The 57,671-nt window shown below is 46.9% G+C and carries 50 protein-coding genes, 2 tRNA genes and 2 other annotated features (2 of these 54 cut by a window edge); of the genes, 4 read left to right on the top strand and 48 right to left on the bottom strand.

Annotated elements, in window-relative coordinates:
* The 36 genes from thrB to AAHF22_RS13635 form a co-directional block, all read right to left on the bottom strand.
* Positions 1-211, bottom strand: partial view of a homoserine kinase gene (thrB, locus tag AAHF22_RS13810; RefSeq protein WP_347325598.1) — the start only. 788 nt of this gene lie to the left of the window's left edge; the window shows 211 of its 999 coding nt (coding positions 1-211); it begins with the start codon at positions 209-211; its stop codon lies beyond the left edge, outside the window.
* Positions 212-226: 15 nt separating this feature from the next.
* Entirely contained in the window at positions 227-1,516 is a 1,290-nt protein-coding gene (locus AAHF22_RS13805) for a homoserine dehydrogenase (RefSeq protein ID WP_347325597.1), read from the bottom strand.
* A gap of 107 nt (positions 1,517-1,623) precedes the next feature.
* Entirely contained in the window at positions 1,624-2,061 is a 438-nt protein-coding gene (locus tag AAHF22_RS13800; RefSeq protein WP_347325596.1) for an ACT domain-containing protein, read from the bottom strand.
* A 331-nt stretch (positions 2,062-2,392) separates the two neighbouring features.
* The gene (gene obgE, locus AAHF22_RS13795; RefSeq protein ID WP_347325595.1) at positions 2,393-3,703 is read right to left on the bottom strand and encodes a GTPase ObgE; all 1,311 of its coding nucleotides are present in this window, start codon (positions 3,701-3,703) and stop codon (positions 2,393-2,395) included.
* 51 nt (positions 3,704-3,754) lie between these two features.
* Positions 3,755-4,567: a Spo0B domain-containing protein gene (locus AAHF22_RS13790; protein WP_347325594.1), complete on the bottom strand. Its 813-nt coding sequence runs from the start codon at positions 4,565-4,567 to the stop codon at positions 3,755-3,757.
* A 201-nt stretch (positions 4,568-4,768) separates the two neighbouring features.
* Entirely contained in the window at positions 4,769-5,080 is a 312-nt protein-coding gene (gene rpmA / locus AAHF22_RS13785; RefSeq protein ID WP_188777152.1) for a 50S ribosomal protein L27, read from the bottom strand.
* Between the two features lie 5 nt (positions 5,081-5,085).
* Positions 5,086-5,433, bottom strand: a complete 348-nt coding sequence (locus AAHF22_RS13780; RefSeq protein ID WP_347325593.1) for a ribosomal-processing cysteine protease Prp — start codon at positions 5,431-5,433, stop codon at positions 5,086-5,088.
* 13 nt (positions 5,434-5,446) lie between these two features.
* Positions 5,447-5,758 (bottom strand): 50S ribosomal protein L21, encoded by a 312-nt coding sequence (gene rplU / locus AAHF22_RS13775; RefSeq protein ID WP_347325592.1) that lies wholly within the window; start codon positions 5,756-5,758, stop codon positions 5,447-5,449.
* A 13-nt stretch (positions 5,759-5,771) separates the two neighbouring features.
* Positions 5,772-5,856, bottom strand: a sequence feature (ribosomal protein L21 leader region).
* Positions 5,857-5,910: 54 nt separating this feature from the next.
* Positions 5,911-7,158, bottom strand: a complete 1,248-nt coding sequence (locus tag AAHF22_RS13770) for an Rne/Rng family ribonuclease (protein WP_347325591.1) — start codon at positions 7,156-7,158, stop codon at positions 5,911-5,913.
* A 458-nt stretch (positions 7,159-7,616) separates the two neighbouring features.
* Positions 7,617-8,759, bottom strand: a complete 1,143-nt coding sequence (locus tag AAHF22_RS13765; protein WP_347325590.1) for an FtsW/RodA/SpoVE family cell cycle protein — start codon at positions 8,757-8,759, stop codon at positions 7,617-7,619.
* A 6-nt stretch (positions 8,760-8,765) separates the two neighbouring features.
* The gene (gene minD / locus AAHF22_RS13760; protein WP_347325589.1) at positions 8,766-9,560 is read right to left on the bottom strand and encodes a septum site-determining protein MinD; all 795 of its coding nucleotides are present in this window, start codon (positions 9,558-9,560) and stop codon (positions 8,766-8,768) included.
* 3 nt (positions 9,561-9,563) lie between these two features.
* Entirely contained in the window at positions 9,564-10,238 is a 675-nt protein-coding gene (locus AAHF22_RS13755) for a septum site-determining protein MinC (RefSeq protein ID WP_347325588.1), read from the bottom strand.
* A gap of 107 nt (positions 10,239-10,345) precedes the next feature.
* On the bottom strand, positions 10,346-10,876 hold the full coding sequence (gene mreD, locus AAHF22_RS13750) for a rod shape-determining protein MreD (protein WP_347325587.1): 531 nt from the start codon (positions 10,874-10,876) through the stop codon (positions 10,346-10,348).
* Positions 10,876-11,748, bottom strand: a complete 873-nt coding sequence (gene mreC, locus AAHF22_RS13745; RefSeq protein ID WP_347325586.1) for a rod shape-determining protein MreC — start codon at positions 11,746-11,748, stop codon at positions 10,876-10,878. The genes mreD and mreC overlap by 1 nt, the downstream gene beginning before the upstream one ends.
* A 58-nt stretch (positions 11,749-11,806) precedes the next feature.
* Positions 11,807-12,841 carry a rod shape-determining protein gene (locus tag AAHF22_RS13740; RefSeq protein WP_347325585.1) on the bottom strand — a complete coding sequence of 345 codons (1,035 nt, stop codon included), beginning with the start codon at positions 12,839-12,841 and terminating at the stop codon, positions 11,807-11,809.
* Positions 12,842-12,880: 39 nt separating this feature from the next.
* A complete protein-coding gene (gene radC / locus AAHF22_RS13735) occupies positions 12,881-13,570 on the bottom strand; it encodes a RadC family protein (protein ID WP_347325584.1) in 690 nt (229 codons plus the stop codon).
* A 25-nt stretch (positions 13,571-13,595) separates the two neighbouring features.
* A complete protein-coding gene (locus AAHF22_RS13730) occupies positions 13,596-14,207 on the bottom strand; it encodes a Maf family protein (protein WP_347325583.1) in 612 nt (203 codons plus the stop codon).
* Between the two features lie 63 nt (positions 14,208-14,270).
* A complete protein-coding gene (locus tag AAHF22_RS13725) occupies positions 14,271-14,513 on the bottom strand; it encodes a DUF4321 domain-containing protein (protein ID WP_347325582.1) in 243 nt (80 codons plus the stop codon).
* Positions 14,514-14,696: 183 nt separating this feature from the next.
* Positions 14,697-16,082: a UDP-N-acetylmuramate--L-alanine ligase gene (gene murC, locus AAHF22_RS13720; RefSeq protein ID WP_347325581.1), complete on the bottom strand. Its 1,386-nt coding sequence runs from the start codon at positions 16,080-16,082 to the stop codon at positions 14,697-14,699.
* Positions 16,083-16,088: 6 nt separating this feature from the next.
* A complete protein-coding gene (locus AAHF22_RS13715) occupies positions 16,089-17,465 on the bottom strand; it encodes a bifunctional folylpolyglutamate synthase/dihydrofolate synthase (protein ID WP_347325580.1) in 1,377 nt (458 codons plus the stop codon).
* A gap of 11 nt (positions 17,466-17,476) precedes the next feature.
* On the bottom strand, positions 17,477-20,143 hold the full coding sequence (locus tag AAHF22_RS13710; protein WP_347325579.1) for a valine--tRNA ligase: 2,667 nt from the start codon (positions 20,141-20,143) through the stop codon (positions 17,477-17,479).
* Positions 20,144-20,234: 91 nt separating this feature from the next.
* Positions 20,235-20,547: a binding site (T-box leader), on the bottom strand.
* Positions 20,548-20,734: 187 nt separating this feature from the next.
* Entirely contained in the window at positions 20,735-21,787 is a 1,053-nt protein-coding gene (locus AAHF22_RS13705) for an RluA family pseudouridine synthase (protein WP_347325578.1), read from the bottom strand.
* A 15-nt stretch (positions 21,788-21,802) separates the two neighbouring features.
* Positions 21,803-23,104, bottom strand: a complete 1,302-nt coding sequence (gene hemL, locus AAHF22_RS13700) for a glutamate-1-semialdehyde 2,1-aminomutase (RefSeq protein ID WP_347325577.1) — start codon at positions 23,102-23,104, stop codon at positions 21,803-21,805.
* Between the two features lie 111 nt (positions 23,105-23,215).
* Positions 23,216-24,229: a porphobilinogen synthase gene (hemB, locus tag AAHF22_RS13695; RefSeq protein WP_347325576.1), complete on the bottom strand. Its 1,014-nt coding sequence runs from the start codon at positions 24,227-24,229 to the stop codon at positions 23,216-23,218.
* Between the two features lie 185 nt (positions 24,230-24,414).
* A complete protein-coding gene (gene cobA, locus AAHF22_RS13690; RefSeq protein ID WP_347325575.1) occupies positions 24,415-25,965 on the bottom strand; it encodes a uroporphyrinogen-III C-methyltransferase in 1,551 nt (516 codons plus the stop codon).
* Positions 25,966-25,969: 4 nt separating this feature from the next.
* Positions 25,970-26,920 carry a hydroxymethylbilane synthase gene (gene hemC, locus AAHF22_RS13685; protein ID WP_347325574.1) on the bottom strand — a complete coding sequence of 317 codons (951 nt, stop codon included), beginning with the start codon at positions 26,918-26,920 and terminating at the stop codon, positions 25,970-25,972.
* Between the two features lie 4 nt (positions 26,921-26,924).
* A complete protein-coding gene (locus AAHF22_RS13680) occupies positions 26,925-27,713 on the bottom strand; it encodes a precorrin-2 dehydrogenase/sirohydrochlorin ferrochelatase family protein (protein ID WP_347325573.1) in 789 nt (262 codons plus the stop codon).
* Positions 27,710-28,537, bottom strand: a complete 828-nt coding sequence (ccsA, locus tag AAHF22_RS13675) for a cytochrome c biogenesis protein CcsA (protein WP_347325572.1) — start codon at positions 28,535-28,537, stop codon at positions 27,710-27,712. Before ccsA ends, AAHF22_RS13680 begins: the two co-directional genes overlap by 4 nt.
* A 14-nt stretch (positions 28,538-28,551) precedes the next feature.
* Complete coding sequence (hemA, locus tag AAHF22_RS13670) at positions 28,552-29,937, bottom strand: glutamyl-tRNA reductase (protein ID WP_347325571.1); 1,386 nt, start codon at positions 29,935-29,937, stop codon at positions 28,552-28,554.
* Positions 29,938-30,899: 962 nt separating this feature from the next.
* Positions 30,900-31,616, bottom strand: coding sequence for a ribosome biogenesis GTP-binding protein YihA/YsxC (yihA, locus tag AAHF22_RS13665; RefSeq protein WP_347325570.1), 717 nt, complete (start codon positions 31,614-31,616; stop codon positions 30,900-30,902).
* Between the two features lie 58 nt (positions 31,617-31,674).
* On the bottom strand, positions 31,675-34,011 hold the full coding sequence (lon, locus tag AAHF22_RS13660) for an endopeptidase La (RefSeq protein ID WP_347325569.1): 2,337 nt from the start codon (positions 34,009-34,011) through the stop codon (positions 31,675-31,677).
* A 534-nt stretch (positions 34,012-34,545) separates the two neighbouring features.
* Positions 34,546-35,667, bottom strand: coding sequence for a flavodoxin-dependent (E)-4-hydroxy-3-methylbut-2-enyl-diphosphate synthase (gene ispG, locus AAHF22_RS13655; RefSeq protein ID WP_347325568.1), 1,122 nt, complete (start codon positions 35,665-35,667; stop codon positions 34,546-34,548).
* A gap of 175 nt (positions 35,668-35,842) precedes the next feature.
* Positions 35,843-37,099 (bottom strand): ATP-dependent protease ATP-binding subunit ClpX, encoded by a 1,257-nt coding sequence (gene clpX, locus AAHF22_RS13650; RefSeq protein WP_347325567.1) that lies wholly within the window; start codon positions 37,097-37,099, stop codon positions 35,843-35,845.
* 14 nt (positions 37,100-37,113) lie between these two features.
* Complete coding sequence (gene clpP / locus AAHF22_RS13645) at positions 37,114-37,704, bottom strand: ATP-dependent Clp endopeptidase proteolytic subunit ClpP (RefSeq protein ID WP_017814094.1); 591 nt, start codon at positions 37,702-37,704, stop codon at positions 37,114-37,116.
* 271 nt (positions 37,705-37,975) lie between these two features.
* A complete protein-coding gene (gene tig / locus AAHF22_RS13640) occupies positions 37,976-39,289 on the bottom strand; it encodes a trigger factor (RefSeq protein WP_347325566.1) in 1,314 nt (437 codons plus the stop codon).
* A gap of 235 nt (positions 39,290-39,524) precedes the next feature.
* Complete coding sequence (locus AAHF22_RS13635) at positions 39,525-40,496, bottom strand: hypothetical protein (protein ID WP_347325565.1); 972 nt, start codon at positions 40,494-40,496, stop codon at positions 39,525-39,527.
* Positions 40,497-40,744: 248 nt separating this feature from the next.
* Here AAHF22_RS13635 and AAHF22_RS13630 point away from each other — a divergent pair.
* Positions 40,745-40,818: transfer RNA gene (locus AAHF22_RS13630), tRNA-Arg, on the top strand.
* A gap of 320 nt (positions 40,819-41,138) precedes the next feature.
* On the opposite strand, the gene AAHF22_RS13625 is transcribed toward AAHF22_RS13630, so the two are convergent.
* A complete protein-coding gene (locus AAHF22_RS13625) occupies positions 41,139-42,389 on the bottom strand; it encodes a DNA-3-methyladenine glycosylase family protein (protein ID WP_347325564.1) in 1,251 nt (416 codons plus the stop codon).
* 265 nt (positions 42,390-42,654) lie between these two features.
* On the bottom strand, positions 42,655-43,956 hold the full coding sequence (locus AAHF22_RS13620; RefSeq protein WP_347325563.1) for a Gfo/Idh/MocA family oxidoreductase: 1,302 nt from the start codon (positions 43,954-43,956) through the stop codon (positions 42,655-42,657).
* A gap of 151 nt (positions 43,957-44,107) precedes the next feature.
* Between AAHF22_RS13620 and AAHF22_RS13615 the strand changes: the two genes are divergently transcribed.
* Positions 44,108-45,034, top strand: a complete 927-nt coding sequence (locus AAHF22_RS13615; protein ID WP_347325562.1) for an AraC family transcriptional regulator — start codon at positions 44,108-44,110, stop codon at positions 45,032-45,034.
* A gap of 595 nt (positions 45,035-45,629) precedes the next feature.
* Here the strand turns inward: AAHF22_RS13615 and AAHF22_RS13610 are convergent.
* Both AAHF22_RS13610 and psiE read right to left on the bottom strand, forming a co-directional pair.
* Positions 45,630-46,073 carry a hypothetical protein gene (locus tag AAHF22_RS13610; protein ID WP_347325561.1) on the bottom strand — a complete coding sequence of 148 codons (444 nt, stop codon included), beginning with the start codon at positions 46,071-46,073 and terminating at the stop codon, positions 45,630-45,632.
* A 96-nt stretch (positions 46,074-46,169) separates the two neighbouring features.
* Complete coding sequence (gene psiE / locus AAHF22_RS13605) at positions 46,170-46,583, bottom strand: phosphate-starvation-inducible protein PsiE (RefSeq protein WP_347325560.1); 414 nt, start codon at positions 46,581-46,583, stop codon at positions 46,170-46,172.
* A gap of 366 nt (positions 46,584-46,949) precedes the next feature.
* On the opposite strand from psiE, the gene AAHF22_RS13600 reads away from it, so the two are divergent.
* The gene (locus AAHF22_RS13600; protein ID WP_347325559.1) at positions 46,950-47,297 is read left to right on the top strand and encodes an aegerolysin family protein; all 348 of its coding nucleotides are present in this window, start codon (positions 46,950-46,952) and stop codon (positions 47,295-47,297) included.
* Positions 47,298-47,399: 102 nt separating this feature from the next.
* Here AAHF22_RS13600 and AAHF22_RS13595 read toward each other — a convergent pair.
* Positions 47,400-47,473: transfer RNA gene (locus tag AAHF22_RS13595), tRNA-Arg, on the bottom strand.
* Positions 47,474-47,942: 469 nt separating this feature from the next.
* Here AAHF22_RS13595 and AAHF22_RS13590 point away from each other — a divergent pair.
* The gene (locus tag AAHF22_RS13590) at positions 47,943-49,820 is read left to right on the top strand and encodes a flagellar assembly protein A (protein ID WP_347325558.1); all 1,878 of its coding nucleotides are present in this window, start codon (positions 47,943-47,945) and stop codon (positions 49,818-49,820) included.
* Positions 49,821-50,309: 489 nt separating this feature from the next.
* On the opposite strand, the gene AAHF22_RS13585 is transcribed toward AAHF22_RS13590, so the two are convergent.
* From AAHF22_RS13585 to rph, 7 genes are all read right to left on the bottom strand, one after another.
* Positions 50,310-51,200, bottom strand: coding sequence for an STM4011 family radical SAM protein (locus AAHF22_RS13585; protein ID WP_347325613.1), 891 nt, complete (start codon positions 51,198-51,200; stop codon positions 50,310-50,312).
* Positions 51,201-51,385: 185 nt separating this feature from the next.
* A complete protein-coding gene (locus tag AAHF22_RS13580; RefSeq protein ID WP_347325557.1) occupies positions 51,386-52,846 on the bottom strand; it encodes an STM4012 family radical SAM protein in 1,461 nt (486 codons plus the stop codon).
* Positions 52,847-52,963: 117 nt separating this feature from the next.
* Entirely contained in the window at positions 52,964-53,752 is a 789-nt protein-coding gene (locus AAHF22_RS13575; protein ID WP_347325556.1) for an STM4013/SEN3800 family hydrolase, read from the bottom strand.
* The gene (locus AAHF22_RS13570) at positions 53,742-55,229 is read right to left on the bottom strand and encodes an STM4014 family protein (RefSeq protein ID WP_347325555.1); all 1,488 of its coding nucleotides are present in this window, start codon (positions 55,227-55,229) and stop codon (positions 53,742-53,744) included. Before AAHF22_RS13570 ends, AAHF22_RS13575 begins: the two co-directional genes overlap by 11 nt.
* Positions 55,229-56,086, bottom strand: a complete 858-nt coding sequence (locus AAHF22_RS13565) for an STM4015 family protein (RefSeq protein WP_347325554.1) — start codon at positions 56,084-56,086, stop codon at positions 55,229-55,231. The genes AAHF22_RS13570 and AAHF22_RS13565 overlap by 1 nt, the downstream gene beginning before the upstream one ends.
* 425 nt (positions 56,087-56,511) lie before the next feature.
* Positions 56,512-57,141 carry an XTP/dITP diphosphatase gene (locus tag AAHF22_RS13560; protein ID WP_347325553.1) on the bottom strand — a complete coding sequence of 210 codons (630 nt, stop codon included), beginning with the start codon at positions 57,139-57,141 and terminating at the stop codon, positions 56,512-56,514.
* Positions 57,138-57,671, bottom strand: partial view of a ribonuclease PH gene (gene rph / locus AAHF22_RS13555; RefSeq protein WP_347325552.1) — the 3' portion only. Its footprint extends 225 nt past the window's final position; only the last 534 of its 759 coding nucleotides appear in the window; its start codon lies off the right edge, out of view; its stop codon occupies positions 57,138-57,140. The genes AAHF22_RS13560 and rph overlap by 4 nt, the downstream gene beginning before the upstream one ends.

Below are 57,671 nucleotides of genomic sequence, written 5' to 3'. Positions count from 1 at the left end.
TCGTTTTATCTGTAGGGATGCCGTATAGCTGATCACCCAGCAGCGTAATTGACGTCTGCGCGGCTTCTTTCATTTCAATCCAGGAGTATAATCCGAGCGCCATGCCAAGCGTATCAAAGCCTGGTCCCAGATTGGCCGTACTTGCCGGGATTGCCACACGAACTGCTTTGCGCGGCGTATCTATTTTTTCAAAACCTTTATTCGTTATCATCACTACATGGCTCCTTTAAATATCTTCAACCCGATATACGCTCTTGATGCGCTGAATCACATCGAGATTTTCAAAATACTGTAATACTCGGTCAAAGCTCGCCTTGCTGGCACGGTGAGTAATGATCACAATCTCCGCATCTGGATTGGTCGCATTAGGCTGCTGTACAACCGAGGCCAAGCTAACATTATATTCGGCAAATACCTGGGTAATCTGAGCAAGCACCCCTGCTTTATCATCCACATGCAGCAAAATAAAGTTTTTGTACATCACCTGATCATCCGATTGTAGCTTTTTCTGCTTGTACGGTACGATCGCTTTCAGTCCGTTCACGCCGAGCTTGAGATTTTTAATGATCGCAATTAGATCGGCAACGACTGAAGTGGCTGTTGGCAATTCACCGGCACCTGCGCCATAAAACATCGTTTCGCCTACCGATTCACCATGCACATACACGGCATTGAATACACCGTTGACCGAAGCAAGCGGATGATTTTTCCGAATCATCGTCGGCTGTACGCTAATTGTAATATGATCATTCTGGCTTGTCGCAATACCGAGCAGCTTCATTTCATAGCCCAAATTTTTGGCGTAATTAATATCTTCTTTCGTAACGGAAGAGATGCCTTGTACGGTCACATCGGATAGTTCCACATTCGTGCGGAAACCGAGCGTACCGAGAATGGCCATTTTGCGTGCTGCATCCAATCCTTCTACATCACTGGTCGGATCAGATTCCGCATAACCAAGCTCTTGCGCTTCTTTTAGCACATCCTCGTAGGATGCACCTTCCTGACTCATTTTGCTTAAAATATAGTTAGTCGTTCCGTTGACAATTCCCATAATTTTTACAATTCGATCGGACGAGAAACCTTCGATCAATGTACGGATAATCGGAATCCCACCAGCGACACTTGCTTCATAAAAGACATCGCACTGCTTCTCCTGCGCTTTGGCCAAAATCGCACTGCCATGTAGCGCCATCAGATCCTTATTCGCGGTTACGACATGTTTACCACGTTCCAGTGCTTCCAAAATGTACTCACGTGTTAAATCGATACCGCCCATCACTTCAACGATCACATCAATATCCGGATCGCGAATTACTTCCCACGGATCGGTCGTCAGACGAGCCGGATCGATATCGATATTGCGTACCTTGTCCACGCTTCGGACAGCTACCTTCTCAATCGTGATCGGTGAACCGACCTGACTGCTCAGGTCTTCCTGGTTACCCTGTACGATACGAACGACACCGGTTCCGACTGTACCTAATCCTAATAAGCCTACTTTTACTGGTTTCATCTTGTCTTTCCCCTCCTAAGACGATTTCTGCTCATTTGTTGTCTAGTCTGTTATATACGGGAATAGTATACTTTCATCCATTGTATATGAGTCTGTGACAGTCTGCATTAGCCCTGACCGATAATATGAATATGCCGTACACCCGCTACATTTTGCATCGCTTCTACCATCGTATCCAGATCTTCGGTTAAACGGGTCGTTTCTACAGACAGCACCACATTCGCTCTCCCCTGTAACGGGATACTCTGATGAATCGTGAGCACATTCCCTCCATATTCAGCCATCAAGCCCAGCACATGAGACAGAATGCCAGAACGGTGATCCAGATCAAAGGAGATGGTAATAATCCGATCTTTTTCCAAACGATTAAGCGGATGAATGCCATCCTTGTATTTGTAAAATGCACTACGGCTAAGTCCAACCTTTTCTACCGCTTCATTAATTGTGCGCGTATGGCCGGAAGCCAGCAGTTCTTTTACCCGCATCGTTTTGAGCACAGCTTCAGGTAAAATATCTTCACGTACTAGATAATATTTTTCTTTCACAACGTCCTCTCCTCAAAGACTCATGTTTTCATATAGTGGACATTATAATGTAACTGTCCATGTCAGGCAACCACTTTTTCCATGATCAGGCTTACATTTAAGGAAGGATAGGGATGAAAACGGTAGCATTGAACATAAAATAAAAAGCACGATCTCTGCACCACAGTGTGAAGAACGTTCCTTCTTCAACCTGTTATTGCAAAATATCGTGCTTTGTAATGATGCCGTTTCAGCTTAGCAATCGGCTCTATTTGTAATCTATATTGTCATGCTCATCATGGATCGTTAACACAACGGATCCCAGCAAGTCCGCCCCATCATGCTGATCGGCTTAGAAATAACTGCTTCCTTCAACAAATTCAAACTCCAGCTCGCCGATCCGAACGACCGTACCGTCTTTGGCACCGCGTTTACGCAACTCGCTGTCCACGCCCATATGACGCAGCGTACGACCCAGCTTCATAATCGCATCTTCGGAATTCAATTGCATCCGTTTCATGATGTTTTCGATTTTTTTGCTCTCGACCACAAAAATTTCGTTCTCGCGATAAATTTTGAAGCCATCGTCTTCTTGTTTTTCCAGACGATACACTTTACGTTCGGCAACCTCTTGAACTTCTTCTACGGCAACGACATCAGGCATTTGATCCAGTTGATCTGCTGCTTTGTACAACAGTTCCTGAATACCCTGACGTGTCAGCGAAGAAATCGGAATGATCTGGATATCCGGTCTCACTTCAAGTACCTGACGCGTGAACTCCTCCAGGTTTTGTTGTGCTTCTTCCATATCCATCTTATTCGCTGCAACAATTTGCGGACGCTTTTCCAGCTCTGCACTGTACAGCTTCAATTCTTCATTAATCTTCATCCAATCTTCGAATGGATCGCGTCCTTCGGAGCCGGATACATCAACGACGTGAATAATAACACGCGTACGTTCAACGTGACGCAAAAATTCATGACCCAAACCAATACCTTCATGAGCACCTTCAATCAGACCTGGCAAATCTGCCATGACGAAGCTGCGATCATCACCGACAGCGACCACACCCAGATTAGGCGTAATCGTTGTAAAATGGTAGGCACCGATTTTCGGTTCAGCTGCGGATACAACCGATAGCAGCGTTGATTTGCCGACACTTGGGAAACCAACCAGACCGACATCCGCCATCACTTTCAGCTCCAGCACGATATTACGCTCTTCGCCTTCTTCGCCATTTTCCGCAAGATACGGTGCAGGGTTTGCCGGTGTAGAGAAGCGAGTATTCCCACGTCCTCCGCGTCCGCCTTTTGCAACGACAATCTCTTGATTGTGGCGCGTCAGGTCAGCTAGCACTTCGCCGCTCGTTTCATCAATAATGACAGTACCTGGTGGGATACGAACGATCATATCGTCTGCACCTGCACCATGCTGGTTTTTCGTCCGGCCTTTTTCGCCGCGTTGTCCTTTAAAGTGGCGCTGATAACGGAAATCCATCAGTGTACGCAAACCTTCATCTACACGGAAAATCACATCGCCGCCGCGACCACCGTCACCGCCAGCAGGTCCACCGTTTGGCACGTATTTCTCACGACGAAACGAGATTGCACCGTTACCGCCGTCTCCACCTTTTACATAAATCTTCGCTTTATCTACAAACATAATTGCACCTCTATTTTCAAAATACTTTCCCTATTCAATCAGGGAACCTTACTATCCGATATGCAGTGTGATCGATGCCGGGTCTTCATCCAATCGCGATACCCGAATATTCGTCTGCTGCACATAACGAGTGACTTCAAGCCAGAATGTGTCCGCATCTGGATAATCACCTTCCGGCTCAAAAATCACTTCCATGCCGTCATCGCTACTACGAATCATAATAAACAGTGTGGGGCATTCACCCCAGGACGATCCTCCATATTGTTCATACGCGGAGATCGTCTGCTGCATCACTCGGGTCAACGCCTCACTCTGTTCCGGCGTAAGCCGTGCGGCAAGCGTCATTCCATCTTCGATCTCCAATTCCAGCTTCATATTACGATTAATGGCTGTGAATGTTTGCAAATAAAAGACAAGCTTCGGAATCCCTAATCGGGAAACACGGCTATCTGCATTCATTTGCTCCTTAATACGTTCGATATTTTCAACGAGTCGCTCACGGTTTCCTAGCTGAACATAGCCATACAACAATTGTAAATCATTCATCCAATCATGACGATGATGGCTAAATGCTTCAATTGCTGTCTCATATAGCTGCTCCTGGTCTGTAAATGAATTCGATGGGGCAACCGCAGCAGAATTAGTGTTCTTCGCTTCTTCCTCTTTAATGCGAGCTGCCAATCGTTCTAACCGATGTTGCTCCGCCAGTTCGCCATGTACCATTTTCAAACCAAGCCAGTAAACGAAGGCAATCCATACTCCCAGTAAAATAAAAGCAGGGAGCGTATTCCAGCGATAAGTTACTGCCAATGGTAAAATAATCGTTCCGGCAAGCACAGCCGGACGCCAGCCAAAATGCTTCATCGTTTCGCTCCCATCGTTAAGTGTTTATTCTCAACACTAAGTATAACATAACCACGATTTGTCAAACGAGGAAAACGAAGGGGATTATTGCACATGTGCTGTAGCGAGAATAGCTTATTCCTATATAGAGCTTCTATAAATACAGCAAGCCTCCGGCACTGACACGTACCGGAGGCTTGCTCATCCTATCCGAAGAAAGGATTATTGTTCGATTGCTGCTGCTACTGGAGCAACGTCAACCGGGTAGACGCTCACTTTTTTGCGGTCACGGCCCCAACGTTCGAATTTCACGACGCCGTCAACTTTTGCAAACAATGTGTCGTCTTTGCCGATGCCCACGTTTGTTCCTGGGTGGATTTTAGTACCGCGTTGACGATACAAAATGTTGCCACCAAGTACGAATTGGCCATCTGCACGTTTTGCTCCTAGACGTTTGGAGTGGGAATCACGACCGTTCTTTGTGGAACCTACACCTTTCTTCGAAGCGAACAATTGCAAATTAAGCTTCAACATGTTGTCTACCTCCTTTTTTCCGTTATAGTAACTTGCTTTATTTGTATATACTCACCGTAAGACTCTTCGATCGTTACAAGCATAACTTGCATGGATTCAAGCAACAATTGAACGTTATCATGCGGTGCATCATCTGGAAGATTCCGCAAACGCGCACTCAAAAATCCGTCTTTCATCTTAGACTTCATCACTATACCGGTCAAAGTTTCAATCGAGTTCACCGCTCCAACCGTAATGGCTGAAACCGCTGCACATACAATGTCTTCTCCAGGATCAGCATAGCCTGCATGTCCACGTGATGAAAAACCTTGAATTGTTCCATCCTCAAGCCGTTCGATACGCACGATAATCAATTACCGCACCTTCTTATGCCTGGATTTTCTCGATAGTCACTTTAGTATAAGGTTGACGATGACCTTGTTTTTTGTGGTAGTTTTTCTTAGGCTTGTATTTGTAAACTACAATTTTGTGCCCTTTACCGTGTTTTTCAACTTTCGCTGTTACGGTTGCGTTTTCTACCAGTGGCAGACCTGTTACCAGACCGTCCTCTTTGGATACCGCCAGAACGCGGTCAAACGTTACGCTTTCGCCATCAGCAGCTTCCAGTTTCTCGATGAACAATACGTCGCCTTCTTGCACTTTGTATTGTTTACCACCTGTTTCGATAATTGCGTACATTCTCTTGCACCTCCTCATGTCTCAGACTCGCCTAATGCAGGTGTCCGCTATGTAACATAACAGAACTTATAACCCGATCGGAGCGGTTACAGCATGTGAGGGAGTTATATCCGACACATACCAAATGATTGTAGCACAGCCACCTCAATAAATCAATCCCTAATCCATGATGCAATTTTACCTGTACCATGACAGACCGAACACGTCTGATACGCAAAGCTAGCGGTCTCTTCCCTGGCCTTTTTACGAGTCATTTCAAGCAAGCCGAGCCTTGTCCAGCCTACGATATGTGCTTTGGTGCGATCCTGTACCAATACTCTTTCTAAAGCTTCAACGACAAGGCGACGATTGGAGTCCTGATCCATATCGATAAAATCGATAATAATAATCCCACCCGTATCACGTAAGCGCAGTAAACGAGCAATCTTTTCGGCAGCTGCTATATTCGTCTGTGTGACGGTCTCTTCTAACGTAGCACCACCGGTAAACTTGCCTGTGTTCACATCAACTACCGTTAATGCTTCGGTCTGATCCCAAACGATATAGCTGCCACCTTCCAGCCATACGCGGCGCTGAAAATCATGATATAACTTTTCCTGTACACCAAACCGCTGTAAGATCGGTTCAGCATCGCGATAAAGTTCGACATGTGCAGATTCATCGGAAGCGGTGATGCCCTGTAAAAACAGCTGCACTTGCTCCATACAGGCTGCATCATCGGTAATAAAATGATCCTCCTGTGGGTGAAACACATCACGCAGCATTCGTTCGACCAGGCCAAGATCACGATGTAGTTCTGCTGGTGGACGTCGTCGATCTGCTCTCTTTATAATTTGCTTCCATAGGCTTCGCAACATTAACAGGTCACTGGCAATCGCCTCATCATGTTCACCTTCAGCAACGGTACGCAAAATGAGTCCTTCTTCATCCTGACGGAGATCTTCACCCAGCTGTCGAAGCCGTGTTCGCTCCTGCTCGGTACTCACCTTTTTGGATACAGCAATATAATCAGCATACGGCATATAGACGAGCCAGCGACCTGGCAACGAATAATGCGTTGTTAGCTTGGCTCCTTTGCTGCCTGACGGTTCCTTCGTCACCTGCACAATCAATTCCTGACCGGGTTGAATCAGCTCTGCAATATTAGGCTTCACGCTCGGTTGCTTATCCATATGAGGATGCAGTACATCATCAATGTACAAAAACCCGTTTTTCTTTTGACCAATATCTACAAATGCAGCCTGAATACCAGGCAACACATTCATCACTTTGCCTTTATAAAAATTACCGGCAATCCCTTTACCGGAGGAGCGTTCGGAAGCAAATTCTACCAGTTCACCTTTATCCAGTAATGCCATTCGTGTTTCGGCTCGATCACAGCTCACGATCATTTGCTTCATCAGGATATTTCACCTCTATCTCTTCAGGCTGTGTTCATATGTCAGGCTAGCTAATCAGAAGCAAAATGACAAAGATATATAACACAAAAGATATATAACATATAGGTAAAGCAATACGTTTTCTGTCCCTTACGTAACGAAAGGCAGTTATCCTCTTCTATAGTAGACGGGCGGCTTCCCTAAAAAGTTTCAATGAAGCGAGCTTAACTGCAACTATGACCGCATTATGATTCACGATTTTAATGAACGTTTTACAAGGGGTATGCAAACTATTTTTGCTGGGATAGACATTACTTAGCGAAAGAAGAAGAGGGCAGACTTCGATCTAATATGAAAAAACAGCCGACTCTACAAGTCGACTGTTTTACACTACTCCAAAATCTCAAACTGGATTCGTATCGCTACAACTATCGTTTGACGCCATGAAAATCATATCGCCTGATCGTAAAAGCGCTGCGTTACTCTACTTCATATTTTTCCTGATAAATTTTAATGCTGAGTACAAGCCCGATACTGAACATATTTAGTAATAGCGACGTACCCCCATAACTAATAAATGGCAGTGTGATCCCTGTAATCGGCATCAAACCGATCATCATGCCGACATTCTCAAAAATCTGGAATACGAACATGCTGACAATCCCTACGATAATGTACGATCCGCGTCGATCATAACATTGTAGTGCGATGAGAATCATACGGTAAATGAGCAGGAAATACATAAGCAACAATATCGATGCACCGATAAACCCAAACTCTTCCCCGATTACAACGAAGATCGAATCGGAATACGGATAAGGTACGAATTTGTTATTTTTCAGCTGTCCCTGCATATAACCGTCACCGAACAAGCCACCTGAACCTACAGCGATCTTCGCATAGCTGGACTGATGCTTCGCGTCATCCGACGCCTGGCTCGGATCAACAAACGTATTAATCCGCTCATACCAGTGGAACTTATTATGCGAATACAGATAATCATGAATTTGCTGGTTAAAGCTCGTAAACAGCACCATGATAAGCACTAACGCACCAATAACGACGCCGAGTCCGATAATGACATGCGTATACTTCGTATTGCCGATCCATAACATACCGACCAGAATGATCAGATAGATGATCGCATTCCCGAGGTCAGGCTGAATGAGTACGAGGAAAAACGGTACAAAGACGACAAGCCCGGTTGGCAGCAAATCTGAACGAAACCGAAGCGGATCACCATCACGTTTACCAAGCAGATACGCTGTCGATAAAATAACGACAATTTTAACCATTTCGGCAGGCTGAAATTGAAAGCCCGGAAAATTGTACCACGACTTCGCTCCGTTAATCTCGGCTCCGAGTGGATACAGGAGTAGCAGGGATAACAGACCGATTCCATACCAGTACCAGTGCTTGCGAAGCAAAAGGCGATAATCAAAAATGCTCGTTGCAAACAATACGATAAACCCAACCACATAAAAAATTAATGTCCGTCCATCATAACCTGCAAACTTGGGATCGGGTGCAATCGCACTGCGCACGAGCAATGTGCTGAATACCATAAACACACCGAGCAGGGAAATAATTCCCCAATCCAGCTTTTTAAACTTGTTAAGCAAAATCCATCAACCCATTCCAAAAAACTTCTTAAAGCGAGAAAAGGTACTATCCTTCTGATCCAGGGGCATGAGTGGAACCGTATCGCCCAAAATACGACGTGCGATATTGCGATACGCAATAGCTGCTTTGGAGTCAGGGTTCATTACGGTCGGCTCGCCTGAATTGGAAGCCTTAATGACCAGTTCATCGTCAGGTACGACACCGAGCAGATCAATATTCAGCACTTGCAGCACTTCATCAATATCCAGCATATCGCCCGACTTGACCATGTTATGACGAATCCGATTCACCACCAGTTTGGGTGAACGAATATGGGAATTTTCCAGCAAACCAATCACGCGGTCAGCATCACGCACCGAAGCATTTTCCGGTGTCGTCATGACGATCGCCTGATCGGCTCCAGCAATTGCATTTTTGAAGCCCTGCTCGATCCCAGCAGGACAATCAATTAAAACATAATCAAAATCTTTCTTTAATTCTAAAACAATTTCTTTCACCTGCTCTGGTGAAACCGCATTTTTATCTTTGGTCTGTGCAGCAGGCAGCATGTACAGCTCATCAAAACGTTTATCTTTCACAAGCGCTTGATTCAGCCGACAACGGCCATCGGCAACGTCACACAGATCATAGATGATCCGGTTCTCCAGACCCATCACGACATCGAGATTACGCAGGCCGATATCGGTATCAACCAGACAAACCTTTTTGCCGAGCAGCGCGAGCGCGGTACCTATATTTGCGGAAGTGGTTGTCTTTCCGACTCCGCCTTTGCCTGAAGTGATGACAATAGCCTCTCCCATGTACTACACCCCTTTAAACACATTAAAATCCCGACCTAGCCGAGCGATATTGGCTATTTTATCAATCTTCATCACACCGTCTTGCAAATACGCAAATTCCATATGCGATTCGCGGCTTTCGCCCTCATCGGGCGGACGGCTGATCAGATCGGCAATACGTAGCTGGGTCGGTGAAAAGAATGAAGCTGCGATGACTACATCCTTATTGCCATTAATACCGGCATGCGCCATTCCGCGCAAAGATCCGAGGATATAAATATCGTCTGTACTCGTAATTGTACCGCCTGCATTCACATCGCCGAGAAACAATATCGGTCCTTCATACTGTAACACCTGACCTGACCGTACCATACCTGTAACAATCCGAACACGATTGCGATCATATACCTCAGGCTCTGGCTCAGCTGGTACAAACTCCTCAAAGGAGCGAACTAGCAAATTGCCCTTCTGACTCAAAATATCGAGCAGTGTATCCTTCTGTTCTTCGGTCAATTGTCGCTTGCCCGTACGGATATCTACATGCACAAGCGGTCCGGTCAAAATACTCTGGTGCGTATGCTCCAGCTTAAACCGTAGCTCGGTGACCAGGTCTTCGAAGTCACATGTATCATTAAATTGGAATGTTAATCCATCTTTTATCCCTTTAATCGTTACAAAGCGTGAAGCTTTTACAGCCATTCATCGCTCACCCCCACCTACTATCAGTTCGTGCTGACGGCGGGAAATCCTGCCTGAACTAATAATTAAGACCGCGACCTATTAGGTCACGGCCGCTACGCGCGCGCCTATTCCTCTTCGGCAGCGCGTCTGCGCAGCTTTGCAACCTCTTCGAGCTGACGGCGTACAGGCACACAAATAATGAGCGCAAATACAAAATGCAGCAACAAATTCGGAAACATATAGTGTCCAAGTGCCCACGCATAAGGCTCACGCGTCAATCCGAATACGAGATAAATACCGTACAGCAAATGATCTAGCAGCAAGCTGCCGATCAGAACGACTGTCATCATCAGCGGATACGGAGCTTTCGTTGATTGAAAAAGCAGTCCGAGCACATAGGCTGACAACCCCATTGCAAACGCATACGCCCCGATCATATCACCATAAAATACAACGTCATGCAGCAATCCAAAAATCAAGCCGAGCACAAGCGCTGTATGACGGTGATAATAGATCGAAACGAACAAAATTAAAATGTACGTCAAATGCGGAATCAGCCGTCCATGCATCGCATCTGGAATAAGCCAGGGTACAATCGTACCCTCCCAGATGAAGACGAAGAATAACAGCAGCAGCAACACGATACGGCGCGCCATTATTCCTGTGCCTCCTTCGTATACACGACAAACACTTCTTTCCAGTCTTTGAAGTCTGCTGATGGATCGATGGTCGCTGTATTCGTCAAACCAAAGTCACCTACCTGGCGACTTACAACTTTGCCGATGATCATTCCACGAGGGAACAGACCGCCACTACCAGAAGATACGATCGTATCGCCAACTGCGAGTGGATCATTTTCTTTGATCTGCGTCATCGTTAACATTCCCGTCGCTTTGTCATAGCTTTCTACCATACCGAACGACTCGTTCTCTTTACCAACAGCTGTAGCAGCAATCGCTTTAGAGTTCGGATCAAGCGGATCAAGTGTAGTGAGCAGTTTGACAGTTGCATGGTAATTGCTCGTTTGACTGACGATACCGACCATGCCTTGCAGCGAGATGACCGGCATATCTTTACGCACACCATCTTTGCTACCGAGGTCAATCACGATCGTTCCTGTATCTTCATCATTGTCAACGCTTGTTACGTTGGCAATATGCAGATCAAACTTGTTTTGAGCAAGCTGATTTTGTGTAAATTTCAGTTGCTCCTTGTAGCGTTCATTATCCTTTACCAGACGGTTATAGTTGGCTTGCTGCATCATATACTGTGCCGCAGTCAGCTTTAATTGCTGATTCTCCTCGTATACTCCGTTCAGGTCACTGATATCTTCAAAGAAGCCCGCTATGTAAGAAGCGGGCTTGTAAAATACACCTTGCACAAAACCGACTGTATCCCGGGTGAATTTCTCCGGCCAGGATATCGAGCCGCGGTTGGTCAATGTATATCCCATTAACGCGATGAATAAAATCAGTCCTACCAGCAGGATAAACAGTTTCTTGTTACCCAGCAGCTTAAACAGTTTCAACACCCTCTTAATTAACGGTTATTCTTCCCTGATGGGGGTTGACCATAATGGCCGTAAATTATCGTTTGGAACGGACGGCCGAGCTACTGCGCGCTTTCAACATATCGATATTTTCAAGCGCTCTGCCTGTACCGATCGCTACACAATCCAGTGGATTCTCAGCTACGATAACCGGCATGCCTGTTTCACCTGCAAGCAGCTTGTCCAGGTTACGCAGCAACGCGCCGCCACCTGTCAATACGATACCACGATCCATAATGTCGGCTGCCAGTTCTGGCGGACATTTTTCCAGTGTAACTTTGACCGCTTCTACGATGGCAGTAACGGTGTCAGACAGCGCTTCTGCAATTTCGTCAGAGGTAATAGTCAACGTTTTCGGCAGACCGCTTACGAGGTCACGACCGCGAATTTCAAGTGTTTCCACTTTTTCAAATGGAGTGGCAGAACCAATATCCATTTTGAGTTGCTCGGATGTACGCTCACCGATCATCAGATTGTACTGACGTTTGATGTACTGGATGATTGCTTCATCCATCTCATCACCTGCTACACGTACAGAGCGGCTTGTTACAATACCACCGAGGGAGATGACCGCGACTTCGGTTGTACCACCACCGATATCTACGACCATACTACCTGTCGGTTCCCATACTGGCAAATCTGCACCGATTGCTGCTGCAAACGGCTCTTCGATCGTATACGCTTCACGCGCACCTGCTTGCTTCGTTGCGTCTTCTACTGCACGCTGCTCGACAGCAGTAATACCGGAAGGCACACAAACCATCACGTATGGATGTTGTGGGAACATCGAACGCTGCTTTTGAGCTTGACGGATGAAGTACTTGATCATCGTCGCTGTTGTATCAAAGTCAGCGATAACGCCGTCTTTCATCGGACGGATCGCACGGATATTACCAGGTGTGCGTCCGATCATTTTTTTGGCAGATTCACCAACCGCTTCAATCGTATTCGTATCGGTACGAATGGCTACGACAGAAGGCTCCCTCACGATAATTCCTTTTCCTTTTGCATAAACGAGTGTATTCGCGGTTCCGAGGTCAATCCCCAGATATTTTGTAAAGCTCCCAAACATAACTTTTAACTCCCTTTCCTCTGAATCTCGACTATTATATTACATTAGGCCCTGTTCCTTCAAACTTACGAATCTGGTGTCCCCGATCACGAGATGATCCAGCACTTCAATACCGATCAATTGTCCAGCTTCCACTAGCCTGCGCGTCAACGCTACATCCTCCGGACTTGGCGTGGGATCACCGCTTGGATGATTATGCGCACAAATCACCGACGCGCTGCTGCATTTGATTGCAGCACGAAACACTTCACGCGGATGAACAATCGATGCATTTAAGCTGCCCATCGATAACGTTTCCTGGGAAATAATATGATTCTTCGTATTGAGAAATAGGCATACAAAATGTTCTTTTTGCAAGTAACGCATCTGTTCCATCAGAAAATCTGCCGCATCCTTCGGCGAGCGCACGATCCGTGCTTCTTCGCGTCCAGTACGTGCAATCCGTCTTCCCAACTCAATACCAGCCTTGATTTGAATCGCTTTGGCGGTGCCAATGCCACGAATGGTTGTCAGCTCTTCGATGCTCATATCGACCAGTTGACGTATACTACCTACCTGCTGCAAAATACGTGCAGCGAGATGAACAGCAGACTCGTCCCTTGTACCGGTTCGAAGCAAAATCGCCAGCAATTCGGCATGACTCAGCGATTCCTCCCCATAACTCATCATCCGCTCACGCGGACGATCTTCAAGGGGAATATCGCGCAAAAGATATTGTGGCGACTCCATGCACGTTCCTCTTCTCTATCAGGAATTAAGCTTCAAGCACCGATACGCCAAACTCCTCCAGCATATCGCTTAATACGGGCACTGGCAATCCGACGACAGTGAAATAACAGCCTTCGATCCGCTCGACTAGCGTAGAACCTAATCCTTGAATAGCATACGATCCCGCTTTATCGGCAGGTTCTCCACTACGCACGTAAGCTTGAATCCGCTGTGGCGTAAGGGACTTCATATGTACGGCAGTTCGACTGTACTCGGTACGTGTATGTCCAGTAGTAGCGTCTACACAGGCAATCCCTGTATACACATGGTGTGTCCGACCTTGAAGCTTCGTTAGCATGTCTTCGGAGTCCACTTCATTCACCGGCTTACCAAAAATACGCCCATCCAGCACGACAATTGTATCGCTGCCAATAATTAGCGCGTCCCGCCATTGCGCAGCCGCTTGTTCCCGCACTGCTTCTGCCTTACGCACGGCAAGTTCGGTTACGACCTGCTCGGGCGACCACTCTGCTGGGACGGATTCGTCAGCATCACTTGGCAACACCTCAAACTCCAATTGCAAAGAGGCCATCAATTCCTTTCTCCTCGGAGACGCGGACGCCAGTACAATCGTGCGACGTAAATGTGGTCTGCTCATAAGAAAGGCCCTCTCCTTTTACCATGTCAGTAAGTTATTCAAGCATTCAGGCTTCATCTGATCCTAAAGCTTACGATACAGCCAGATCGAGGCGATGACGCCAAGCAGACTGAGCAAACTCATTTTCAAATGAAGATCAATAGTGTAACGAATAATGTTCAAATTCGCACTGGGAGACCAATCAATCGTTGTCGATTTGGTCAAAAAAGAGATCATCTTTACGGGTTCCAGCAATGTAGATACCCATGTGCCCAGCAGCCAGCCAAGCAACAAAAATAAAATCAGTGTTCCTGCATTCTTTTTCATACGAGGATTCCCCTGCCTTTAATTTGACACCACATTATTATACGTTGATTCCAGCGGCAATACAAACAAAAAAGAAAGCTGATGCTTATATGGTCGTACACATTGAAAAAGACTGCCAGACGACAGTCTTTTTCGCATATCCGTTTCGATTGTGCAAGGATCACCTTATCGATTCGCTTGGAATCAGTCGGTAACTTCTGTTGATTGTAACTGTTCAGCGAGTGCTTTAGCAACTTTCCAAATATCGCCTGCACCCATCGTAATGATCAGATCGCCTGCATTCATGCGCGAAGACAGTTCATCAATGACCGTTTGCTTGTCTGCCACATAGGTTACATTTTCATTGCTATGCTTGCGAATCAAATCGACGAGCACCGATGAATTCACGCCCTCGATCTGCTTTTCACCCGCTGGCGCGTAAATATCAGTAATGATCACTTCATCCGCTTCGCTAAATGCACGACTGAATTCATCGAGCAGGAAATACGTGCGTGAATAGCGCTGCGGTTGAAAAATCGCAATGATGCGCTTGCCTGTTGCACGTGCTGCTTGTAGCGTTACTTCGATTTCAGTCGGATGGTGTGCATAATCGTCCACGATCAAAATATCGCGTGCTTCGCCCATCACTTGGAAGCGTCGCTTCGCCCCCTGAAAACGTACAATCGCTGCCGCTGCTTCGGTAAAAGATAGCCCTGTTTGCAAACACGCAATGATCGTTGCCATCGCATTGTACACATTGTGAATACCTGGCACAGACAGATGCACCGTACCCAGTTGTTCGCCATGAACATTCATCATAAACGAAATACGACGATCGCCCGGCTCGATCTCGGTTGCGGTATAATCGGCTGTTTCTTCCACACCAAAAGTGATTGTATCGCCTTCGATATTCGGCAACAGCTCACGGATATTTTCATCATCGGCATTGACGATCGCTTTACCACCCGGCTGTAGCTGACTCAAAAATTGCACGTATGCCGCTTTAATATTGGCAAAATCCCCGTCATAGTTTTCCAGATGATCCGCTTCGATATTCGTGACAACTGCAATTGCCGGATGATATTGCAGGAATGTGCCATCACTTTCATCCGCTTCGGCAACTACATAGTCGCTTTTGCCTGCTTTGGCATTCGTACCGAGATTCACGATCTCGCCGCCAATAATATAGGTCGGATCGGTTGCGCATTCTTCCAGCACTAATGCGATCATGGAAGACGTTGTTGTTTTGCCATGTGCGCCTGCAACAGCGACACCTTTGCGTTCATTCAGCAAACGTGCCAGCATTTCCGAGCGATGCAGCACGGGAATGTTCAATTTACGTGCTTCGACCAGCTCCACATCGTCCTGCGCTACGGCGGAGGAATACACGAGCAGGTCTGCGCCATGCACCATCTCTGGCGAATGCCCGATATGCACTGCTGCTCCTTGCTGCTGTAGCTTTTGCGCCAGTGCGCTCATCGCTACATCGGAGCCGGTAACTTTATATCCCATTTCCAGTAGCACCTTGGCGATCGCACTCATGCCGTATCCACCAATACCGATAAAATGTATATGTTGTGTTTTATTCATCCTGTCTCACCAGCCCTTTTCAGAATCGGTTTGATGCAAAAGAGTCGCTCTTACATCTGAAATTAAATACAGCGTTCCGGTAACGACCCCTAGATCTTCCCGTTCTGTCTGCGACTGTAGCAGCTTAATCGCCTGCTTCCAGTCGGGTTCTACTGTAATTTGTACATCGGTTCGGCCCATATTTGCTGCCAGGCGGCGCACGAGCACTGCCAGTTGTTCAGCAGACATTTTACGCCGGAAATCCGGCTCCGTCAAAATAATGCTGTCTGCAATGGACAGCAGCTGGCGGAATACCGGTTCATGCTGTTTATTTTCAAGCATTCCCGCCAGGAAATGCAATTTGGTATACGTATACGTCTGCGGAATGCTCTTCACAAGCGATGCCGCACCTTCCGGATTATGTGCACCGTCCAGCACGATATGCGGCTCCGTTAGCACCGTCTCCAATCGACCTGCCCAGAATGCATGCCGAAAACCTTGCAGTAATGGTTCATCATCAAGTACAAATGCCATATACTGACGCAACACTTCCAGTGTCATCATCGCCAGTCCAGCGTTCGCACATTGATGCTCACCCTGCATACCGATTTCCAGCTCCAGTTCACGGAAAATCCCTTCAAAATGCAAACGTTGACTGTGCTCGTCACCGGATAAGCGAGTCGCACGATAATCACGATTTGCCAAATACATACGGCTACGGCATTGATCAGCACGTTCCGCTAGCACTGCAACTACTTCCGGCTGGTCTACGCTCGTAACGACTGGAACACCCGGCTTAATAATGCCAGCCTTTTCCGAGGCGATCTGTTCCAGTGTATCTCCAAGAATGTCGGTATGATCATAGCCCACATTCGTAATAACGGATACGACCGGATTCACGATATTGGTCACATCCATCCGTCCGCCCAGACCTGTTTCCCATATGACGACATCGGGATAACACACTTCGGCATAATACAAAATGGCCAGTGCCGTTGCTACCTCAAACATCGTTGGTGAGCCAAGCTCGGTTGCTGCGATCTCCTCTACAAATGGCTTCAAACGATTGGACAGTTGAAGCAGTGTGCCTTCCTCAATATCCTGTCCGTTGTACTGAAAGCGATTCGTAAACTTCGTAATATACGGTGAAGTGAATGTACCTACATCGTATCCGCAAGAGAGTAACGCACTTGTAAGAAAAGCGCAAGTGCTGCCTTTGCCATTCGTACCTGCGACATGGACAAACTTCAATCGACGATGTGGATGACCGAGCAGCTCCATGAGCCGCTCGATCCGTTCCAATCCCGGTCTGATCCCAAATGGAATCAAGCCGTTAATCCATTCTAATGCCTCATCATACGTATGTAGAGGGGCAATTGGCCCCTCCGCAGAATCATATGTCATCGTTATCACCCTTAACCTTTCAGTTCGGCAATACGGGCAAGAACCTTGTCACGTTTGTCGGAATAGTCAGCCTGTTTGGCACGTTCTTCCTCAATCACTTTAGCTGGGGCTTTGGATACGAAGCCTTGATTAGACAGCTTCTTCTCCACGCGCTCCACTTCGCTGTTCAGCGTAGCGACTTCTTTTTCCAGGCGGGCGATTTCCTGGCTAATATCCAGCAGACCTGCCAGTGGCAAGTATAGCTCTACGCCCGTTACAACCGCAGACATCGCTTTATCCGGTGCTGCAATATCGAGTCCTGCTGCATATTCGGATGTGTTACAGAAGCGACGCATATAGTGTTCGTTTGAAGATATAATATCCAGAATGCGCTGATCGCCTGCTTTTACGAGCAGTTCGATCTTTTTGCTCATCGGTACGTTCACTTCGGCACGGATGTTACGAACCGAGCGAATGATCTCGATCAGCAGCGTCATTTCTTCCTCAGCCGCCTTATTTTCGAGTGTTGGGTCGAATGTTGGCCATGCTGCCAGTGTGATCGTATTGCCTTCATGTGGCAGATGCTGCCAGATTTCTTCCGAGATAAACGGCATGAATGGATGGATCATACGCATCGTGCGATCCAGTACATATGCGAGTACAGATTGCGTCGTTTTCTTCGCTGCTGCATCTTCGCCATACAGCGACAGCTTGGCAATCTCGATATACCAGTCACACAGATCATCCCAGATAAAGTTATACAGCAAACGTCCGGTTTCGCCAAACTCATACGAATCGATCAGACGCGTAATATCGCGTGCTGTCTCATTCAACCGATGCAAAATCCAGCGATCCGCTGTGCTCAAATTGCCAGACAGATCGATATCTTCAAACGTAAAGCCTTCCATGTTCATCAAGGCAAAGCGGGAGGCATTCCAAATTTTATTCGCAAAGTTGCGGGACTGTTCTACACGTTCCCAGCGGAAACGTAAATCCTGTCCTGGCGTGCTGCCTGTGGAGATCATATAACGCATCGCATCGGCACCATATTGCTCGATGACATCGAGTGGGTCAACACCGTTGCCGAGCGACTTGGACATTTTCTGACCGTCGGCTGCGCGAACGAGACCGTGCATCAATACGTCTTTGAACGGGATTTGATCGGTAAACTCCAATCCGGTAAAGATCATACGCGCCACCCAGAAGTAGATGATGTCATAACCGGTTACGAGCAGATCGGTCGGATAATAGCGTTTCAGATCTTCCGTTTGATCCGGCCAGCCGAGTGTAGAGAACGGCCATAGTGCAGAGCTGAACCATGTATCCAGTACGTCATCATCCTGACGCAGCGTTTTGCCTGCATGCTCTGGCAAACCGGTTGGGTCTTCAGACGATACGATAATTTCACCTGTTTCTTCACAGTACCATGCCGGGATACGATGTCCCCACCAGAGCTGACGGGAAATACACCAATCGCGTACATTTTCGATCCAGTTCAGGTACGTTTTCTCGAACCGATCCGGTACGAAGTTCGTGCCATTGCCGCTGCGTTGTGCTTCGATCGCTTTGTCTGCCAGTGGTTTCATTTTAACGAACCATTGTGTGGACAGGTACGGCTCAACTACTGCGCCTGTGCGCTCGCTATGACCTACTTGATGCAGATGGTCTTCGATTTTGATCAGTACGCCTGCTTCTTGCAAATCTTTGACGAGTTGCTTACGTGCATCGCTGCGATCCATGCCCTGATATTTGTCAGCATTTTCGTTCATGATGCCACCTTCGTCCATTACAACGATCTGTGGCAGATCATGACGTTGACCCATTTCAAAGTCATTTGGATCATGAGCAGGGGTAATTTTTACCGCACCGCTACCAAATTCGCGATCTACATAATCGTCGGCAATTACCGGAATTTCGCGGCCTGTAATCGGTAGTACGAGCATTTTGCCGATCATAGCGCTATAACGCTCATCTTTCGGATGAACCGCAACCGCTGTATCGCCCAGCATCGTTTCTGGACGAGTTGTTGCTACGATAATTGAGCCACTGCCGTCCTGGAGCGGATATTCCAGATGGTACAGATGACCATTTACTTCTTTGTATTCCACTTCAATGTCAGACAGCGCTGTACGTGCTTGCGGGTCCCAATTGATGATGCGTTTACCGCGATAGATTAGTCCTTTTTCATACAAGGTTACGAATACGTGGCGAACCGCTTTGGACAAACCTTCATCAAGTGTAAAACGTTCACGAGAGTAATCCAGCGAGAAGCCCATTTTCGCCCATTGCTCATGGATCGTTTCAGCGTATTTATCTTTCCATTCCCATACTTTTTCGAGGAATTTTTCGCGTCCCAGATCATGGCGTGTGATGCCTTCAGCACGCAGATTTTGTTCGACTTTCGTCTGTGTTGCAATCCCAGCGTGGTCAGAGCCTGGCAGCCAGAGTGCATCATAGCCTTGCATGCGTTTTGTACGAATCATAATATCTTGCAGTGTAAAATCAAGCGCATGACCGATATGCAGCATACCGGTTACGTTTGGTGGTGGAATCACAATGGTATATGGTGTTGCGTCCGGGCGTTGACCCGCTTTGAAAAACTCATTTTCCATCCAGTAATCGTACCATTTGCGCTCAGCCGATTTGGGTTCATACGTCGTTGGCATTGCAGTTGTTGCCGTATTGTTCGTCTCTGTCATGCAAATCCCTCCATCAAGTTTCATTCATTATCATGTGAACAAGCATGCGCCGATACCCTTTTGGCGCATAAAATAAAAAAAGCCCTTCGTCTCAAAGGACGAAAGGCATTGCTCTCGTGGTACCACCTTTGTTTCGTTACCTGCTGAAGGGCGATGCAGTCATAGCGTGATCCAGCTGGATCGCTATGTGCGTGGTAACGACACTCGAAGGCAGATAACGGCTGCTACCGGTTTATTCTAGTTCCGTCTGCTGCCAGCCGATTGACTATGCAGGAACAAGGACGGTGTTCAAATAAACGACTTCCGGGCGACTTCGACGTCTCGTATCCTGCGGAACCTTTCAGCGCAGCAGTCCCACTCTCTAGAGGCCGATAACATCTACTATTCCCGTTCATAGTCTGTACGATTGATCAAGCTGTATGGTGCAATAATTTCACTCAACATCATAACTTGGTCACCGTGGAAAGTCAATATAAAGCTGACATAGGTGAGTATAACAGCACAGAACATAGTCAAGTGGTTTGTTTCTTTAATTAATTCTCACCAGAAACTACATGCCTAGATGAACACAGTAGATTTAGCCACTTTCCTCTACAGTAGCTTCAACACCGTTGCTGCTTTTTCCAGATCAGCAGGCCACGGATCGTTGATGCTTAATTGTTCGCCTGTCCACGGGTGGATAAAGCCGAGTTGTTCGCCGTGTAGTGCCTGACGTGGAAGCAAATTCGATTTGCCGCCATACAGAGTGTCGCCGATCAGTGGATGTCCGACATGGCTCATATGGACTCGGATCTGGTGTGTGCGTCCGGTTTCCAGCTCTAAGCGAACCAGACTGGCGGTTGGCGTTGTACGCACGCATTCGACATGAGTAATCGCTGATTGTCCACCCGGTGAGACGCGGCGGCGTTGTTTGTGATGGCGATCTTTACCGATCGGTTCGTTGATGACTTTAAGGCGTTCATTCACTTTACCATGCACAAGCGCGATATAACGGCGATGGATCGATTTATTGCGCATCTGTTCATCGAGCAAATAAAGGGCAAGTTCATTTTTAGCATATAATACAGGGCCGGTCGTATCTTCATCCAGTCGATGGACATGGCGCACGGCACAGTGTTGATCTGTCCGTTCGTAATAGGCAGCTACAGCATTGGCGAGCGTAACCGTGGCATCGTTCGCATCGGAAGGATGCACATTCATACCGGCTGGTTTGTGGACTACGAGCACGTGATCATCCTCGTACAGAACTTTAGGATTGTAGCTATAGTCGGGCCGGAAACCATATTCGGTATTAGGAAATACGCGCAAACGAATATGATCGCCTTGTAGCTGAATCTCGCCGCGTGATTGCCATAATCCAATCATTTTGGCTGGAAAAGCTTCGCTCTTCAGCCACTCCATCATCCGTACATGTCGTCCTTCTGGCTGTTCGAGATCAAGACTGCGATCGGGTGTAATTTCCAACCACTCTCCGCGGCGTATCGCATGCTCGGTCGGTATCCATCGCTCTGGACGAACAGCCGGATTGATTGTATCGGAACGCCGAGAAGAGGCAGTGTCTGTCACTGCCTCTTGCTGCGGTATATGTCCATCTACGGATGAAGCTGCTGGTTGCACCGGTTTATTTTGATCTGCATCCGTCATATTCATTTCCCTCCATTACAGCGACTTCATCACTTCACGATGAGCTGCGATAGTTGCGTCGATATCTTCGTCACTGTGTACAGCCGACACGAACATACCTTCAAATGGTGATGGAGCTACGCTAATGCCATGATTCAGCATGCCACCGAAATAACTTTTGAAGCGTTCCATGTCACTTAACTTGGCGGTATCGTAATTTGTTACCGGGCCTTCGGTCAGGAATGGGCATACCATCGAACCGACACGGTTGATCGTCAGTGGAATGCCCGCTTCCTGTGCATTCTGTTCAAAACCAGCTTGCAGACGTGCCGCAGCCGTTTCCAGACGATCATATACTTCTGGAGTGAGCAGGCTCAGCGTCGTAAAACCAGCGACCATCGCCAGCGGATTACCGCTCAGCGTACCTGCCTGATAAATCGGGCCTGTTGGTGCGATCTGCTCCATAATTTCACGTTTACCACCGTATGCGCCGACTGGCAAGCCACCGCCGATGACTTTGCCGAGACAGGTCAGATCCGGCGTTACACCATAGCGGCCCTGTGCACAGTTCATATGTACACGGAAGCCGGTCATCACCTCATCGAAAATAAGCAGGGCGCCATATTGTGAAGTCACGTCACGCAGTCCTTGCAAAAATCCTTCCTGCGGCGGTACAACACCCATATTACCGGCCACCGGTTCAACGATAATACAGGAAATGTCTTCACCGAAGCGTTCAAATGCCAGCTTCACTGCTTCCAGATCGTTGTAAGGAACTGTGATCGTGTTCGATGCAATCGATTCCGGTACACCCGGGCTATCCGGCAATCCCAGCGTGGCTACACCAGAGCCGGCTTTGATCAGCAAACTATCGCCATGTCCATGATACGAACCTTCAAATTTCAAAATTTTGTTGCGTTTCGTATAGCCACGTGCCAGGCGAATCGCACTCATCGTTGCTTCGGTACCGGAGTTTACCATCCGTACAATATCAATCGATGGTACGCGTTCTACAACAAGCTTTGCCATCTCCGTCTCAATCTTCGTTGGTGCACCAAAGCTTGTTCCGCGTGCGGCGGTTTCTTGTAGCGCCTGCACGACTTTTGGATGCGCATGTCCCATAATGAGCGGTCCCCACGAACCGACATAATCGATAAACGAATTGCCATCAATATCGTACAGCCGCGAGCCTTCGCCACGTTCAGCATAGACTGGAGTCAAACCGACTGTTTTAAATGCACGTACCGGGCTATTTACACCACCGGGAATATATTGTTTGGCTTCCTCAAATGCTTCGCGCGAACGCTCATCACGGCGTACAGATTTCATTTGATTCATTGCACAAGCACCTCCATCACATAGTTATCATTCGTTTGGCAGATTACAAGCTGCGCTCATCTTTACCTTTACCCGATTCCTGTCACTTCTGCACAGTACATCGAGATGGACTCAGACCCATTCCTCACGCAACCAGCGTACTACATCTTTGGAAAAGTAGGTGATGATCATATCTGCACCGGCGCGTTTCAAGCCGAGCATCATTTCAGTTACGATACCGCGTTCGTTAATCCAGCCTTGCTGTGCCGCCGCTTTGACCATCGCATATTCACCGCTCACATTGTAAGCAACGAGTGGCAGGTCGAAATGATCACGTACGACACGCAGTACGTCCATATAAGCGAGAGCAGGCTTCACCATCAACATATCTGCCCCTTGCTGTACGTCGCTCTCTGCTTCACGCAGTGCTTCACGCACATTAGCCGGGTCCATTTGATACGATTTGCGATCACCAAATTGTGGTGCAGATTGTGCAGCTTCACGGAATGGGCCATAGAAAGCAGAGGCATATTTGACCGCATACGACATAATCGGAATATCCTGGAAGCCCGCTTCATCAAGCGCTTCACGAATGACCTGTACAAAACCGTCCATCATGTTAGACGGTGCGATAATGTCAGCACCCGCTTGAGCTTGAGAAACCGCTGTTTGAGCGAGCAATACGAGCGATTCATCGTTATCCACATCCGCATGGATATGGCCGTCATGCTCATGAGTGTGGACGACGCCACAATGTCCATGATCTGTAAATTCACACAGACATGTATCTGCGATCACAACCAGTTCAGGATAATTTTGCTTAATCATACGAATCGCTTGCTGCACGATCCCTTGATCGGAATACGCACCTGTACCGACGCTATCTTTCGCTTCCGCTTCAGGTACGCCAAATACCATCACAGATGGAATGCCCAGGCTCACGATCTCATCGATTTCCTCACTCAGACGATCCAGCGAGAAATTGAACACACCTGGCATCGAAGAAATTTCCAGTTTCACATCTGTTCCGTAGGTAACGAATACAGGCTGGATAAAATCATTTTTGTGCAATTGCGTTTCTCTAACCATTCCGCGAATAGCAGGGGTTTTACGTAAACGGCGATGTCTTGCAAATGATTGACTCATAACTTTATTCCTCCATATTCATTCTATTTTTAGATGATCGATCACGAAAAAGAAGGCCGACCTGCTTATCGCTCTGGTCGGCATACGAGGATGTCGATCATCAACATCATTCCTGTTAGTTATAGGGTATACATTGGCTTGCTTAAACGTATCGCTATCCTGCATATCAAGCTAAATGACACCCATTATACTGACGGCAAGCTGCCTTTGTTCCAGCGGCATAACACATCGATCAAGCCATCAATGGTGGATGATTCAGCCAGTAAATCTACCTTTAGCCCCTGCTCTTGCGCGGTGTGCGCTGTCTGAGGGCCAATGCAGGCAATCGTGCTATAGGCAAGCGCAGCAGCCGGATCTTCAAAGCCCAGCTTACGCAAAGCGGTCAGCAGATTGATTACAGTAGACGAGCTGGTGAAAGTAACCGCATGAATCGCTTGCTCCTCCAGCAGTTTTTTCAGCTCCAGATCGTCTTCACCAACGAGCACTGTTTCATAGGTGTCGATCTCGGTGACAGCTAATCCCATCTCAGTTAGCGTCTGCGGTAACCAGGCGCGTGCTAGATCGCCGCGAGGCAATAGTACCTTTTGTCCAGCAAATAGCTCGCCTTCCAGCTGCTCCAGCAAACCTTCCGCATGAAATTTTTGCGGCAAAGCGGTTGCGACGATACCGTGACTGCGCAGCGCATCCCGTGTTGCTGGACCAACGGCAGCGATTCGAGCACGATGCAGTGCGCGAATATCCTGACCTTGCTCCTGCAAATGACGGAAGAAGTACTCTACCCCATTTACACTTGTGAAAAAGACCCAATCATATTGCTCCAGCTCACTTAACGTCTGCTTAATCTGCTGCAATGTCTCCGAAGCAGTAGGCATGACCATTTCGATGACTGGGTATTCGTAAGGCTCTCCGCCTAGCTCGTCGATTCGATCAACTAGCTCGCTCGCCTGACTGCGAGCACGGGTGACGAGAATTCGTTTACCGAATAACGGCAATTGCTCTGCCCAGTGCAGTCGCTCGCGCAAATTCACCACTTCACCAACGACAATGACAGCAGGTGGCTTGAAGTTGGCAGCTTCAACTTTGGCAGCGATATTCTGGAGTGTGCCGACAAGCGTCTCCTGTTCGGCACGCGTGCCCCAGCGTACAAGCGCTACCGGTGTATCTTCTGGACGACCGTAGCGAATAAGCTGCTCGCTAATATAGCCGATTTTGGCGACACCCATCATAAAGACGAGCGTACCGGTCGCATGCGTCACTTTGTCCCAGTGAATACTGTGATCCAGCTTATCCGGGCTTTCATGTCCGGTAATAATCGACACCGATGAAGCCCAATCCCGGTGCGTAACCGGAATGCCCGCATAAGCGGGCACCGCAATCGATGATGTGATGCCAGGTACGATCTCGTATGGAATATCGTGCTGTCGTAACAGCTCGGCTTCCTCTGCTACGCGTCCAAAGATCGTCGGGTCGCCACCTTTAAGCCGGACGACGATTTTACCTTGCAACGCCAGATCGACCAGCAGCTGGTTAATCTCCTCTTGCTTCATCGTATGACGATCCGGCAGCTTGCCGACATAAATCTTCTCCGCTCCCGGCTTCGCCTGCTTGAGCAAACGAGGACTTGCCAGACGGTCATAGACAATCGCGTCTGCCAGAGCGATACATTCCCAGCCACGCAGTGTAATGAGCTTCAATGCCCCTGGACCTGCGCCTACCAGATACACCTTGCCGGTCATTCCTTCATCCCCTAACTTCTGCCAGAATCTGATCCGCCCCACGACGTTTCAACTCATCAGCGACAGCCATTCCAAGCTGTACAGGATCATGGCCCTGCAACGTCTCCTTGAGTATCGTAGCTCCGTCCGGTGAGGCTACCATTCCCGTTAATTGTATAACGTTTTCGTCCTGACCGGAATGGGAAGGATGCAAACGAACCGCATAAGCACCGATCGGCACCTGACAGCCACCATTTAATTCAGCCAAAAAGGTACGCTCTGCCATAACTGTAGTGGCAGTTAGATCATCGTTATAAAGCGATAGCAAACCAAGTAGCTCCAGATCATCGCCACGGCATTCAATTCCGAGCGCGCCCTGACCGACAGCAGGCAAACAAATATCCGCTGGCAAATACGCACTAATCCGATCCGTCCAGCCCATCCGCTCTAATCCGGCTGCTGCTAGCATAATCGCGTCAAAGCCTTCCGTCTCCAGCTTACGCAGACGGGAATCGATATTGCCGCGAATCGACTGTACGTCCAGATCGGGGCGATACGCTTTAAGCTGACTGGCACGTCTTAGACTGCTTGTGCCTAATTTGGCACCTTGCGGCAAGTCATCCAGTCCATTTCCATCACGGGTAATAAGGCAATCGCGCGGGTCTACACGTTTCGGAATTGCACCGTTCACGAGTCCTTCTGGCAATTCGGACGGCATATCCTTCATACTATGCACCGCCATATCGATCTCGCCATCGATCAGCGCCTGTTCAATCTCTTTGACGAATAGACCTTTACCGCCGACTTTAGACAGCGTTACATCGAGAATACGGTCGCCCTTGGTTACGATCTTTTTAATTTCAAATTCGACTTCCAGCCCCTGACTAGCAGCGATCTGCTGTAGCGCATCGATCACATGTCCCGTCTGGGTCAGTGCAAGAGCGCTCTGTCGACTTCCTACGATAATTTTGCGCATGACGTTATCTCCCCCGATATTGTATGATCCATTGCTCGATTTGGTGTTCATCCCACCATACAAATTGCTTATGTCGGATTTGAGCCAGCACATCAAGTGCCGCCGCCTGTTCCAGTACATGTCTGCGCTCCTGGGGATCGTGTACCACCCGTTTAATGTGGTGACGCAGATAATACATAAACTCTATATACAGCTCATAATCCTCGTCAAAATAGTTCCCTAGCTCGCGTGCAACCCGGCGACTGATGATCGGCCCTGCACCCGAAGTCGATACCGAAGCAACGAGACGTCCACGGCGAATGACAGCTGGATTAATAAACGTTCCCAGCTCATGACGATCTGCCACATTGACCGGAATGCCGTATTGCTGTGCCTCTTTTGCTACCAACTGGTTCACATCCGGTCGTGAGGTAGCGGCATAGACAAGCAGATAGCGCTGCGGTTGATTCGATAAGTCAGCGACTGACTGTACATTCTCAGATGTGGTGGAAGTTGTGCCTGTATTTGAATGGGTGTCTGTATTTGAATGTATATCGATTCCATTGCTATACATCGCACTCAAACTAGCGCTCAGATCACCTGCTTCATACATACGCTGCAACCAGTGTAGCTCACCTTTGTCAGCGAGTTCCTTCACCGCAGCCGTCACTTCTGGACTGATAACGACGACAATCGCCTCGGCCTCCAGCATATGCATAATTTTACGTTCTGCTACTGTGCCGCCGCCCACAACCAGTACAGGACGGGCGCGACAATCCAGCATAATCGGCAAATACGGTACAGCTCTATTCATGTGCCCACCCACTGATGAAACGCTGACCAGGAGTTAGCGACAAAGTTCAAAATAAACACGATATAGCCAGCAATCGCCCAGCGTGCCATAATGACAGGCGAATAGCTACGCAGTCTACGTGTGGCAAAATAAGCAATATATACACACAATGCCAGCAGCGTGAACACTACTTTCAAATCCAGCAGCAATATATAACGCCCTTCTGAGAAAATGGACATGAGTGCTACGATCAGCGATACGATCAATAGCGGCGTACCGATCAGCATCGATGTGTACGTATACTTTTCCATACTTTCCAGACTGGGTAGTCTGCGAACGGTATTATCCCACTTTTTCCGTTTAAGCTTGCGGTGTAAAAATAAATACATCGCTGCAAAGACCGCCGATACCGTATAAAAAGCAAAGCTCAAATTGGCTAGTACGACATGCAAAATGAGCAATCCGTGTACGGTATCCCAGCCAGACGGCAATACGCCTTCGCCCGGCGAATGAAGCCGATTTTGCACCATCGCACAAAAGCCGATCACATTCAGTAGCAACACGGCATATTCCGTTTTAAGCACCTTTTCAATAAAAAAGGAAATCAAAATCAATATAAACGTCAGGAAAAAGAAAAAGTCATACGTTGAAAATAGCGGCAATGTGCGTTCATCAATCGTCCGAATCGTAATACTGACGGCTTGAATAGCACTTACCATAATAAGAAACCCTGTGCCGATCCGCTTCGCCCTCGGATTGCGACGAATGCAATCCGAGAAATAAAACAGAAGGCTCAGGGCGTATAGGTAGATAATGACATCATATAACAGGTTGAACAGTGTCAACACGAATCACCTGCCTACAGGGTTGCGGAAGCAAAGTAAGCCAGGCTTCCTTCAACAACCGGTGGATGGGAAGAAATAGGTGCACGTTTTGGCACTGCCTTAAGTTCCGCAGCTGGCTCTGATGCAGTCTCTACTTCATCTTCAAGCGCAAACATACGGGTGAAAAGTTCAAGTGTATCGGCGCCATTTTTCTCAGCCGCCATTTCTTTAATCCGGTTAATCGGATCATGATTCATCTGATTTACGATGCTTTTCGTTAGACGGCTAATCACTTTGCGCTGACGCTCGTCTAACTCAGGCAGCTTGTTGAACAAGCTTTCCAGCGTATCTTCGTGAATGCGAGCGCCACGTTCCTGTAACGCACGAATGACCGGCTTCACACCGAGTGTTTTCAGCCATTGCTGGAACACTTCGATCTCTTCGCGGATCATCCGCTCGATCTTGATCGCTTCGGCACGACGCATCGCCATATTGCTCTCCACGATCCCTTCCAGATCATCGATATCATACAGGAATACATTGGATACTTCAGCTACTGATGGATGAATATCACGCGGTACAGCGATATCGATCATAAACAGCGGACGAGATTTGCGCTGCTTCATACTGCTCTCGATCGTATCTTGCCCCAGCACATAACCTTGCGCTCCCGTTGAGCTGATCAAAATATCGACTTCATGCAGGCGCTGTAAGCCTTCTTCAATCGTACACGCGGTACCATCGAACTTGTGCGCCAGTTCCTGTGCGCGTCCGATCGTACGATTCGCTACGATGACTTCAGCTGCACCGTTCGCATACAGATGCTTCACGGTCAGCTCGCTCATTTTGCCCGCACCTAGAATCATAATCGTTTTATTATGAAAAGCACCAAAAATTCGCTTGCCCAGCTCAACAGCTGCATAGCTGATCGATACTGCGCTCTCGCCAATCATCGTCTCCGCATGAGCACGTTTGCCCAGCGTTACCGCTTGCTTGAACAGCATGTTGAACCATGTGCCAGTCGCCTTGTTCTCTTGCGCGAGCTGGAATGCACGCTTCACCTGACCCAAAATTTGAGTCTCGCCGATCACCATAGAATCCAGTCCACAGGTCACACGGAACAAATGTTCAATCGCCTGCTCATCTTCATATATATACAAATGCTGGGTAAATTCCTGACGGGAAATACCGAACCATTGCTCCATGAAATGACGAATGTAATGACCGCACATATGCAAACGATCTAAAACAACATAGATTTCTGTACGATTGCACGTTGCGACGATGGTGCCTTCCAATACACTTTGCGTGCTTTTAAGCTGCCGGAGAGCTTCCGGTAAATCCTCATCCGCAATGGCAAACCGTTCTCGTACCTCAATCGGTGCTGTGCGGTAGTTGAGTCCGACAACAACAATGTGCATTGCAAGTTCACCTACCTAGTCTAAAAATTGTAACTACATCTGCTCACGTTTTAACAATACGTTAATTATATCACATCAATTTGCCCAAATTCGGCGTTTTTATGAAATGTTTATGAAATCCAGATGCAGATTTCTAAAATGCCATCAGTTCGTCACACTCATCACATACGTACCCGAATATGACTTATTTGCTACTTATATCGGTTGAAAGGAGTCAAAAGAAAAGAGTGACTGCCGACAAAAAAGCATCCGTTTCGTCGATTGATGACGCGGTCAGATGCTTTTTTCTTATTTTAACATATTCATTTTGAAGGTAAAGCGTTTATGGGAAAACTTCACTTGATATTCAGAAACAGATAGGTTGGCAAGTTTAAGCGTTGGGGCAACTTACCTATAATAAAACAGCTTTATATTCGTATTCATATGTAGACGGTGTGATGACTACTTAGATGCTGAGGCAACCACCACTTCCGGTAAGGAATAAGGGAACGTCCTCAGATGGAGTAGGGGAATCTACGAATTAGGAATAAATGTAGATTCCCCTGCTCCAAAATCGTCCTTTTCCCTTATTTCCTTTCCTCCGTTCTGTGCGGATTGCAACATATTCATTCTTGCATAGTTGAATTAGCAGTATTATTTTTGAATACGCTATTTCTTTATCTATTCAACAACATTAGCCGCTAACTCACCTTAAAATTCAACTCAACATATCTTAGTTTTATAATGTATCTTTTATGACCATGTTATTACGAATATTTAAAATCTCAACTTGATCAACACCATAAAAATAAGCGGTCGAGGGAATAGTTCCCTGACCGCTTATTTTGAGATCATTCTGTTTAGGTTGAGGCAAGATCGCTTGCATAGAATTAAAGTTTCTTGCATTAGCAAAGTCTATCTTCTCCGCTTAATCTTGATAATCATACTACATAGTTAACACGCAGCTATACTATATGACTCGCTTATTGATCGGCAGGTTTGTCTGCTTTATCATTCAGCTCATCTTCGCTATCAGTGATTTCTTTACCTTCAACTACCTCTTCATCTGACTGGGCATCCTGCTCGTCTTCGTCCTCATCTTCCTCTTCATCATTACTAAATGCATGACGTTCGATGACTGCCCACAGTTCGTCTTTACCCAGACCGGTTTCAGAAGAGAACATGACGAAATCGTCTTCAGGCACGAAGCCGAGAGCTTGTTTAACAATTTTGACGTGTTTGGCCCATTTGCTGCGTGCAATTTTGTCGGCTTTAGTAGCTACGACGCAGATGTTACAGTCGTAATGTTTGAGCCAGTCGTACATTAGAATGTCATCTTTGGATGGTTCGTGACGCAGGTCGATAATGAGCAAGACGAGCTTGAGCGGTTCGCGCTCTAGCAAGTAACGCTCGATCATTTTGCCCCAAGCTTCGCGCTGGGTTTTGGATACTTTGGCGTAGCCATAACCTGGGAAGTCGACGAAGTACATCATCTCATTGATTTTATAGTAGTTTAAATGCTGTGTTTTACCCGGTGTCGCACTGGTACGCGCCAGATTTTTACGGTTGATCATCCGGTTGGTGAGCGAGGACTTGCCCACATTGGAGCGTCCTGCCAGCGCAATTTCCGGCAAGCCGTCTTCCGGATATTGATCCGGTTTGACGGCACTAATAATAAATTCTGCTTGATTAACTTTCATTCGATTCATTTCCTTCCTGTTCTACGTGGCGCGTTCCCAGCTAACAGCCGGGCTTCCACTAATGCAGTCCGCTTTTCTGAACTAGTGCATGTTCCAGCACCTGATCCATATGAGCAACCGGCACAAGGGTCAGTTCATCCTTGATACTTGCCGGAATATCTTTTAAATCACGTTCATTGTCCTGCGGCAGCAAAATTTTCTTGTACCCTGCACGGTGTGCCGCAAGCGTCTTTTCTTTGAGTCCGCCAATGGGCAACACACGACCTCGCAATGTGATTTCGCCTGTCATCGCCACTTCTTTTGATACATGGCGACCGGTCAAGGCGGAGATCAACGCCGTTGCAATCGTAATCCCAGCTGAGGGTCCATCCTTCGGAATAGCCCCTTCTGGAATATGGATGTGAATATCATTTTTCTCATGAAAATCAGTCGCGATGCCGAGTTCTTCAGCTTTGGAGCGTGTATAACTGAATGCCGCCTGTGCGGATTCCTTCATCACATCGCCCAGCTTACCAGTCAGCATTAGCTTGCCACTACCCGGTACGACCGTCACTTCGATCGTCAGCGTTTCACCGCCAACTTCAGTCCATGCCAGTCCGGTCACACTGCCGATCTGGTTTTCTTTTTCGATCAGACCGTAACGGAACTTCGGTGTGCCGAGGAAATCTTTCACATCATCTGGTGCGATCACCACTTTGTCTTTCTCTTCCGCAACGATAGCACGTGCCGCTTTACGGCATAGGGCAGCGATCTGTTGCTCCAGATTACGCACGCCTGATTCGCGTGTATATTCGCGGATCACTTTGAGCAGTGTATCCTCACCAAGCTCCAACTGTTCTTCAGTCAGACCATGCTCTTCGGTCTGCTTTGGTAACAAATATTGCTTCCCAATCTGTAGCTTCTCCAGCTCCGTATAGCCCGGAATATACAACATTTCCATCCGGTCGAGAAGTGGTCTTGGAATGCTCTGTACGCTATTGGCTGTCGTTACAAACATTACATTAGACAGATCGAACGGCACTTCCACAAAATGATCGCTAAATGTATTGTTTTGCTCTGGATCAAGCACTTCGAGCAGTGCAGCCGATGGATCGCCACGGAAGTCAGACGCCATTTTATCGATCTCATCGAGCAGAAATACCGGATTCATACTGCCTGCATTACGCATGCCTTGAATGATACGACCTGGCATCGCGCCTACATATGTGCGACGATGACCGCGAATTTCCGCTTCATCCCGTACCCCACCCAGCGAAATACGAACAAATTCGCGTCCGAGTGACTTCGCAATCGAGCGCGCCAGAGACGTTTTACCGACACCTGGAGGGCCAACGAGACAGAGAATTGGACCTTTGAGCTTTTTGACCAGCTTTTGCACAGCTAGATATTCCAGCACACGTTCCTTCGGCTTATCCAGACCATAATGATCCGCATTCAAAATATCCTCTGCATGCTTCAAATCAAGATCATCAGTCGTACGCTGATCCCACGGCAGACTGAGCAGCCAATCGAGATAGTTACGGATAATACCGCCTTCAGCTGAATTGGCAGGTGTCTTCTCCAGCCGATCGATCTCTTTCTCAATCTTCTCCAGCACCTTTTCCGGTACAGTCAGCTCGGCTAATTGCAGGCGCAGCTCTTCCGCTTCACCCGCACGTCCTTCCTTCTCGCCAAGCTCTTTCTGGATCGCTTTCATCTGCTCACGCAGGTAATATTCACGCTGCGTCTTCTCCATTTGCTTTTTCACACGCTGGTTAATTTTCCGTTCTAGCTCCAGCACTTCGCGCTCACTATGCAAAATATCAAGCAGACGCTCCAGTCGTGCACGCACATCAATCGCTTCTAAAATATGCTGTTTATCCTTGATCTTGATCACCAGATGACTTGTGATCACATCAGCCAGACGTCCAGGCTCTTCAATATCAGAAACGGCAGCCATCGTCTCAGGCGTTACCTTTTTCGACAGATTAATATAATGTTCAAACTCATTCAACACCGTTCGCATTAACGCAAACACTTCCGGGTCATTCGTCTCTACCTCGGATAGCTCACGTGCTTGAACTTCGTAGAACTCTTCATTTTCTATATATTCCAGCACCTCAGCTCGTTCCAAACCTTCGACCAGCACGCGAATCGTACCGTTTGGCAGCTTGAGCATCTGTCTGACTTTAGCTATTGTGCCTATTCTGAAAATCTCATCCTCGCTAGGTTCCTCAATATTCACTTCCGATTGAGAGCATAGCAGAATCAAATTATCATCTACCATCGCCTTTTCTAGGGCCTTCACGGATTTATCCCGCCCAACATCCAGATGAAGCACCATGCTTGGATAGACGAGCAGTCCTCTTAAAGGCAGCAAAGGAAAACGACGCGCCTTATTTTTATGTGGTCCCATCGCTTTCTTACCTCCTGTAATGTGCGTATCGTACTGCCTTGTATTGTGAGCGTGTACGCAAATCGATGTATTTGCGCACGCAGATAGCAAGATGCTCTTTTATCATCTGAGGAATAACCAATCTAAACTCAGACAATCTCATGAGTTTGCGTATACGCCCTAGTTTATCAAATATCACCTCGAAACACCAATCATTGGGGAAAAAGCGGCTCGAATTTACGTTCTATTTTCATAATGCATCCATACACTTGCACAAATCGATTCGTTTATCTTGTGCATACGCCTGCTCATATAAAAAAGATACTGATGAATGAGTATTCATCAGTATCTTTTGATTACGCATAGGATGCAATTTTATTAAGATATTTTGCTTTGCAAAAATCACTTTTTATTGAACCTCATGTTAGAAGATCGCTAACACTAGATCTGTAAGATATTTTGCTTCGCAAAAATCACTTCTCATTGAACCTCGTGTTAGGAGATCGCTAACACTAGAATAAAATCAATTCAAGTAATCTAAATTTGATCTTTTAATTAGGATTTCACAGCAGGTTGGTGACGTTCTTCGCGGCCTGGGATTTTGCCAGTCGCTTCGAATGCTTCAACGATAGCGTCAATTTCCTTTTTCAATTCCTGTACCATGTCCGCTTCCGGTACTTTACGGATCATTTTACCATAACGGAACAGCAAGCCTTCACCACGTGCACCGGCGATACCGATGTCCGCTTCTTTCGCTTCACCTGGACCGTTAACCGCACAACCGAGTACCGATACTTTAATCGGCACTTTTAGCTTGGAAATGTACTCTTCCACTTCGTTGGCAATCGAGAACAGATCGATGTCCAAACGTCCGCAGGTTGGGCAGGATACGAGTGTAGCCGCGTTCGAGATCAGACCGAATGTTTTCAGCAGCTCACGTGCGACTTTCACTTCCTCAACCGGATCAGCACTTAGCGAGATCCGCACGGTTGAGCCGATTCCCATAGACAGCAATGCACCAATACCCGCTGAGCTTTTGATCGTACCGGAGTGCAACGTACCGGCTTCGGTAATACCGAGATGCAGTGGATATGGAATCACTTCAGCCGCTTTGCTGTAAGCAGCGATCGCCATCGGTACGTCCGACGCTTTGAGCGATACGATAATATCGTGGAAATCTAACTCTTCCAAAATTCCAATATGATACAGCGCACTTTCCACCATCGCTTCCGGTGTTGGATAACCGTATTTCTCCAGCAAATGATTTTCAAGCGAACCCGCATTCACACCGATACGAATCGGGATATTTTTCTCTTTACAAGCACGTACAACCGCTTCGACCTTTTCACGTTTACCGATATTACCCGGGTTAATCCGAACTTTATCGATTCCATTCTCAATCGCCATCAATGCCAGCTTGTAGTTAAAGTGAATATCCGCTACGAGCGGAATGTGAATACGCTTCTTGATTTCTTTAATTGCAGCAGCAGCTTCTTCATTGTTGACCGTTACGCGGACAACCTGACAGCCTGCTTCTTCCAAACGTAAAATTTCGGCTACAGTGGCCTCGACATCTGCCGTTTTGGTCGTACACATACTCTGGATGATAACTTCATTGTTGCCACCAATCGTCAGGTCGCCAACTTTGACAGGTCTCGTGTTTTCTCTCAAAAACATGGTTTCTTCTCCCTTGCATGTGGGCTTAATTGCAAACCAGCCTTTATCCTGCAAAAGGAAAAAGGCCGGCGCAATGTTGTATACATCTATGCATACAGAAGAGCCGCACAAAGCGGCGGCATCATGAGTCTGTTCATACCGTTATGAACTTCGTATCCCATGATGCCGTATATGCTTAGGCGCTTTCTTCTTGTTTTTTATCTTTGCCAGTTTGAAGCTCAGGCACAACTTTGCTCTCAACGACTTGCTCTGTGATCACACAACGCGTCACATCGTCACGAGACGGTACTTCGTACATCACGTCCAGCATAATGCCTTCGATGATCGCACGCAGACCACGCGCACCTGTGTTACGTTTGATCGCTTCACGAGCAATCGCTTGAAGCGCACCTGGTTCGAATACGAGTTCTACATTGTCCATTTCCAGCATTTTGGAATACTGTTTGATCAATGCATTTTTCGGTTCGGACAGGATACGTACCAGTGTCTCTTCATCCAGTGGTTCCAGAGCAGAGATAACGGGCAGACGGCCAACAAACTCCGGAATCAGACCGAATTTCAGCAAATCTTCTGGCAATACCATGCTCAGATATTCGCCTGCTTTCAGATCTTTCTGGCCCTGGTTATCAGAACTAAAGCCGATTACCTTTTTACCGATCCGACGCTTGATGTACTGCTCCAGTCCATCAAAAGCTCCGCCGACGATAAACAGGATGTTCGTTGTATCGATCTGAATAAATTCTTGATGCGGGTGTTTACGTCCGCCTTGCGGTGGAACAGAAGCAACCGTACCTTCCAGAATTTTTAGCAATGCTTGCTGTACACCTTCACCGGATACGTCGCGTGTAATGGACGGATTTTCGGATTTGCGTGCCACTTTATCAATCTCATCGATATAAATAATGCCCCGTTCTGCTTTTTCCACATCGTAATCGGCAGCTTGAATGAGTTTGAGCAGGATGTTTTCCACGTCTTCACCGACATAGCCGGCTTCGGTCAGGGAAGTTGCATCTGCAATTGCAAACGGAACATTCAAAATGCGCGCCATCGTTTGGGCAAGCAGCGTTTTACCGGAACCTGTTGGTCCTACGAGCATAATATTACTTTTTTGCAATTCTACATCTTCGATCTTGCTCTGTGTGTTGACACGTTTGTAGTGGTTATATACCGCTACAGACAGGGATTTTTTCGCTTGATCCTGACCGATCACGTACTGATCGAGAATAGAGCGAATTTCCTGTGGCTTCGGAATATCTTTTAGATCAAGCTCTTCTTCGTGACCAAGCTCTTCTTCTACGATCTCTGTGCACAGTTCAATACACTCATCGCATATATATACACCAGGACCTGCTACCAGTTTGCGGACTTGATCCTGAGATTTGCCGCAAAAGGAACATTTCAACTGTCCTTTTTCATCGTTGAATTTAAACATGTTTACACCCCTTTTTAGCTTGTGAGCGGACGGGTAATCACCTGGTCAATCAAGCCGTATGCCTTAGCTTCCTCAGCTTCAAGGAAATAGTCGCGATCGGTATCACGTTCGATTTTGTCCAGCGACTGGCCTGTGCGCTCCACGTAAATCTGGTTCAGCTTCTGACGCGTCTTGATGATCCACTCTGCATGAATCTTCATATCGGACGCCTGTCCACTAATGCCGCCAAGCGGCTGGTGAATCATAACTTCGCTATTAGGCAGCGCAAAACGCTTGCCTGGTGCGCCTGCTGTGAGCAGGAGCGAGCCCATACTTGCAGCCATCCCCATACAAATCGTGGAGACATCCGGCTTCACAAATTGCATTGTATCGTAAATACCCATCCCTGCCGTAACAGAACCACCCGGGGAATTGATATACAAATGGATATCTTTCTCCGGATCTTCGGCAGCGAGGAATAATAATTGTGCAATAACAAGATTGGCTACATGATCATCGATTGCCGTATTCAAGAAAATAATACGATCCTTGAGTAATCTTGAGTAAATATCGTAAGATCGTTCACCTCTACTGGTTTGTTCAACAACCATAGGTACCAGACTCATACAACCAACCTCTTTCTTATCCAGGAATATGACGACAGATCGTGCTTTAAAATACGATGCATTTCCTATTTTAACATGTACACTGCCCCATGTCATTTTTTCAAAGGTAAAGATTTGGAAAATATTAATAAATAAATGAACGGGAGCAATGACGATAACGATTATAAACTACTGCTGTATATCCGTATATAGGTAAAAATAAGGCACGCAAGTAATACGTGCCTTATTCCAAATGGTAGCAAAAACAGCTACCGGATTATGAAGTTTAAAATTACTCGGCTTTTTCAGCCACTGCTTCAACTTCTTTGCTGTTATCAACCAGCAGATCGATCGTTTTACGCAGTTTGATTTCTTCGGACAGACTTGCGAGGGAACCGTTCGCTTCCAGAATGCTGCGAACTTCCTCTGCACTGCGCTGGAATTGGGAAGCCATTTTCTCCAGCTCTGCACTTACTTCTTCTTCGGAAACTTCGATGTTTTCTTCTTTAGCAATTTGCTCCAAAACGAGGTTGTTACGTACGCGTTTTGCAGCTTCTTCTTTCATTTGCTCTTTCAGATCATCTGTTGTTTGACCGGAGAAGCTAGTGTACATTTCCAGGTTCATGCCCTGTTGACGCAGGCGGTTGTCGAAGTCGCGAACCATGTTTTCGGTTTCGGAGTTCACCATTGCATCTGGAATTTCAATTTCTGCATTTTCAGCCGCTTTTTCTACAGCAGCAGCTTCTTTTGCAGCTTTTACTTCGTTTTCTTTACGGGAAGCGATTTGTTGTTTCAGGTCTGCTTTGAATTCGTCCAGTGTATCGAATTCGCTAACATCCTTCGCAAACTCATCGTCCAGTGCAGGCAGGTTTTTGCGTTTGATTTCGTGCAGTTTCACTTTGAATACTGCTTCTTTACCAGCCAGTTCTGTTGCATGGTAAGTTTCAGGGAATGTTACCGTAACATCCTTGAAGTCACCTGTAGCCATGCCAGCAACTTGCTCTTCAAAACCTGGGATGAACGAGTTAGAGCCCAATTCCAGGGAATAACGCTCTGCTTGTCCACCTTCAAATGCTTCGCCATCAACAAAGCCTTCGAAATCGATCGATACGGTGTCGCCAGTTTCAGCAGCGCCTTCTTCGATTACGGACAGCTCAGCATGACGCTGTTGCAGACGCTCCAGCTCGCTGTTGATGTCTTCTTCAGAAACTTCAACTGCGGATACAGGAACTTCTACACCTTTGTATTCACCCAGTTTAACTTCTGGTTTTACAGTTACTTTTGCTTTGAATTTGAATGGTTGACCTTTTTCGAATTGCTCGATTTCGATTTCAGGACGATCAACCGGGAAGATGTCAGTCTCATCGATTGCTTCGGAGTATGCTTCCGGCAGCAGGATGTCGATTGCATCATTGTACAGGCTTTCGATACCGAAACGTGCTTCGAAGATTGAACGTGGTACTTTACCTTTACGGAAGCCTGGTACGTTCAGTGTTTTTGCTACTTTGTTGAATGCTTTATCAAGCGCTGCGCTTACACGCTCTGCAGCTACTTCTACTTCAAGAACGCCAAGGTTCTTTTCTGTTTTTTCCCATTTTGCTGTCATTTCGAGAATTCCCCTCCAAAAAATATTAACATGAATGATTTCGATGAATTTGTATCGTTTTCACGTGCAGAATAACCACTATAGTATATACAACTCTTCGCTTTTTATCAAGTTTGTTTCTTTATCCTGTGCCTACAAGCGAAATAGTTACCTGTCGTAGCTACCAATAGGACAAACAAGCAACTGACGCTACCAGGTTATGAACCGGCATTTATAATTTGCTTACGCTAGCTGGTTAGCGTGGCATCTGCCCGGAAACAAACTGCTGCAATGCGCGATGTGCCTGTTCATAACGGAAACGGATACTGTCCGTTACGCCATACAATCCACGTATCTCTTCCTCTTCCACTGTGCCTTCCAGTGTCATAGCAACAGTCTGGTGCAGCGCTGCTGCCCAGATATCAATCTCCGCATCATCTCCACGAGAAATCCAGAGATAATTTTGCGTACCATAGATACTCATCATAAACTGTGACCAGAGTTCCTGTGCAAAATAAAACAAATTCGGCGCATTCACCTCTGCCTTATCCGCCACACGTTCCAAAATTTGAATAAATGGCATCGGGAATTCGGTCGGATCAAGCGGAACGGTCTCTACTTCAATATCGACGCGCTCCTGCTGGTGCATATAATGTACACTTCCGCGGCATCCACGGCGGCGCAACGTCTGTACAATACGGAACTGAATCAATGGATGCAGTTGCGTATCCTTTTGCAGCCACTCGATGATCTGTTCATCAATCTCCGGCTGTTCCAAATAAGCTAGCTGCTCTAAAGCGAGCAATGTGCGCTCTGATACAGGACGCTCCATTGCAGTGCGTAGCAACTTCTCTTCATAATCGCGATCTTCAGCGAGCTTCAAGCGTACTTTGTCACGCATCATATGCTCTTGCGTATGTGTAGCTTCGTCCAGCTCAGCATCATCGCCTAACTCGGCAGAGTCGCGATCACTGTATGCTGCTTCGGGGAACGTTGTTCGCAGCCATCCGAGTAACGATTGCCACTCTTCTAACTGGCGTTCGTCTTGCCCCTGACATTGCAATAAAAATTCAAGCAATTCGATCGCTTCATGATAGCGCTCGGTCTCAAGCATACGTGTAAGCTCAATCTGATAAAAGTCGAGCGTCTTGGGAAACAGAACGACATTTCGGTTCTGCCCTGTATGTGAATGGTTTGAATCAGCGATAATGGCACCTCCTACATTCATCACTTCTTGCGCATGACTTTATGATTATAGCATAGCTGTTCGTTACTGACAGCCATACGGTAATGTTCATGTGGCTATGATTTAATGTACCTTTTAATTAACACGCGCATTGATGTTGAAACGGGAAGTTGGGTAGGTGCATGGAGTTGTATGCAGATAGCAAAAACTGATTTGGGCAAAAAGAGCTTGCTTTCTTTTTATGTACATGCTAAAATATTTTTGTTGCGCTTGAAATGATAATTTCATGTGTCCCAGTAGCTCAGCAGGATAGAGCAACGGCCTTCTAAGCCGTCGGTCGGGGGTTCGAATCCCTCCTGGGACGTCACATAAAAAGCATCTCCATCAGGTGGAGATGCTTTTTTTCGTATCTTTGTATTTCGATACTTCTATATATATTGATTCCATATTTCTGTCACTTTCACTTTCACTTTCACTTTCACTTTCACTTTCACTTTCACTTTCACTTCTTAATTATAGTTCTTTCATGCTTGTGACTGAATATAATTTCTTATTGCTGAATATACTTTGCTTATTCCTGGCTGCATGTCACTGTTTATTTTTTGCTACATAATTATCGTTTATTGTTTGCTACATATCATCATACATGTGTCCATGAGATCGTAAGAACATATGCGCTCTGCATTAATATAATACACGCCACAGATAAAACGTCGCGTACGATTCCCAGTTACTCCAGCCAGCTGCCAGCTTCAGCAATTCTTCTCTAGTCGGTTTCGCTTTTGACCCGGTCAGATGACGGATTACATTGTGCAAGCCTACATCATCGATCGGAAATGCGGTTGGGATGCGTAAGCAGCGCATCAATACATAATTCGCTGTCCACGGGCCGATGCCACGGATACGGGTGAGCATTTTTTCGGCTTCTTTGTAGCCGCCTGCTGCAAGCAGTTTCTCTTTGCTCAGCTCACCGCTAGCAACGAGGCGGGCAGCGTCCAGAATGTATTCGCACTTTTTCACGGTCATATGCATCAATTCCAGATCGGACATCGTCAAGGCGGCAATTCGTTCCGCAGTCGGGAAAATCCAATATCGTTCGCCTTCATGATCGACATACTCGCCAAACGCTTCAATTAATCGACATTTGAGCGTATGTGCATAACCGATATTAATTTGCTGACCGAGTATGCCCCAGCATAATGTCTCAAACAGATCCGGTATACCCATATTGCGTAAGCCGTAAAAGGACTCTACCGCATGTCCAAGCAATGCATCGCTACTGGCCAGCTTGTAAAAAGGCAACAGGTCGATACCCAGATCAAACCAGTCGCTCACATAGGCCGCTACCGCTGCACGCTCCAGCTCCTCCTTTGGTGCACTATCACCTAGAAACTCCACCTCGATCTTACCCTGTTCCTGTTGCGTAATACGCAGTAATGGACGTGAATGACCCACAGCCAGCGCCTTGTAAATCTCTTGCTCGCACACCGTGAACAGACACTCATTCGGTGAGCTTCGTAAAAAGTCTACATTCATCGCAAAGCTGAATTCTGCTGGTACGGATAACAGTAAACGATCACCTTGATCTTTCCAGTTTCCATGCTGTTGAAATTGTTGGATTTCGTTTAAGGATAAGCCTGCATAATAAAGCGTATCAGGTTCTATAGGTTCTATAGGTTCTATAGGTTCTCTAAGCTCTGTCTGTTCTGTAGGTTGCAGTGACTCTGTAAGTTCTACACGTCCCTCTCGTTTTATTTGTGCAGAATGTTTTACAGGCGACATAGAGCGATAGGAATCCTGCTGAAAATACATGTGTTTGTCATGTATATCAGAACGGCGCTGATTCTTATATTCGTCAGCATGATGCTGTTCTTTATGTTTTTTATGTCCATCAGTATGATGCTCTGCTCGTGATCGCGAATGATGCTCGGTCATGTTGAGTTCCTCCAGTGCTTGATTAGGCTATAGCATAGATACAGGCTACTATGTGCAGACAGCTAACCTTACTTGCACATATCTCTGCTGGATGTTCGTCTTGCTTGTAAACCTCTCTACTGCATCCTCATCTCGATGTGCATTCAAGCTACACTGCTGTTATCCCTATATACCCGATTCCACACTTCACTCAGCATGACCGTAACTTTTTATCTATTTATTATGGATCGCTATTTATTTATCGCCATTATTTCAATTCCATAGTTCATTTACTCTCCCCATAAAAATGCACCAGCTGATCCACCTTCACCGGCAATCCAGTACGAATCGACTGATTCGCAGCAATGCCTGTCAAAATCGAACGTGCCCCATCCTGATGATTGGCAGCACGATGAAACGGATCTTCCTGCGGCTCGCCAAACAGATCGTTGAGCAGCACCGGATCACCGCCGCCATGACCGCCTGCCTGCTCCTCCACCTGTACGTCATAGGGCTTGCCAAACATCGGGTATACGGTAATCCGTTTGCCTTCAAGCGCACCTTCGTCTGCTTTTTCACCACCAGCATTCACGTAAGACTTCTCCACAATCTCCATTTCGATCCGTCCGGCTGTTCCATTAAAGGCAATCCGATACCCTTCCCACGGCATATACGCATTCAGCGAATAGGTGAGCATCGCTTTATTTTTGTAACGGACGACTACACTCATCGTATCTTCGATGCTAATCCCGTCTCCAAACACACTCTGGTCACGCTGGTATCCATCCTCATGCTCGGCATCCAGATACATCGCTTTTAGATTCGGATTGCGATCCAGATGCAGGGCAAATGGGTCATCTTCCGCATGCACATTGCCAGTGGCTCGATTGTAAAAGTTTGTCTGCCCACGCTGTTCCGCATTTTCCCGCCCATAAAAGAGCAGATCGCCAAACGCAAATACCGCATCCGGCTGCGAATTGATCCAGAAGTTTACGAGGTCAAAATGATGGGTTGATTTGTGTACGAGCAGTCCGCCGCTATTGCGTTTATCACGATGCCAGCGTCGGAAATAGTCTGCACCATGCTCGGTATTGAGCAACCATTCAAAATGCACCGAAGTCACTCGACCGATCGCTCCATCTCGAATCAGCTCACGCGCTTTAGTATGATGGGGAGCATACCGGTAGTTAAACGTCACCCGTACATTCCGTCCGGTACGCTCAACAGCATCCAAAATTTGCTGGCATTTCTCTTCATCTACCGTCATCGGCTTCTCCGTAATCACATCACAGCCTAGCTCCAGCGCACGAATAATATAATGATGATGCGTACGATCGATACTCGTCACAATGACCGTATCCGGACGTTTGTCCTCGATCATCTCTTCAAACTGCGCTGCATTGTACAGATCGACGGCTGTACCACCATACTTGTCCTGAAGCAAGTGATTTGCATATCGAGCGCGTGTTTCATTAGCATCGCAAAAAGCAACTAACTCTGCTGTCGCTCCAAAATCCCTTGCTATCGCTCCATAGAAAAATTCTGCGCGTCCACCTGTGCCTACAAGTACATATCGTTTTCGGTTCATATGACCATCCCTCCGTTTCGTCTACTTCTTTCCTAGCATAGTAAAAAAAGCGGACTCATTCGCCGCAAATGATGCTTTCTTTTATAAACACCGCTTATTTTGTCATGTTATACTACATAGAAGATAACGCTTACACAAAAGGAGTGTTGGGATGTCAGCTCATCGTTCTGCCAGCAATCGTCCAGCGCACGTCGATGCTTCTATGCCCCATCATCAACATACGCCCAGCAATTTAACGGATCAGCGTATGCCCGATAGGCTCATTGCCGAGTATATGTCACGCAGTGATTATTTTGTGATGCCAGGCGATCATTTGCATCCGCATTATGAGCTGTACATTTTGCTGTCCGGCGAACGTCGCTATTTTGTGCGAGATCAGGTGTATGAGATGCATACCGGCGATCTTGTATTCATTGGCAAGCATGAGCTGCATCGCACGTTACCGGGGAAGCTGCCGGAACATGAGCGGATTGTGCTCTATTTTGGTGATGGATTTGCAAAGCAGCAATTCGGTGAGCATCGCGATTGGCTACTGTCTTTATTCAATCAGCCCTATCCTGTGCTGCATACAGGCGGCAAAGATAGCAAAGACTCCATCCTCTCCAGCATCATTCAACAGCTCGTGCGTGAACTTACGATCCAGCCGCAGGGCTATAAGCTGATGGTGCAACAGCTTGCCGTCACCTTGCTGTTATATTGCGCACGCCTGCCGCGCGCTGCGCCCACATCGATCACCAACATACAATCTGCCACACAGGAACCGATCACTGAAGCAGCCCGTTATATTAAAGCGCATTATCATACGAACGTATCGCTGTCCCAGCTGGCAGCACATGTGCATCTTAGCCCTGCTCATCTGAGTCGAATGTTCAAACGTACGACTGGATTTCATGTGACCGAATATATTAATACGGTACGTGTGAGAGCAGCACAACAGCAATTACGAGATACCGACTTGAAAATTATCGATATAGCTGCGGCGACCGGCTTCGGTAACTTCTCTCATTTCGGTAAAATATTCAAGCAGCTCTGTCATATGAGTCCGCGCGAATATCGTCAGTCTACACGAGGTAAATGAAGGAAGTCGATCATTACAGTTCGAGCCATGACAGTTCAGACAATTACTGTTTAGCCTAAAAAAGCGACTGGTTGCCGAAGCACCCTATCGCTTTTTTAGGCTAAACGCTAGTTTTACGCTAATTCTCTCGCTTTAATTTTATCGTTTGTGAGCTAATTTTGAGGTGGGGTAATCCATTGAAATTATTATTGTGTATCTTATAATTGTTGATGTGGGCAAGCTATCCACATTCATACTGGTTGAGATCAAGCTTTCGTTTCCAGATCATATGATTGGTGATTGAGATCAAGTTCTCGTTTTCAGATCACATTATCGTTGATTGAGATCAAGTTCTCGTTTTCAGATCACATTATCGTTGATTGAGATCAAGTTCTCGTTTTCAGATCACATGATTGGTGATTGAGATCAAGTTCTCGTTTTCAGATCACATGATTGGTGATTGAGATCACGTGCTTGCTCTCCAATCACATGATCGGTGATTAAAATTAAGCTCTCATTCTCAAATTACATAATTGTGAACTGAAGCTAGAACTATTGTTTCTAAATCACATAATCGTACGTTGGAATCCGACAATTGTTCATTATAAAAACTCGATCATTGCAGAGCTTTCAGCATCAGCGACGCACTACCATCCGACTGACGCACCAGTACCCAGTTCATCGCGATTGCATCGGCAATACGTTGGAATTGCGCTTCATCCAGCTGCAAGCCATCCATCCGACCTTCTTCATGGACAGTATAATGCTGTCCTTCCTCTAAACCGAGTGCAAACCGCAACCAGTTCCCAGCACCTGGTACAGTAGTAAACGTCATACGATACCCATCCTGTACTGCCTCAGCAAGCGATTCTCCATGCTCGGTCGCATAGTGTAGCCATTCATCCAGATCTATTCCTGCCGCAGTTGCCGAGCCAGCCAGTGGTGCTGCATGACGCTGCTGTATCGCTTCTAGCAGTTGCTCATTAGTAATACCGTCACGACGCAGACGCTCAATGAGCATGGCGCTACGCTGTGAAATTTTAACGTTAGATTGTGTCATCTAGTTGCCTCCGTCTTCTTGAATAGACTTTTCGTAAATACAGTTTTCGTAAATAAAGTTAACAGGCTAACCGCTATCGTTCCATCTCAGCTGCACTTAATCATCATGCCGGACTGGACGCGAATTAGCCAAAAATAATGCCCCTAGCAAAATCAAAATCGCCAGCGACCACATAACGGTATTCGTTGCATTATCATAATCGACAATAATAAGCCGAATGATCGCGGTAATGCCAATATAGATAAAGTAACGTAATGGAAAATGAAATCCGCTTTTGAAATATTTAATAATAAGCGCAATAAACTCAAAATAGAGGAAAAACACGAGCAGACGTGCAGCCAACTCATACGCAGTCACGTCAGACTCCTCTAAAAAGATAAAGCTGAAAATATGCCATGTTTCTTTGAGTAGAAAAAAGCAGAGTGTCAGCGCAACCAGAGCAAGCGTTACATTCAGAACCGCTTGCAGGAAGGTTGGAATTTTGTACACGTAGCGCATCCACGGATTCATATTCGTCGTTTCCCCTTTTCATATCGTTCAGGTTTGGAAAGATTGAAGTGAGTAAAGTATACATTTTACTGAAAAATGCCGCAATCTAATCCTTATTTGTTGCCCGAATAAGCAGACAAACACAGTATTGTTATACTGAGATATTTAGAAGCACTATTAATAGAAGAAATATGTACAGTTAACGATCTCTCTCTATTCCTGTATACCTGCTTGTATCTAACATAACCTTCTTCATAAGCAAGACAAGATATCTAATTTAAATGTTATATATTGTAATTTATAGTTTTATTTTCTTATATATACTTATTATTCTAATGGCGTTACACTGAGCGAGTAATCCAATACAAACTAAGGAGTGATTGGCCAATGTCCCAACGCGAAGTGCATATTTCTGTAATTAATGTAACTGATAGTGAAATGGTATTAGAGAGCAAAACCAATCTTGCTCATGGAGAATGGGTAAGCTCTCCAACTAACGTTCCTAACAATGCGAGACCTGTTACATTCCAAGCAGATTCAGATGGCTTTGCCACCGGTGCTGAAGGAACGATCTACTACAAACTCCCACAGGGTGAAGTAAGTCTGTACTTTGATAATCCATTTGTTGGTTCGGACGGTTTTTCCGCACAAAGCACCTCCCCTGCCTATAATGTACAAGTTATCGGCGGCAGCGGTAATGTATGCAACGTCACATATCTGATTTCCAACAACTAATTGGACAGCCAGAGCTTCATTTATCCATAAGATTTTATAGCCGCAAGGCATAACACACACAAAAAACACCTTCATATTAGATATGAAGGTGTTTTGCGTTAACGTCCCAGGAGGGATTCGAACCCCCGACCGACGGCTTAGAAGGCCGTTGCTCTATCCTGCTGAGCTACTGGGACATATTTTCAAGACGCAATAGTACATATGTAAAAACTCACTTAGAACATCTCAGAACAACAAAAAATATTATACATCAACTTCTCTCTTTTTTAAATAGGCTTTTATTTCCACAATCAGGCTAAAAGACCTATAAATATCTGGACATCCAGGTTGCAAACGGTTACGATAACAGAACACATACCACTATTTTACTACGTTTCTTAAAAAAAGTAGCCCTTAACATCCAATATTATGTTTTAAATGGGAAAATGTGTATTATAATAATCCTATATCGATATAACTAAAGTACATACTCCGCTTGATTGGTTTTGGCCTAACATCATTGTAAACGCACCCATCATCAAAAGTCGAAGCGATTCAGGCAAGCCGAACCATTTCACTTTACTACAACCTACAGTAAACTATAGAAAATCATCTGCTCGTTTTAACAAATTTATCAAAAAATGATATCCATTGGAGGGATACGCAATGTCCAGGCCCATCTCCGACGAGGAATTGGGACGCATGATTCAAAACGCTGACGACAATGACATCGACAGCCAACGACACCAACTGAACGAGCAATCATTCACCGAGGGTAAAGATGGCTGGATCAAAATAAAAGACAACAAGATTCATGTGTTCTCACCTAAAGCAGGCGGTAAAACGGCTTCTATTCATGCCCTGTCTCCCGTCTCGTTGATCGTTAACGGGAACATTATTTCCGGTAAGGCTAATGTGAGTGAAGAAGACACACTATCATGGGAGCTTCAACTTACGCCGATGTTTGAAATTAGCGTGTCGCCTGATCAGATGGAAGCTTATCTCATTTTGCATACACGCGAACGCTTTGAATGGAATCTGGTAGATACGCCAGCATCGTCTGCCATGACGGTGCGCGCTGTCCCTAATCGTGAGCGGATCGTAGATACGATACAGTTTAAGCATGTGATCAATGCACTGGAGCATCGCGGTATTTACAAAAATATCGATAAGGCAGCTATTTTAAACGAATTGGAATCCCCTACTCATCAGCCGATCGTCATTGCACGCGGTCAGGCGTCGGTACCGGGTACGGATGCACGATTGGAGCTATTTTTCCCTGAACAAATTGAAACGGTATTTCATGAAGCAGGCGGCGTGGTCGATTATCGGAGCCATCGCCGGATTCCTTCTGTTCATGAAGGAGAGGTTATCGCTACCAAGCATGAACCTGTCGAAGGTATTCCCGGCTTTGATGTATTCGGCAATGAACTGTCTCCACGTGCAGCTCAGGATCTGGAAGTGACGGCTGGTGAATTTACAGAGATGAATGCGCTCGGTCAGATTGTAGCGCTTCGTCCAGGTCGACCGCGTATGACAGGCAAAGGCAATCGACGTCAGATCGATATTTCCAATGCGTTTATCGTCGATGGTAATGTTGATCTGCGGACAGGCAATATTGTGTTTGCTGGCGATGTGATTGTGAACGGTGATGTGCAGGAACATATGATTATTGAGTCGCTCGGTAATGTGTATGTACATGGCAATGTGTACAGCGCCACCATTACAGCCACAGGCAGCATTTCAATTGCAGGCACGATTATCGGTGGCAAAATCTACTCTGGCTATTTTGGCGTTATGTTCAATCGGATGTATGCAGCTTCCAAGCAACTGAGTCATGAAATTCGGCAGTTGGATATGGCGGCATACAGGCTGGCGGAAGAAGTTGCGGCAAGGCAGCAAACGGTTCGCTATAGCCAGATGATTATGCTGCTGATCGAGCGTAAATTCCGCAGTGTGCCCGAATTAGCTCGCGAGTTGCTACAGGTGTTCGCCAGCATTCAACATATCGAGAGCCGAGAATCGGAGCAGCTGAAAGAACTGCTGCATCATTTCCTAAACTCGACGACCATTTTGGAACGGTTGGATGAAGAAAAGCTTTCGACAGCTCGCTCATTGCTGGAAGGATTGTATGCAAGCGTATGCAGCATGCAGGAAGTGGAAGTGAATGTCGAGCTATCCCGCTGTCAATCGAGTGAGATCAAGTCGAACGGCGATATTATGATTACACGCGAAGGCGTCGTACAGAGCGATCTATACTCGGCAGGCAGTATCGCCTTTCTGCTGGAAAATTCCGTTTGCCGGGGTTCACGTCTCAAAGCGGAAGACCGGATTATTGCCGGAATGGTCGGTAGTGATGCCAATGCCCGCTGCGTGCTTGAAGCAAAGCAGCAGGTGTATGTACGCAAGCTGTACAATGGATATATCATTATTGACGACTATCGCCATCATGTGTTTGAAACGATGCAAGATCAGCTGTTTGATGCGGAATTTATGCAGAGCAGGCAGCCGGTGCATGCGTCGATGGGTGGTCAGGGTAGATGAAACGGTGGTTATGCTTGCGGTCATGATGCCTGAGGCTACTGGTAGTGACAACGACAATGCTGGTTATAGTGTTGGTGCTGATTTTAACAGTAGAACCCGTCATGATATGCACGTACCTTACACTAACGTAATCGTACAACGATCAAAGCCTGTATCGAGCATTCAATGCTCGCATACAGGCTTTTTCGTCTTGATTTGATAACTAGACTTTGACCAGACTAACTATCAGTTTGGATTGTATGTTGAAATGGCTATATTTTAACACTTAAACCATTCTCAAAACTCAAATGAATCTTAACTTTAAATCTGCTTAACGTTCTGAAAGATCACTATACCACCCTACCATAAAAGTTAACATTCAACATGGTCAATACATTATTTTCATATCGGCTACTACATCGTGTCCTATCGATCACCACATCGTGTCCACGGATGACATGCTACTTCTATCATTCTATTTTCGATGCGCATGTATAGCCATATTTCATTTCACACACGATTATAATGCGCCTGCGCTTCATAACGAAGCGGAATCCGCTCTAACAATCGTTCCCCATACTGATGGGCAAACGGTCCATCCGGCATATGAATATAACCGATATAACAGCCACATGTTTTCATCTGACAGGGGCGCTCCGCAGCAATTTGTTCCAGCTCATGCCGATAAATATTACCGATGACGCGTTTATCCTGATAACAGCGCTTGACCATGCCATTGCCCTGCACATAAAAGACCGATTCACCTGCCAGACACGACTGTCCCAGACTGGCATAATCCGTTAAATTATAGCGAAAATACGGGTCAATCGCTTCCAGCTCCTCCACCTCACCTGGCTCATAATATGCCGGGCGATCTTTAAACGCATTCACCCACACATATACATCAGCGGGCAGCTGCTGTCGTAGCGAACGAATGGCGGCAAACGATTCACGCAACCCAACCGTACCTGCACTAAAAGCAATCCCATGCTCATACAATGTCATACACTGACCAACAAACTGCGCTTCACTCGTTTGACCCGGATGGTAGGTCGCCCAGAAGGCCACTTTATCCCGATTCAACTCCATCGTCCAATCCAGCTTGACCGATAAATTCGTCTGTACTGCTACCTTATCAACATGCGGCAAATGCGATAGTTCCACCATCGCGCGTCTGTACCATCCATGCACAAGCGCTTCGCCATATGGATTGAAAAAGATCGACAAACGATACGGCTTATGCGCCTGCTGGCGTACCCAATCGACAAAACGATCCAGCTGCTGCCGATCACGCTCTAGCGTTTCCCGGCTATCGACCGTTTTGCTAAATGGGCAATACGGACAGGCATAATTGCACGATGACAGACTGCCACGATAATAAAGTGATACACGAGCTGGCATAGAGAAAGGCATTGAATCATCGTGCTTGTCGGATGGGGTATGTATGGAATGATTGTCCTCATCAGATGTCGCATATATAAGCGGCATAGATGGTGCAATGATGGATTTCTGCTGGAAAGCAGATGACAACGCAGACGAATCCGTTGCAGCGGTTAATCGCTCGGTAGATTGTGAGTGATGTTTACTCATACACTTTGATATCCTTCCATCAGCGCATACACTTCAGGCGAGATAAGGCAGTCACCGATACTGTCGGATAGCGCCATACCGCGATCAGTAAGACGCAGTACGTCCACTCGTCCCCCTTCATACCATTCAGTAGAATTTACAAATACTGAATCTACACCTACCGATGCATTAGCGTATTCAGCCTCATCGGTCAGTGTCGCCATTCCGGTCCAGATCAGTTGCTTGAGTTCTGGCAGATCGTCCAATGGAGGCGTGCCAAATCGTGCCACATAAGACGCCAACTCCAAACCTTCACGATGCAGCAATGCTTTGAGCACAAAGCGCCTGCGACTTTCCTGTTCATTCAGCACAAACCCATAATCCGCCAGATCATGACGTTCCGCACCTACATAATCAGCGATAATACTACGCGTCGCTGCCGTGCTCACTCCATATCGTGACGCATAATGTACATTTTGTGTGTACGAGCGTGCACCACAACCGAGTCCAACCATCCCTTCTTCCTGACAACTGTACGGCAGGAGCGATTTATCCGAATGAAATGGCTTGGCAAAACGGCGCATCGAATACTGTGTATATCCTGCTTGCAATAACCGATCACGAGCAGCTTCATATAGCTCCAAACGAATATCATGCTCCAATCCCGTTTGACCGGGTTTGAGGATCGTATTTTCACGCACATAAAGCGGATAAATAAAAATTTCTCCTGGCTCATATGCTAGTGCTTCTTGCACCGAATACAGCCATGTATCGACTGTCTGTCCGGGCAAGCCATAGATCAGATCCACATTGAGCAGCGGAAATTCGTATTGCTGCAACAGCTCCAGCGCCTGACGTGCCAGATCGGGATTTTGCGGACGATAGATCGCTTTGCTTTCCGCTTCAATAAAGCTCTGAATGCCCATACTGACTCGATCCACACCATATGCTTTTAAAATATCCAGCCGATCTCGCGTAACCGTATCAGGGGACGTTTCCACTGAAATTGATGTCTGATCCAGCTTTGCTCCCATCACACGCTCCGCAATATCGAATAGACGCTTCAATTGATCGGGTGCTAATAACGTTGGTGTACCTCCGCCAATCGCAAATCTGGAAAATGGCGTTCCCTGCATGAGCGGTGCCCACTGCTCTGCCTGCCGCTCCAGTGCGTCCACATATTCTTTATGTACATCCAATCGTTTATCCGGTAACGTAAACAAATTGCAAAATCCACAGCGCGCCGCGCAAAATGGAATATGCATATAGAGAAAATAGCTTTCCAGCCGCTCCTGTGCCCATAAAGACTCCAGTGAACGTGGAGGATTCAGCTCACGATACGCGGTCTTGTGCGGATAGGAATACAGATAAGAGCGATATGGCGCCGCAGCCAGCTCCTGCTCCCATGTCCGCAGCTCTGGTGTCCATTGTTCCTGTGGTAGCGCGTGTAGCGGCAAATGTGCCTGCTTTTGCATCATGAGTGCTCACTCCTTCGTTTCCATTTCATATCACCGATTGTATAACTTATTATTATCGTACTATTGCAGAGATCATCATTTTATATTTCAGCTCACAAGCTTATTTACAAATCCTATTTATAAGAAAAATTCCCGATACGGCACATTCCATACGACCTCATGTGCCAGTCGATGTCCTTCATAACCATCCTCACCATAAGCCGTACCATGATCTGAAAATACGAGGCAAAATACCGGACGTTCTCGCTGTCGTAGCGCTGCAAATAAACGCCCCAGCTCGCCATCCACATACCGCAATGCCGCTCGCTGGCTCTCCACCGAATCGTGACGCTGACCGGGAATAAAATAATGGTTAGGCCCATGAATCGCCGATACATTCATAAATAAAAATAACCGCTCCTGCTCGTCGATATCGTCCACTAGCCGTAACGCATGATCGACCTGATTCGCGGTCGAGTTCGGATGGGTCACTCCAAAATTCATACGCCAATAGCTCTGCTGAAAATAACCGGGCAGCACGCGAGATAGCTTATTTTTCTTCGTAAAAAAGATAACGCCACCGATACAAATCGTCCGGTAACCTTCCTGAGCCAAGCCGCTAACGATATCCGGTGCATCAAACAGCCATGTGTGCGGATGCGTGCGCAGCCCACTATGCTTACCGTGGAACAGACGCACATGACTGGACTTGTCCGTATTGGCAGGAGTCGGCAGAAATCCACCAAAAAAGGCATGATGCGCCGCATAGGTAAAGCTACCCGGTGTATGACGCTTTTCCCATGAGCCAGTGCCGCACAGATTCGGACAATTCGCCTCTTCCAGTACAGCAGCATCGTAACGCAACGTATCTAGCGTAATCATTACGATATCGTGGCTACCTACCACTTCATTCATATTAATCGACATCCGTCATTTCCTTTCTCCATTGCTTCAGAAAATGGGCCAGCTCCCATTCATACGTGCCCATCCCATCCTGCTGAACGTGATACAGCAAATCGCCAAATGGATTCACATCCATAATTAGAGGTACCCGTCCATTTGCAGGCACGAGTACATCCATACCTGCGCAAAATGAACCGGGAAAAGAGGCAAGTGCGCGCTGTGCAGTATCGCTGATCGAATGACGCAACGTTTCAGGCAATTCAGCATCGTCCAGCAGCAAGCGTTTATTGCGTAAATGCAAATTGGTGATCGGCGTCCGACTGAGGCGCATGACTGCATGACCTGCTGCATTACGACAGACGAGCTGGCGCACATCGTACACCTGTCCATCGAGCGCTGCTTTGCTGATCCAACGCTCGACCTGCATGCCTTCACCTGCAATCCAGTCTACAAGCTGCCCAATATCCGCAGCATCCGTATAGCGAATGAGACGACCGGAATTGTAAAAGATCGTCTCGCCATGGATTCGTTCCTTCCCGATCGTAGTCATCGCAATCTCTGCACCGGTACGAGGATTGTACTGATAGGCAATCACACCCGAAGCTGCTGAACCACAAAACAGCTTCACAAATACCCGATGTACATGCTGCGCTTCCATCTGCTGCCGTAACTCTGCATAACTGTGGATCGGTGTATGCTGATTGGCTGTTGACGATAAGATCGAAGGAACAGCAATGCCCGCTGCATGCAAATGCAGCGAGCAAGCACGTTTATCGAACATAAGCGCAATCTCTGATGGAGCATTCAGCCACCACGCTTGCGGTACATACTGTTCCACCTGTTGGTGCAGCCATGATAATAGACGGCAATAGCCGCGAAACCATTGTGCTGGATACCAAATACGACCGTATGATCCTTGCAGTTGGCGTGCAGCTGTATAAGCAATCCGCTCATGACGGGTAGGAACAGCTATAGGTAAAAGCGAATCGTCCTGCCAATGCTCATTGTCTGCTGCACCAAGCGCGATCAATCCTCGCTCAACTGCGGCATTTTCGCCGGGTGCATCCAGACGAATCATCATAGGCTGGTTCGCTGCCCATACACTGCCCGACGGCATAGCACATGCCGAAATGTCATCTGTGAGCATGCTTGGGCTTGAGGATGACATACTGTCTGATCTTACATGCTGTGACCGTATATCATCTGACCCTATATGGGGTGAAGGCATAGTCAATGACCCTACGTTCTGCGATGACATCATGCTATTTGCCGTGTTCTGTACCGCCACACTGTACTGACTGCGTTTGTACATACTATCCAACACCTCGGGCAATGTTTCACCGGCACGAATCGCATGCAACAGGCGAGCATACGATACTTCTAACGCCTGCGGCTGCCCTTGAGCCTGTAATGCCTGTTGCCAACCGAGTGTACGTTTATTACCAGGATTACCGATCAAAATAGAGGCTAGCGTGCTCTGTTGAACATCAGTCGCCTTCATTATTCAGTCAGCGATGGATAACGCCACTCTTCTCCCAGATCCTGTTGTTCATCTGTATCGACGATCAATCCAGTTTGCTGAGACAATCGACGCCATTTATTCAGCATCTCATCAGACATATAATGATAGTTCAAATTCAAACGCTTCAGCTTACGCACCGCTTCGCTGTTCAGCAATGCTTCTGCTCCTTTATCAGACAGCGTGCCTTCGGACAAGTCCAGTTCTTCCAATTGTGCCAGCACCGGCGCATTGGCTGCCGCGATCGCAATCTCATCCTGTAGCTCACTATCTTTCAAACCTAGCGACACGAGCTTTGGAAATGGATTATTGTTCAGGAACGGCAGTATATCATCTTCCAGATCCGCATCAAACCCATACTCCTCCACGCCAAGATACAATTCCAGCTTGCGCAAATTCGGCAGTTTGCCCCCGTAAACAGCTTGCAGCACCGATGCGGGCAAGCCTCCACAGATGATCACCAGCTCCTGCAAATTTTCGTGTTCCAGTGGATCTAGCGCCAGATCGACACTTCCTTTGATCGTAAATGACTCTAACTGCGGATACGCCGACAATAACGGACCCAAATTCGTCTGCGTAATCCATGACACCTCACATTGCTCAAAACTCATATCACCGACAAACAGACGTCGCAAATTCGGAAACTTCGGTGCAGCATCGATCAAAGTAGGCAAAAATTCAACCGGTGTACGCTCATACGCACCGCCCCAATCCCCAATGACGAGGCTGGTCAGCGCCTGACTTTTCTCTTCGTCTGCTACAAGCTGCTCAATTAGTGGGATAATCGTCTGTCCATCCTCGTATTCCTCATAGCCAATCTCTAATCTTACTTCTGTCATTATGTATACCTCCCTGTTACCCGACATCGCGGGCAGTTATGGTTACGCTACATATAGTTTACAACAGCGCTACAGTACAAAGCAAAAGACTTCAGACCGATTACAGCGCGTTTGTATGCTCTTTGGGGACATTGGATATCATTTGTATAATCTGCATCCATAGTGGTATCACAATAAAAAAGCCATCCGAGCCTGTGATACTATCGATGCTTGTATTCACTGCTCGTTATCAAACGTGCGGCAGTGAATAGGCATGCACAGATACACAGGATCGGATGACCCGAATAACACAGTTGTGTTGGACAAATCCCTACTTCCACTAGCTAACCGTAGCTAATGGTTGCTTCTTAATTGTTACTAGCTGCGCTCTAATTGAACGAATAGCTCTCATTGCACGACTCAATGAAGCAAGTGCAGCGAAACGGTCAGCGTGCTTGCAGCGAAGCGATCAATTTACGCAACGCTTCACCACGATGGCTAATCGCCTGCTTTTGCTCGATCGTCAGATTCGCCATCGTCTGCTGTTCATTTGGTAAATAAAACAGCGGATCATAACCGAAACCACCCGCACCGGATGGGGTAGCGGTAATCCAACCTTCAACAGCACCTTCTGCCGTCCATGTATGTCCGGTTGCTGGATCATACAATGCCAGACTGCATACGAAGCGCGCCGTACTAAGTAGCGGCTGTTCTGTATCCTCACCGAGTTGTAGTTCGCTTAGCTCTTGTAACAGCTTGGCGTTGTTGTCTGCATCGGTCGCATTTTCTCCAGCATAACGTGCCGAATATACACCCGGTGCGCCATCCAGTCGATCCACACATAGACCTGAATCATCGGCAAGTACCGGCACGCCAAGCGCATCCGCTACCGTCTTCGCTTTTTTGAATGCATTCTCGGCAAAGGTCGTTCCATCTTCCACAATATCCGGCAGTTCCGGATAATCGAACATGCTGCGAACCTCAAGACCCAGTGCTGCGAACGCATGCGCGAACTCCTTCACTTTGCCTTTATTTTTGGTCGCCACGATCACAATATTGCCGGTCAGTACACTCATACCTGTGCTCCGGCCTGTCCGCTAGCAATTTTCAGTGCGATCGGTCCGAGCACTTCCTTTTGCAGCTCAATCATACGCAGTACACCCTGTTCACCCAGTTCGAGCATCTGATCCAGCTCTTTGCGGTTAAATGGACGCTCTTCGCCCGTACCTTGCAGCTCTACAAACTCACCTTTACCGGTCATGACGATATTCATATCAACTTTTGCCTTAGAATCCTCTTCATAGTTCAGATCCAGTACCGCGCGGTCGCCAACGACTCCTACGCTGACCGAAGCCAAATAATCGGTAATCGGGAAACGAGCCAGCTTATGCTGTAGCGCCAGCTTATCCATCGCAATTGCCAGTGCAACAAAAGCTCCGGTAATCGACGTTGTACGTGTACCACCGTCCGCTTGAATTACATCACAATCGACAGTGATCGTCCGCTCACCCAGTGCTTGCAGATCGACAACGGAGCGCAATGCACGTCCGATCAGACGCTGAATTTCCATCGTCCGTCCACCGAGCTTGCCTTTTGCCGCTTCACG

It is taken from the genome of Paenibacillus wenxiniae (assembly GCF_039822605.1).
GTDB lineage: Bacteria > Bacillota > Bacilli > Paenibacillales > Paenibacillaceae > Saccharibacillus > Saccharibacillus wenxiniae.
This window is presented reverse-complemented; position numbering and strand designations above follow the sequence as displayed.

Excerpts from the sequence above, each read along its gene's own strand:
- minD (WP_347325589.1), bottom strand. The coding sequence starts at position 9,560 with ATGGGAGAGGCTATTGTCATCACTTCAGGCAAAGGCGGAGTCGGAAAG.
- psiE (WP_347325560.1), bottom strand. The coding sequence starts at position 46,583 with ATGAATCCGTGGATGCGCTACGTGTACAAAATTCCAACCTTCCTGCAA.
- AAHF22_RS13790 (WP_347325594.1), bottom strand. The coding sequence starts at position 4,567 with ATGAAGCATTTTGGCTGGCGTCCGGCTGTGCTTGCCGGAACGATTATT.
- AAHF22_RS13805 (WP_347325597.1), bottom strand. The coding sequence starts at position 1,516 with ATGAAACCAGTAAAAGTAGGCTTATTAGGATTAGGTACAGTCGGAACC.
- AAHF22_RS13615 (WP_347325562.1), top strand. The coding sequence starts at position 44,108 with ATGTCAGCTCATCGTTCTGCCAGCAATCGTCCAGCGCACGTCGATGCT.
- mreD (WP_347325587.1), bottom strand. The coding sequence starts at position 10,876 with ATGGCGCGCCGTATCGTGTTGCTGCTGCTGTTATTCTTCGTCTTCATC.
- AAHF22_RS13590 (WP_347325558.1), top strand. The coding sequence starts at position 47,943 with ATGTCCAGGCCCATCTCCGACGAGGAATTGGGACGCATGATTCAAAAC.
- AAHF22_RS13705 (WP_347325578.1), bottom strand. The coding sequence starts at position 21,787 with ATGACGGATGCAGATCAAAATAAACCGGTGCAACCAGCAGCTTCATCC.
- radC (WP_347325584.1), bottom strand. The coding sequence starts at position 13,570 with ATGGAGTCGCCACAATATCTTTTGCGCGATATTCCCCTTGAAGATCGT.
- hemA (WP_347325571.1), bottom strand. The coding sequence starts at position 29,937 with ATGCACATTGTTGTTGTCGGACTCAACTACCGCACAGCACCGATTGAG.
- AAHF22_RS13610 (WP_347325561.1), bottom strand. The coding sequence starts at position 46,073 with ATGACACAATCTAACGTTAAAATTTCACAGCGTAGCGCCATGCTCATT.
- AAHF22_RS13680 (WP_347325573.1), bottom strand. The coding sequence starts at position 27,713 with ATGAATAGAGCTGTACCGTATTTGCCGATTATGCTGGATTGTCGCGCC.
- clpX (WP_347325567.1), bottom strand. The coding sequence starts at position 37,099 with ATGTTTAAATTCAACGATGAAAAAGGACAGTTGAAATGTTCCTTTTGC.
- AAHF22_RS13770 (WP_347325591.1), bottom strand. The coding sequence starts at position 7,158 with ATGAAGCAAATGATCGTGAGCTGTGATCGAGCCGAAACACGAATGGCA.
- hemC (WP_347325574.1), bottom strand. The coding sequence starts at position 26,920 with ATGCGCAAAATTATCGTAGGAAGTCGACAGAGCGCTCTTGCACTGACC.
- yihA (WP_347325570.1), bottom strand. The coding sequence starts at position 31,616 with ATGAAAGTTAATCAAGCAGAATTTATTATTAGTGCCGTCAAACCGGAT.
- tig (WP_347325566.1), bottom strand. The coding sequence starts at position 39,289 with ATGACAGCAAAATGGGAAAAAACAGAAAAGAACCTTGGCGTTCTTGAA.
- clpP (WP_017814094.1), bottom strand. The coding sequence starts at position 37,704 with ATGAGTCTGGTACCTATGGTTGTTGAACAAACCAGTAGAGGTGAACGA.
- AAHF22_RS13600 (WP_347325559.1), top strand. The coding sequence starts at position 46,950 with ATGTCCCAACGCGAAGTGCATATTTCTGTAATTAATGTAACTGATAGT.
- obgE (WP_347325595.1), bottom strand. The coding sequence starts at position 3,703 with ATGTTTGTAGATAAAGCGAAGATTTATGTAAAAGGTGGAGACGGCGGT.
- AAHF22_RS13740 (WP_347325585.1), bottom strand. The coding sequence starts at position 12,841 with ATGTTTGGGAGCTTTACAAAATATCTGGGGATTGACCTCGGAACCGCG.
- AAHF22_RS13730 (WP_347325583.1), bottom strand. The coding sequence starts at position 14,207 with ATGAGCAGACCACATTTACGTCGCACGATTGTACTGGCGTCCGCGTCT.
- AAHF22_RS13580 (WP_347325557.1), bottom strand. The coding sequence starts at position 52,846 with ATGATGCAAAAGCAGGCACATTTGCCGCTACACGCGCTACCACAGGAA.
- AAHF22_RS13560 (WP_347325553.1), bottom strand. The coding sequence starts at position 57,141 with ATGAGTGTACTGACCGGCAATATTGTGATCGTGGCGACCAAAAATAAA.
- AAHF22_RS13725 (WP_347325582.1), bottom strand. The coding sequence starts at position 14,513 with ATGAAAAAGAATGCAGGAACACTGATTTTATTTTTGTTGCTTGGCTGG.
- hemB (WP_347325576.1), bottom strand. The coding sequence starts at position 24,229 with ATGAGTCAATCATTTGCAAGACATCGCCGTTTACGTAAAACCCCTGCT.
- cobA (WP_347325575.1), bottom strand. The coding sequence starts at position 25,965 with ATGACCGGCAAGGTGTATCTGGTAGGCGCAGGTCCAGGGGCATTGAAG.
- AAHF22_RS13575 (WP_347325556.1), bottom strand. The coding sequence starts at position 53,752 with ATGTCGATTAATATGAATGAAGTGGTAGGTAGCCACGATATCGTAATG.
- lon (WP_347325569.1), bottom strand. The coding sequence starts at position 34,011 with ATGGGACCACATAAAAATAAGGCGCGTCGTTTTCCTTTGCTGCCTTTA.
- AAHF22_RS13620 (WP_347325563.1), bottom strand. The coding sequence starts at position 43,956 with ATGAACCGAAAACGATATGTACTTGTAGGCACAGGTGGACGCGCAGAA.
- hemL (WP_347325577.1), bottom strand. The coding sequence starts at position 23,104 with ATGAATCAAATGAAATCTGTACGCCGTGATGAGCGTTCGCGCGAAGCA.
- AAHF22_RS13715 (WP_347325580.1), bottom strand. The coding sequence starts at position 17,465 with ATGACATATGATTCTGCGGAGGGGCCAATTGCCCCTCTACATACGTAT.
- AAHF22_RS13755 (WP_347325588.1), bottom strand. The coding sequence starts at position 10,238 with ATGGCTGTAAAAGCTTCACGCTTTGTAACGATTAAAGGGATAAAAGAT.
- rplU (WP_347325592.1), bottom strand. The coding sequence starts at position 5,758 with ATGTACGCAATTATCGAAACAGGTGGTAAACAATACAAAGTGCAAGAA.
- AAHF22_RS13565 (WP_347325554.1), bottom strand. The coding sequence starts at position 56,086 with ATGACAGAAGTAAGATTAGAGATTGGCTATGAGGAATACGAGGATGGA.
- AAHF22_RS13635 (WP_347325565.1), bottom strand. The coding sequence starts at position 40,496 with ATGAATGTAGGAGGTGCCATTATCGCTGATTCAAACCATTCACATACA.
- ispG (WP_347325568.1), bottom strand. The coding sequence starts at position 35,667 with ATGTTTTTGAGAGAAAACACGAGACCTGTCAAAGTTGGCGACCTGACG.
- AAHF22_RS13625 (WP_347325564.1), bottom strand. The coding sequence starts at position 42,389 with ATGACCGAGCATCATTCGCGATCACGAGCAGAGCATCATACTGATGGA.
- AAHF22_RS13710 (WP_347325579.1), bottom strand. The coding sequence starts at position 20,143 with ATGACAGAGACGAACAATACGGCAACAACTGCAATGCCAACGACGTAT.
- AAHF22_RS13570 (WP_347325555.1), bottom strand. The coding sequence starts at position 55,229 with ATGAAGGCGACTGATGTTCAACAGAGCACGCTAGCCTCTATTTTGATC.
- rpmA (WP_188777152.1), bottom strand. The coding sequence starts at position 5,080 with ATGTTGAAGCTTAATTTGCAATTGTTCGCTTCGAAGAAAGGTGTAGGT.
- murC (WP_347325581.1), bottom strand. The coding sequence starts at position 16,082 with ATGAATAAAACACAACATATACATTTTATCGGTATTGGTGGATACGGC.
- AAHF22_RS13585 (WP_347325613.1), bottom strand. The coding sequence starts at position 51,200 with ATGCCAGCTCGTGTATCACTTTATTATCGTGGCAGTCTGTCATCGTGC.